General features: G+C 54.1%; 45 protein-coding genes and 1 pseudogene. 12 read left to right on the top strand and 34 right to left on the bottom strand.

Translation table 11 applies throughout. The annotated features are described in order from the left end of the window. Nucleotides 1–341: 341 nt before the first annotated feature. From AC27IT_RS24610 to AC27IT_RS24550, 13 genes are all read right to left on the bottom strand, one after another. Nucleotides 342–1,127, bottom strand: a complete 786-nt coding sequence (locus tag AC27IT_RS24610; protein ID WP_005832572.1) for a 3-hydroxybutyrate dehydrogenase — start codon at nucleotides 1,125–1,127, stop codon at nucleotides 342–344. 63 nt (nucleotides 1,128–1,190) lie between these two features. Further along, nucleotides 1,191–2,573: a GntP family permease gene (locus AC27IT_RS24605; protein ID WP_221843116.1), complete on the bottom strand. Its 1,383-nt coding sequence runs from the start codon at nucleotides 2,571–2,573 to the stop codon at nucleotides 1,191–1,193. 503 nt (nucleotides 2,574–3,076) lie between these two features. Next, entirely contained in the window at nucleotides 3,077–4,459 is a 1,383-nt protein-coding gene (locus AC27IT_RS24600) for a sigma-54 interaction domain-containing protein (protein ID WP_327921340.1), read from the bottom strand. Nucleotides 4,460–4,587: 128 nt separating this feature from the next. Next, nucleotides 4,588–4,980: an MmcQ/YjbR family DNA-binding protein gene (locus AC27IT_RS24595; RefSeq protein WP_197187049.1), complete on the bottom strand. Its 393-nt coding sequence runs from the start codon at nucleotides 4,978–4,980 to the stop codon at nucleotides 4,588–4,590. Between the two features lie 114 nt (nucleotides 4,981–5,094). Next, the gene (locus AC27IT_RS24590) at nucleotides 5,095–6,324 is read right to left on the bottom strand and encodes an MFS transporter (protein ID WP_007779357.1); all 1,230 of its coding nucleotides are present in this window, start codon (nucleotides 6,322–6,324) and stop codon (nucleotides 5,095–5,097) included. Nucleotides 6,325–6,605: 281 nt separating this feature from the next. Beyond that, nucleotides 6,606–7,172 carry a nitroreductase family protein gene (locus tag AC27IT_RS24585; RefSeq protein ID WP_221843114.1) on the bottom strand — a complete coding sequence of 189 codons (567 nt, stop codon included), beginning with the start codon at nucleotides 7,170–7,172 and terminating at the stop codon, nucleotides 6,606–6,608. 99 nt (nucleotides 7,173–7,271) lie between these two features. Beyond that, on the bottom strand, nucleotides 7,272–8,291 hold the full coding sequence (locus tag AC27IT_RS24580; protein WP_007779360.1) for a FecCD family ABC transporter permease: 1,020 nt from the start codon (nucleotides 8,289–8,291) through the stop codon (nucleotides 7,272–7,274). Continuing rightward, the gene (locus tag AC27IT_RS24575; protein WP_005832560.1) at nucleotides 8,284–9,291 is read right to left on the bottom strand and encodes a FecCD family ABC transporter permease; all 1,008 of its coding nucleotides are present in this window, start codon (nucleotides 9,289–9,291) and stop codon (nucleotides 8,284–8,286) included. The genes AC27IT_RS24580 and AC27IT_RS24575 overlap by 8 nt, the downstream gene beginning before the upstream one ends. Before the next feature lie 20 nt (nucleotides 9,292–9,311). Continuing rightward, the gene (locus tag AC27IT_RS24570; RefSeq protein WP_487092152.1) at nucleotides 9,312–10,319 is read right to left on the bottom strand and encodes an iron-hydroxamate ABC transporter substrate-binding protein; all 1,008 of its coding nucleotides are present in this window, start codon (nucleotides 10,317–10,319) and stop codon (nucleotides 9,312–9,314) included. A 109-nt stretch (nucleotides 10,320–10,428) separates the two neighbouring features. Further along, nucleotides 10,429–12,078, bottom strand: a complete 1,650-nt coding sequence (locus tag AC27IT_RS24565) for an AraC family transcriptional regulator (RefSeq protein WP_327944315.1) — start codon at nucleotides 12,076–12,078, stop codon at nucleotides 10,429–10,431. 234 nt (nucleotides 12,079–12,312) lie between these two features. After that, nucleotides 12,313–13,935, bottom strand: coding sequence for a DUF3880 domain-containing protein (locus tag AC27IT_RS24560; RefSeq protein WP_487092151.1), 1,623 nt, complete (start codon nucleotides 13,933–13,935; stop codon nucleotides 12,313–12,315). Nucleotides 13,936–13,963: 28 nt separating this feature from the next. Next, nucleotides 13,964–15,160: a DUF3880 domain-containing protein gene (locus tag AC27IT_RS24555; RefSeq protein ID WP_025847191.1), complete on the bottom strand. Its 1,197-nt coding sequence runs from the start codon at nucleotides 15,158–15,160 to the stop codon at nucleotides 13,964–13,966. Between the two features lie 45 nt (nucleotides 15,161–15,205). Continuing rightward, the gene (locus tag AC27IT_RS24550; RefSeq protein WP_025847193.1) at nucleotides 15,206–16,105 is read right to left on the bottom strand and encodes a phosphotransferase family protein; all 900 of its coding nucleotides are present in this window, start codon (nucleotides 16,103–16,105) and stop codon (nucleotides 15,206–15,208) included. A 290-nt stretch (nucleotides 16,106–16,395) separates the two neighbouring features. Between AC27IT_RS24550 and AC27IT_RS24545 the strand changes: the two genes are divergently transcribed. After that, on the top strand, nucleotides 16,396–18,402 hold the full coding sequence (locus AC27IT_RS24545; RefSeq protein WP_487092150.1) for an ABC transporter ATP-binding protein: 2,007 nt from the start codon (nucleotides 16,396–16,398) through the stop codon (nucleotides 18,400–18,402). A gap of 90 nt (nucleotides 18,403–18,492) precedes the next feature. Here the strand turns inward: AC27IT_RS24545 and AC27IT_RS24540 are convergent, their stop codons facing one another. Further along, nucleotides 18,493–20,724 (bottom strand): heavy metal translocating P-type ATPase, encoded by a 2,232-nt coding sequence (locus AC27IT_RS24540; RefSeq protein WP_487092149.1) that lies wholly within the window; start codon nucleotides 20,722–20,724, stop codon nucleotides 18,493–18,495. Nucleotides 20,725–21,391: 667 nt separating this feature from the next. Here AC27IT_RS24540 and AC27IT_RS24535 point away from each other — a divergent pair. Both AC27IT_RS24535 and AC27IT_RS24530 read left to right on the top strand, forming a co-directional pair. Beyond that, entirely contained in the window at nucleotides 21,392–22,210 is an 819-nt protein-coding gene (locus AC27IT_RS24535) for a hypothetical protein (RefSeq protein WP_487092148.1), read from the top strand. 72 nt (nucleotides 22,211–22,282) lie between these two features. Then, the gene (locus AC27IT_RS24530; RefSeq protein WP_487092147.1) at nucleotides 22,283–22,825 is read left to right on the top strand and encodes a hypothetical protein; all 543 of its coding nucleotides are present in this window, start codon (nucleotides 22,283–22,285) and stop codon (nucleotides 22,823–22,825) included. Between the two features lie 184 nt (nucleotides 22,826–23,009). Here the strand turns inward: AC27IT_RS24530 and AC27IT_RS24525 are convergent, their stop codons facing one another. From AC27IT_RS24525 to AC27IT_RS24515, 3 genes are all read right to left on the bottom strand, one after another. Further along, complete coding sequence (locus AC27IT_RS24525) at nucleotides 23,010–23,306, bottom strand: hypothetical protein (protein WP_025847202.1); 297 nt, start codon at nucleotides 23,304–23,306, stop codon at nucleotides 23,010–23,012. A 144-nt stretch (nucleotides 23,307–23,450) separates the two neighbouring features. Continuing rightward, nucleotides 23,451–24,866 carry an MBL fold metallo-hydrolase gene (locus AC27IT_RS24520; RefSeq protein WP_025847204.1) on the bottom strand — a complete coding sequence of 472 codons (1,416 nt, stop codon included), beginning with the start codon at nucleotides 24,864–24,866 and terminating at the stop codon, nucleotides 23,451–23,453. 40 nt (nucleotides 24,867–24,906) lie between these two features. Beyond that, nucleotides 24,907–26,115 carry an NAD(P)/FAD-dependent oxidoreductase gene (locus AC27IT_RS24515; RefSeq protein WP_025847206.1) on the bottom strand — a complete coding sequence of 403 codons (1,209 nt, stop codon included), beginning with the start codon at nucleotides 26,113–26,115 and terminating at the stop codon, nucleotides 24,907–24,909. Between the two features lie 276 nt (nucleotides 26,116–26,391). Between AC27IT_RS24515 and AC27IT_RS24510 the strand changes: the two genes are divergently transcribed. Then, the gene (locus AC27IT_RS24510) at nucleotides 26,392–26,757 is read left to right on the top strand and encodes an ArsR/SmtB family transcription factor (protein ID WP_025847209.1); all 366 of its coding nucleotides are present in this window, start codon (nucleotides 26,392–26,394) and stop codon (nucleotides 26,755–26,757) included. 13 nt (nucleotides 26,758–26,770) lie between these two features. Here the strand turns inward: AC27IT_RS24510 and AC27IT_RS24505 are convergent, their stop codons facing one another. Further along, entirely contained in the window at nucleotides 26,771–28,957 is a 2,187-nt protein-coding gene (locus AC27IT_RS24505; protein WP_025847212.1) for a heavy metal translocating P-type ATPase, read from the bottom strand. A 142-nt stretch (nucleotides 28,958–29,099) separates the two neighbouring features. Here AC27IT_RS24505 and AC27IT_RS24500 point away from each other — a divergent pair, with 142 nt between their 5' ends. Then, nucleotides 29,100–29,540, top strand: coding sequence for a FixH family protein (locus AC27IT_RS24500; RefSeq protein WP_235694731.1), 441 nt, complete (start codon nucleotides 29,100–29,102; stop codon nucleotides 29,538–29,540). Between the two features lie 13 nt (nucleotides 29,541–29,553). Here AC27IT_RS24500 and AC27IT_RS24495 read toward each other — a convergent pair whose 3' ends face one another. The 10 genes and pseudogenes from AC27IT_RS24495 to AC27IT_RS24450 form a co-directional block, all read right to left on the bottom strand. Further along, the gene (locus AC27IT_RS24495) at nucleotides 29,554–30,240 is read right to left on the bottom strand and encodes a sulfite exporter TauE/SafE family protein (protein WP_025847216.1); all 687 of its coding nucleotides are present in this window, start codon (nucleotides 30,238–30,240) and stop codon (nucleotides 29,554–29,556) included. Nucleotides 30,241–30,414: 174 nt separating this feature from the next. Continuing rightward, nucleotides 30,415–31,809: a sensor histidine kinase gene (locus AC27IT_RS24490; protein WP_025847218.1), complete on the bottom strand. Its 1,395-nt coding sequence runs from the start codon at nucleotides 31,807–31,809 to the stop codon at nucleotides 30,415–30,417. Beyond that, complete coding sequence (locus tag AC27IT_RS24485) at nucleotides 31,806–32,486, bottom strand: response regulator transcription factor (protein ID WP_025847220.1); 681 nt, start codon at nucleotides 32,484–32,486, stop codon at nucleotides 31,806–31,808. Before AC27IT_RS24485 ends, AC27IT_RS24490 begins: the two co-directional genes overlap by 4 nt. A gap of 462 nt (nucleotides 32,487–32,948) precedes the next feature. Then, nucleotides 32,949–33,560 carry an alpha/beta hydrolase gene (locus AC27IT_RS24480; RefSeq protein WP_487092146.1) on the bottom strand — a complete coding sequence of 204 codons (612 nt, stop codon included), beginning with the start codon at nucleotides 33,558–33,560 and terminating at the stop codon, nucleotides 32,949–32,951. Then, nucleotides 33,560–34,507: a ring-cleaving dioxygenase gene (locus AC27IT_RS24475; protein ID WP_025847223.1), complete on the bottom strand. Its 948-nt coding sequence runs from the start codon at nucleotides 34,505–34,507 to the stop codon at nucleotides 33,560–33,562. The genes AC27IT_RS24480 and AC27IT_RS24475 overlap by 1 nt, the downstream gene beginning before the upstream one ends. After that, nucleotides 34,504–35,163 carry a nitroreductase family protein gene (locus tag AC27IT_RS24470; protein WP_005832654.1) on the bottom strand — a complete coding sequence of 220 codons (660 nt, stop codon included), beginning with the start codon at nucleotides 35,161–35,163 and terminating at the stop codon, nucleotides 34,504–34,506. Before AC27IT_RS24470 ends, AC27IT_RS24475 begins: the two co-directional genes overlap by 4 nt. Before the next feature lie 250 nt (nucleotides 35,164–35,413). Further along, nucleotides 35,414–36,131, bottom strand: a pseudogene (locus tag AC27IT_RS24465) (hypothetical protein). Nucleotides 36,132–36,372: 241 nt separating this feature from the next. After that, nucleotides 36,373–37,083: a class I SAM-dependent methyltransferase gene (locus tag AC27IT_RS24460; RefSeq protein ID WP_487092145.1), complete on the bottom strand. Its 711-nt coding sequence runs from the start codon at nucleotides 37,081–37,083 to the stop codon at nucleotides 36,373–36,375. Then, complete coding sequence (locus tag AC27IT_RS24455) at nucleotides 37,080–37,796, bottom strand: ABC transporter ATP-binding protein (protein WP_487092144.1); 717 nt, start codon at nucleotides 37,794–37,796, stop codon at nucleotides 37,080–37,082. The genes AC27IT_RS24460 and AC27IT_RS24455 overlap by 4 nt, the downstream gene beginning before the upstream one ends. Continuing rightward, entirely contained in the window at nucleotides 37,772–38,443 is a 672-nt protein-coding gene (locus tag AC27IT_RS24450) for an ABC transporter permease (RefSeq protein WP_487092143.1), read from the bottom strand. The genes AC27IT_RS24455 and AC27IT_RS24450 overlap by 25 nt, the downstream gene beginning before the upstream one ends. A gap of 158 nt (nucleotides 38,444–38,601) precedes the next feature. Here AC27IT_RS24450 and AC27IT_RS24445 point away from each other — a divergent pair, with 158 nt between their 5' ends. Next, nucleotides 38,602–38,994 carry a helix-turn-helix transcriptional regulator gene (locus tag AC27IT_RS24445; protein ID WP_420913707.1) on the top strand — a complete coding sequence of 131 codons (393 nt, stop codon included), beginning with the start codon at nucleotides 38,602–38,604 and terminating at the stop codon, nucleotides 38,992–38,994. Between the two features lie 69 nt (nucleotides 38,995–39,063). Here the strand turns inward: AC27IT_RS24445 and AC27IT_RS24440 are convergent, their stop codons facing one another. The 4 genes from AC27IT_RS24440 to AC27IT_RS24425 form a co-directional block, all read right to left on the bottom strand. Beyond that, nucleotides 39,064–40,002 (bottom strand): coiled-coil domain-containing protein, encoded by a 939-nt coding sequence (locus AC27IT_RS24440; protein ID WP_026558545.1) that lies wholly within the window; start codon nucleotides 40,000–40,002, stop codon nucleotides 39,064–39,066. Between the two features lie 109 nt (nucleotides 40,003–40,111). Beyond that, on the bottom strand, nucleotides 40,112–40,498 hold the full coding sequence (locus AC27IT_RS24435) for a VOC family protein (protein ID WP_005832645.1): 387 nt from the start codon (nucleotides 40,496–40,498) through the stop codon (nucleotides 40,112–40,114). Between the two features lie 119 nt (nucleotides 40,499–40,617). Next, nucleotides 40,618–41,718, bottom strand: a complete 1,101-nt coding sequence (locus tag AC27IT_RS24430; protein WP_007779427.1) for a threonine aldolase family protein — start codon at nucleotides 41,716–41,718, stop codon at nucleotides 40,618–40,620. Nucleotides 41,719–41,828: 110 nt separating this feature from the next. Next, on the bottom strand, nucleotides 41,829–42,392 hold the full coding sequence (locus AC27IT_RS24425; protein ID WP_005832641.1) for a bifunctional transcriptional activator/DNA repair enzyme AdaA: 564 nt from the start codon (nucleotides 42,390–42,392) through the stop codon (nucleotides 41,829–41,831). 148 nt (nucleotides 42,393–42,540) lie between these two features. On the opposite strand from AC27IT_RS24425, the gene AC27IT_RS24420 reads away from it, so the two are divergent. From AC27IT_RS24420 to AC27IT_RS24410, 3 genes are all read left to right on the top strand, one after another. Then, on the top strand, nucleotides 42,541–43,509 hold the full coding sequence (locus AC27IT_RS24420; protein ID WP_081414816.1) for a DNA-3-methyladenine glycosylase family protein: 969 nt from the start codon (nucleotides 42,541–42,543) through the stop codon (nucleotides 43,507–43,509). Between the two features lie 20 nt (nucleotides 43,510–43,529). Then, nucleotides 43,530–44,648, top strand: coding sequence for a deoxyribonuclease IV (locus tag AC27IT_RS24415; RefSeq protein WP_005832638.1), 1,119 nt, complete (start codon nucleotides 43,530–43,532; stop codon nucleotides 44,646–44,648). A gap of 87 nt (nucleotides 44,649–44,735) precedes the next feature. Then, entirely contained in the window at nucleotides 44,736–45,086 is a 351-nt protein-coding gene (locus AC27IT_RS24410) for an Ada metal-binding domain-containing protein (RefSeq protein ID WP_007779436.1), read from the top strand. On the opposite strand, the gene AC27IT_RS24405 is transcribed toward AC27IT_RS24410, so the two are convergent. Beyond that, nucleotides 45,034–45,462, bottom strand: a complete 429-nt coding sequence (locus AC27IT_RS24405) for an SgcJ/EcaC family oxidoreductase (protein WP_025847243.1) — start codon at nucleotides 45,460–45,462, stop codon at nucleotides 45,034–45,036. The two genes, AC27IT_RS24410 and AC27IT_RS24405, sit on opposite strands and share 53 nt — an antisense overlap. Before the next feature lie 156 nt (nucleotides 45,463–45,618). Here AC27IT_RS24405 and AC27IT_RS24400 point away from each other — a divergent pair, with 156 nt between their 5' ends. Beyond that, nucleotides 45,619–46,110 carry a MarR family winged helix-turn-helix transcriptional regulator gene (locus tag AC27IT_RS24400; protein ID WP_005832633.1) on the top strand — a complete coding sequence of 164 codons (492 nt, stop codon included), beginning with the start codon at nucleotides 45,619–45,621 and terminating at the stop codon, nucleotides 46,108–46,110. Nucleotides 46,111–46,135: 25 nt separating this feature from the next. Here AC27IT_RS24400 and AC27IT_RS24395 read toward each other — a convergent pair whose 3' ends face one another. Further along, on the bottom strand, nucleotides 46,136–46,501 hold the full coding sequence (locus AC27IT_RS24395) for a hypothetical protein (protein WP_005832631.1): 366 nt from the start codon (nucleotides 46,499–46,501) through the stop codon (nucleotides 46,136–46,138). Between the two features lie 185 nt (nucleotides 46,502–46,686). Here AC27IT_RS24395 and AC27IT_RS24390 point away from each other — a divergent pair, with 185 nt between their 5' ends. Both AC27IT_RS24390 and AC27IT_RS24385 read left to right on the top strand, forming a co-directional pair. Continuing rightward, complete coding sequence (locus AC27IT_RS24390; protein ID WP_005832629.1) at nucleotides 46,687–47,352, top strand: response regulator; 666 nt, start codon at nucleotides 46,687–46,689, stop codon at nucleotides 47,350–47,352. Between the two features lie 923 nt (nucleotides 47,353–48,275). Further along, nucleotides 48,276–48,875, top strand: a complete 600-nt coding sequence (locus tag AC27IT_RS24385; protein ID WP_283858553.1) for a hypothetical protein — start codon at nucleotides 48,276–48,278, stop codon at nucleotides 48,873–48,875. The last annotated feature ends 448 nt before the right edge of the window (nucleotides 48,876–49,323 follow it).

Raw genomic sequence — 49,323 nt, 5'->3', positions numbered from 1 at the left:
CGTCCTGAGCCAGGATCAAACTCTCCAATAAAGTTTGTTACTGGTTCAAAGCTGGCAAATCATTAATGATAGACTCATCAACGCTTTCGCTGTTCAGTTTTCAAAGAGCATTTTTTGTCGAACGTTTCATATCTTATCACGTTCGTTGTTTACGAGTCAAGAACTTTTTTATCGAAAGTTGTTATCTTTTCTCGTGTTTTGTCGTCGTTCTTGGCGACAAGGAATAATCTATCACATCTAAAAATAGAATACAAGAGCTTTTTGCTAGTTTATCAAAAAAACTTTGGACAATGAAACAGGGCCTCCATAAACAAGAGGCCCCTGCTTTCCTTGTATGAAGCTTATTGCGCCGTATATCCGCCATCAATTACGACGGCCTGGCCGGTGATGCCCTGCGCTTTCTTGCTCGCCAAAAACGCAGCGTAGTCGGCGATTTCCTGCACCTGTAACAGCCGCTTTTGCGGAACTAATGGATAGATCACTTCTTCCATGACCTTTTCCAGCGGCACCTGTCTCGTTTTGGCCAGATCAGCCAGTTGGTTTTGAACCAGAGGCGTATCGACATACCCTGGGCAGATCGCATTGACGGTAATGCCGTCTGCAGCCCCCTCCAACGCCGCCACCTTGGTCAAGCCGATTACTCCATGCTTGGCGCTGTTGTACGCAGCTTTCCCCGCAAAGCCGATCAAGCCGTTGATGGAAGCCATGTTGATGATCCTCCCGTAGCCCTGTTGTTTCATCACGGGAAAGGCGTGCTTGATCGCGATAAACGGCGCTGTCAGCATGATGGCGATCATCTGCTCGAACTTGGCCGTAGGAAACTCTTCAATCGGCGAGACAAACTGAAGGCCTGCGTTGTTCACCAAAATATCGAGCTTGCCGAAAGTTTCCACGGCTTGCTGGATGCTTTTTTGTATCTGCTCCTCGTTCGTGACATCGGCACTCAAGCTCATCGCCTCATAGCCTTCCTCTTGCAAGCGGGCAGAAGCTGCATCCGCAGCGTCCCGGTTCAAGTCCAGCAGCATGACTTTGGCGCCCTCTGCCGCAAACGTCCGGGCAATCTCAAGCCCGATCCCGCTCGCTGCTCCTGTTACCAATGCCACTTGATTGTTCAATAGTTTCTCCATATGGTTTGTCTCCTCTCCGGCATGCTGTCTATCCCCGTCCATGCGGGATGTTATGTTGCGAACCTAGAAAATGGAAACAGCGAAGGCCAGTATAAATACGGCGGCTGTTTTCAAAATGGTGATGGCAAAAATGTCCTTGTACGACTGGCGATGCGTCAAGCCGGTGATGGCGAGCAGCGTGATGACCGCTCCGTTGTGCGGCAGCGTATCCATCCCGCCGGAAGCCATGGAAGCAATCCGGTGCAACAGCTCTGGACTGATCCCGGCGGCGTTGGCCATCTCCAGGTATTGCTTGCCCATGACCTCAAGTGCAATCGACATCCCGCCAGAAGCCGATCCGGTCACACCTGCCAGCACGTTTACCGCTACAGCCTCCGAGACGAGCGGATGGTCGCTCGCACCCAAAATCCAGTCTTGAATCAGCTTGAAGCCAGGCAATGTTTTCACGACGTTTCCAAAGCCAACTTCGGACGCTGTATTGAAGATCGCCAGCAAAGCACCCATGGCTGCTGCGGTCAAACCGCTTGCCAGCTTCGTTTTGACCTGCTTCACGTTAATGAGCAGCGCTGCAATGATCCCCAGGCTAAGAGAAATAATCAGTGCCCAAGACGACACGACGTTTTTCACTTTTTCAATTTTGAACGAATCTTTGAGCATCGTAGCGTCATACCAGTTTTCGACCGTCCAGATGCCACGGCTGAACAGGTAGTTGCCGACGAGCACGAGCGCCAGCGGAAGAATCGCTACCCAGATGTTCATGTACGTTTCGGTTTTCACCAACTCCGGCTCGTTCGAATGTCCTTCGCCATAGCCTTCTCCGGCGGCAGCCGCCTGTTTGCGTCTGCGTTCCAGCCACGCCATCCCGCCTACAAAAACGATGATGGCGCCGATAATCCCCACAACCGGAGCCGCATAGGCGTCCGTACCGAAATACGTCGTAGGAATGATGTTTTGAATTTGCGGCGTTCCCGGCAAAGCATCCATCGTGTAGGTGAATGCCCCGAGCGCAATCGTTCCCGGAATGAGGCGCTTAGGAATGTTTGCTTCACGGAAGATCGCTGCGGCAAACGGATAAACGGCAAAAGCGACGACGAACAGCGACACCCCGCCATACGTCAAAATCGAACATGCCAGAACAACTGCCAAAATCGCCCGGTTGGAGCCAAGCGCTTTCACGATCGTATGCGCGATCGACGAAGCGGCACCGCTCAGCTCCATCACTTTTCCGAAAATCGCACCAAGCAGGAAGATAGGAAAAAATGATTTCACATAGTTGGCTGCGTTGGTCATGAATGTTTCCGTGTAGCTGGGCAGCAGCGCAATTCCCGACATCACGACTGCCAGCAGCGTAAAAATCGGGGCAAAGACGATAACAGGGTAGCCCCGGTACGCGAAAAACATCAACAGACCAAGCGCGATCACGATGGACAACACTTCAATAATCATACAATTCTCCTTTCGAATGGCCCTCCGCCTGGAGAGCATAGTGTGTGTACCCACCAAAAGAAATCGCTTACATCCTCTCTTGAATTGCATGGATCGTGCCAACGTGGGCCAAATTCCGACAAATCGCGATCAGACGCGGCTTTGCGCCAAACGGACAGCAACAGCAAAATGATAGCGCTTGCAAAAACTTCCGGATTTCCGGAAAAACGCGTCCGCATTTATGGAATCTAGCAAAAATCACCGCGAAATCCATCTGCCCGAAAAGTCAAAACCTTCTGCCGCTGTCCGCCTTCTCTCTTTTTCTCTTTCCGGAAACGCGGAATCTAGCAAAATGCGACAAGGGACGACAGTTAGCACACCACCTGGCTCCGTCCAGCTTTCTCGCGTGAACGTCGCCTGCCCCTCCAGCCCCTCCGGCCTCTACAGCGACAGCGCCTCTCTCGATCAAAAAAAGCCGGGACCGCGGCTTGTCCGCCATGTCCCAGCTTCTAAAAACACTGCCTTTATTTCTTCTGCTGATACTTCTCCCACTTTTCATAAAAGCTGGACTTGCTGATCTGCAAAAGCTTTGCCGCCTCCAGCTTGTTTCCTCCGGCCTGCTGCATCGCCAGCAAAATCGCTTCCCGCTCCGTCTCTTCCATCAACTGCTTGAGCGGCCGCAGCTCCCTGCCGGACGGAGAAATAGCAGCAACTGGCGCGACCTCGTCAGAAGCCGGCAGCCAAATGTGCTCCTTTTTCAGCACATCGTCCTCCACCAGATGCAGCGCCCGCTCCAGCACGTTGCGCAGCTCCCGTACATTTCCCGGCCAGGAATAGCCGCGCAGCACCGTCCACACGTCTTCGTCGATCACCTTGACCGTGACGCCCGTGGACTCGCTCAGTTGTTTGAGCAGGTTGGAAACAAGCTCCGGCAAATCCTCCAGCCGCTCCCGCAGCGGAGGAATCGACAGGGTGACTACGTTTAAGCGGTAGTACAGGTCGGCGCGGAACTTGCCTTCCTTGATGCGCTGCGGCAAATCCAGGTTGGTAGAGGCGATGACCCGCACATCAATCGGCGTCGTCCGCACGGCCCCGACCCGCTCCACTTCTTTTTCCTGCAGCACCCGCAGCAGCTTGGCTTGCAGCGGCAGCGGCATGTCTCCGATCTCGTCCAGGAGGATCGTTCCGTGATTGGCCAACTCGAACTTTCCTTTTTTCCCGCGGCGCACTGCTCCGGTAAACGCTCCCTCTTCATAGCCAAACAGCTCGGACTCCAGCAATGAATCAGGAATCGCCGCACAGTTCACGCGGATGAACGGCCCCATTTTCCGCTTGCTCTGCGCATGAATCGCATGGGCAAACAGCTCCTTGCCCGTGCCGCTCTCTCCGGTAATCAGCACCGTCGAATCGCTCGTCGCCACCTTTTGGGCGAATTTTTTCAGCTCCTGCAGCTTTTGATTGTACCCGACGATCTGGTCAAAATGATAGGTCGCCCCCATCCTGCGCCGCAGTTCTTTTTTATAGTAAGTCAGCTCGTCCTTCAACTGATCGACCATTGCGGCCAGGGCAGTCAGCTCTTGCACATCCTGAAACAGCACCGTCCCGAGCACGGCAATGACCTTGCCCTCGTCCATGATCGGGATGCGGTGGGCGATCATCTTCTGCCCTTTGATTTGCTGGATATCCGCAATTTCCGCGACGCCCGCCTGGCCGACGATATGCATGCGCGTGTTTTCGATGACGTCCGTCACTGGCTTGCCGATGACGTCCTGCACATTCAAAAATTCCCGATAGCTCCGATTCATCAAAAGGATTTTGCCGTCCCTGTCCGTCACAATCATCGGCTCATGGGCATTCTCGAAGACGACCTCGAGCAGCTTGCTGATTTGCTGGAGATTCCAATCCAACACGGCTCCCCCTTTGCCTGGAATATCGCTGTGCCGAACGGTCGTTCACAGCTCGTTACTTATGAATTATAGCAGGAGACATCAGGGGAAGCCTGCCTTTTCCCGCGAAAAGCACCCACAAGCCCGCTCTACTGTGCCTGCGCGTTCGCCTGCACCTGCTTGACCAGACGCTTGGGGGCTGCGCACAGATAGCCTTCCAGCAAATAGTCGGCGAGCATGTCATAGTCCGCGATATTTTTGGCGCGGATGGACACCCAGCCGTGATGGCCGATGTAAGGCGTCTTGTAAAAGTGCTCCTGCGCAAGCAAAATTTCCTGCGTCGTCTTGAGCACCTTGAAGGACAAGGCTGGCCCGTCAGCACCGCCCTCGCCCATAATGACAAACGGCTTGTCGCTTACCCGAAACGACGTGTGCCCAAAACCATCCACCTGTTCCGTTACCTCCGGCAGACGGACCGCCAGCTTTCTCACGGCCGCTTCCATAGCCAGACCTTCCTTAGATGAAATCCGCTCATGCGCCACCTGACCGCACCCCCGCTCTTTTTTCCAATGCTCTGGCTCAAGCCTCGCTCGCGCCTGGGACAAGGCCAGAGCATTTGCCGCCACCGCAGCACACGCTGCCAACCTCATGCAGCCTCAATATGATCCAATCTGTTCTGCATCAGCTCCGGCCTTTCCTTCTTTCATGCGATACAGCGGCAAAATAAAGCTCAAGCCGATAATGAACAGCGCTGCCGAAATCGTATAGATCGCGACGAGCGGAAGGTGCAGCTTCAACACCCCGGCTATACTCATCATGATGACCATAGAACCTGTAAACAGCGGGGTCAAAATCCCGTTAACCCGCCCGATGAAGGAGCTTTCCGTATATTTGAGCAGCATCGTATTGATCCCGATCTGGATGCACGGCAAAAGCAATCCAGCAACCAGTTGGGCCAAAAGCGTCAGCCACAGATGCGTAGACACCCCGCAAATGCCCAGGGCAACTGCGTTCCCTAGCATGCCCATGACGAGCAGCCTTTGCGGCGGAACGTTTTTTGCCAGCGCCATCGTCAGCGCCCCTCCTACAATCATGCCCACACCTTGCACCATCAATAGCCATTGCAGGCTTTCTTTCGGCAGATGGAGCTGTTCTGTCACCAGGAAAATCGCCAACGGCTGCACCATCCCAATGCCGAGCCCTGCTGCCATGAAACAGGCGCCAAGCAGCGACAGCACCCGGTTGGAGAGCACGTAGCGGATTCCGCTCGCCATTTCCGCAAGCAGAGCCGAGTCTTTCTTCTCCTCTGTCTCCACGCGGTCAGGCGGCAGCAGGTACAGCACGCCAGCAGAAGCCAGAAATGCGATGGCCGTAATGACCATAGATGCTTCCATTCCCCATTGCTGGAACACGAATGTGCCGACAATCGGGCCGAGCACCATGAAAATGGCAAAGATCGTCTGATAGGCGGACATCCCGGCTTGCAACTGCTCAGCAGGCACATGCAGCTTGAACAGCTTCATCCCTGACGGCTGGGAAAACTGGGAGAGCACAGCCGAGATCAGCGTAGCGAAGAAAATCGCCTTCCACGTTCCGAGCATAAACGTGATGAGCACCGCGACCACCGACAAGGCGCTGAGCAGATCGCACCAGACCATCGTCCGTCTCGGCCGCCAGCGATCAGCAAACGTCCCGGCGAGAAACGAGAAGAGGAAAATCGGCGCGTACTCCGCTACCGAAATCATGGACACGGCGAACGGGTCGCCTCCGGTATGGTCCATCACGTAAAGCAGGATGGCAAAGTTGCGCACCCAAATCCCGATTTGCAAAAACAGGCCCGACAACAAAATGGCCCTGACATAGCGGTTCTGCAGCATATTAGACATAAAAAAGCCTCCTTATCCATTTTGCGATCTGGACAGGAGGCATTACATACTGACACCAAAAAGACATAGAAACCTTCTGCAAGAAAGACAAAGGCTCTACCATCTATTCGCCAATATGCACGTACTACTCCCATCCAAAAAACGCATCGTCATTATCCGATTGCTTTTGTGGAAATAGGAGTTAGTAGATCATTGGCTTGATGGTCACCCTTCCTTGTAGAATGATCCAATAGTACCACAAAAAGTTATAACGTGACAAGAAAAAATCTGGAAATCTTGTCCTATGCTTTGTCTACAAATGTAATTCGCTCCGCTGCCGGAACGCGCGGCTGCGGATTGGGAATCGCCGCCGGGTAGCCGATGTGCAGGTTCCCCAGCACTCTTTCGCCAGGAGCAATGCCCATCGCTTCGCGAAATTCTGGCTCGTGAATCCACGGATACGTCTCCCAGGTCAGCCCGATGCCTTTTTCCCAGGCAAGCAAGCTGAAGTTGTGGATGACGATACTCGTCGAGGCAAAATCATCCTGACGCTCGATCAGGTTCGGGCTTTCCGTCATGATGACAGTCATCAGCATCGGAATCGCCATGATTTTGTTGTAAAACTTCTCGCCTACTTCTTTCTTTTTCGCAGGGTCCAGCTCACGTTTTTCCTTCATGATCCGCACCGCTTCGGCGATTCTTCTGCGCCCTTCGCCGTACGTCACGATAAAGCGCCACGGCTGGGTCATGTGGTAATTCGGCGCCCAAACGGCTGTGTCCAACAGTTCGGCAACCAGCGCCGGGTCTACCTCGCGATCTTCAAAGCGGTGAATCGAGCGGCGCTCCTTAATCAATTTTGCCAGTTCCATTTTTGTTCCTCCCTTTTCTCCCCTAAAGCCAGAGGAGCGCCCCTCGTATAAGTGGCGCTCTCTTTTTCGCTTTATGAAAATGGCTTTTTTACATGTATGCTACCTTCTCGCTCTGCTGAGCAGATAGAAGAAATACGGCACGCCGATAATCGAGATGACGATCCCCACCGGCAGCTCGACAGGGGTAAACACGGTCTTGGCGATAAAGTCTGCGGCCACCACCATCAACATCCCGATCATACCGGACAGCGGCAGGACGTGTCTGTGCGCAATCCCCGTCAAGCGCTTGGCGATGTGTGGCGCCATCAAGCCGACAAAGCCGATGCTGCCGGACACAGAGACGCACGCGCTGACGATCCCGATGCTGGACAGCAGCAACCGGTTGCGCTCTTTTTCTACCGACACCCCAAGACTTTTCACCGATTCCTCGCTAAGCTGCATCAAATCGAGTACGTGCGCCTTGCGCAAGAGGACCGGGGACAACAGGATGAGCCACGGAAGCATGCCCGTAATGTGGGTCCAGTTCGCATTCCAGATGCTTCCTGTCAGCCACACCGTTGCCATTTCGAAATCGTTCGGATTCATTTTCAGCGACAGATACAGCGACACAGCGCCCAAACCTGAGCCGATGGCGATTCCGACCAGGATCAACCGTTGCGGGTCAAGCGTTCCTTTGCGCCAGGCGAACATGTAGATCAGCGCTGCGGCGAGCAAGCCCCCGGTCAGACCGAAAAGCGGCATCGCCATGATCGAAAACCAGCTTGCCTCCGTAAACTTTCCTTGGAAGAAAAACATGAACGCTACAATCGCCGCACCTGCCCCGGCGTTGATCCCCAAAATCCCGGGGTCTGCCAGGCCATTGCGGGTAATGCCTTGAATGACGGCCCCGGCAATGCCCAGGCCAAAGCCTACCAAAGCCGCAATGACGATGCGCGGCAAGCGAAAATCGAAAATGACGAGATCGTGATCGGCGGACGGTTCGATGCGCAGCAAAGTGCGAACCACATCCATCACCGACATGTCGAACACCCCATTTGTCAGGCTGATGTAAATCGCCGCAACAATCAGGAGAATGTTCACTGTCAGCAGCAGACGAAACCTGCTTTTTTTCTCAGGCATGCTTGCCTCCCCCTCTCTTGTAAATCAGATAGAGGAAGAACGGTACGCCAATAAACGCAGTCACCACTCCGATCGGCGTCTCGAACGGGCTGTTCAGGAAGCGGCTGAGCACGTCCGCCAGCCCGAGGAAAACGGCGCCCAAGACGCCTGCGCACGGAACGATCCAGCGATAATCGAGCCCGACCAAAAAACGGGTGATGTGCGGAATAACCAGGCCGACAAAGCCGATTTTTCCGGCCAGTGCGACCGAAATGCCCGTGAGAATGACGACGGCCGCCGTAGCCAGCACTTTGACCAGCATCGTCTTTTGTCCCAGACTGAGCGAGATTTCCTCGCCCAGCGACAAAATCGTGATGGACTTGGACAAAAGCAAGGCCATGACAATGCCGACGACTGCAAACGGAATCGAAAGCGAGATCAACCCTGGCTCCAATTGGTGAAGCCGGGCGTTGTACCAGAAGCTGACGTTTTGCGAGACTTGAAAGTACGAAGCGATTGCCGCCGAGACACTGCTCAAAAATGTTCCCGTGATCGTCCCGATCACAGCCAACGCAACAGGCGAAAAACCGTTTGGCAGCAACCTGGACAAAGCGAGTACCATCATTACCGCTGCTGCCGATCCGGCGAGCGACATAAAGATCATCGTCGTGTTCGATGCAGCAGGCAACAGCACCATGCAAAGCGTAATGGCGAAAGCCGATCCGTCGGAGACCCCCATAATAGAGGGGGACGCGAGGTAGTTCCTCGTCATCCCCTGCATGAGTGCCCCCGATATTGCCAAAAACGCTCCGATCATGAGTGCGCCCAACACTCGCGGCAGGCGGGAGTGCATGATGATCTGGTGGTCCACATTCCCTTCGTCAAACTGGAAGAGAGCCTGATAGATGGTGTACGCGTCGATCTGCTTGGCCCCGTACAAAACGGAGAGCACGATCACGAGCACAATCGCTATGGGCGAAACCGCAAGTATGAGGATAGGTACTGCTTTTTTCGATTGCATGCGATTAACCTCGCCTACTCCTACTTGGCAGACAATTTTTCAACAGCGGCCTTCAGGAAGTTTACTTTACTCCAAGCTGTTCCGCCTTGTGCGAGCGGATCGACTACGTTTACGAATACTTTGCCGTTTTTCACAGCGTTGATGCTCTTCCAGATCGGGTTGTTTTGCAAATCTTCCAGAGCTTTCGGGTTGTCTTTGTTCTCGTCAGTAGAGAATTGGACGAAGATGTAATCCGGGTTGATTTCGCTGAATTTTTCCAGAGACACGACTTCTTGTGCCTTCGCGGCTTTTACTTCCGCCGGAGCTGTCAGGCCCAGGTCAGCATACAGGGACGGGTTGAAGAACACTTTTTCCGGATAGATGTTGATGCTGCCGCCACGTACACGGATCACGACGACTTTTTTGTCTTTCAAGCTGTCGCCCAGTTGTACTTTGGCTGCTTCTACATCTTTTTTATAGTCATCGATCACTTTTTGCGCTTCCGCTTGTTTGCCAGTCAGCTCACCCAGCAAGAGCAGGTTTGCTTCCCAGTTGGTAGAGATGTGGGAAACCGGGAAAGTCGTTTTGATTTTGCCCAATTTCTCCATCATTTCTGGCGGGAATTTGCTGCTGCCCAGAATGACGTCTGGCTTCAGGGACAGGATGGTTTCCAGGTTTGGTTGGGTTTTCTCCCCGATGGATTGCGCTTCCCCGGTTACTGGTGCAAACATCTCCGGGAATTTGCCGCCGACGGAAATTGCCCCTACCGGTTTTACGCCGAGCACGAGCGCGTCTTCCATGGACTCCATGCTGCCTGTGATGACGATGCGCTCGGTTTTGCTTGGAACGGTGTATTCTTTATCGAGATATTTGAGCGTGCGCGTTTCCGCTTGGGTTGCCTCTGCCGCAGGTTTTTCTGCCGTTGCGGTAGTTGCAGCAGGTGCTGCGTTGTTGTTTGCAGCGTTGGAGTTCGCTGCTTGCTGTCCGCCGCACGCAGTCAGTGCCATTGCCAGCATGGCGACGCTAAAACCAAGATATATCTTTTTCATCCTTTGAAAAGCCCCTCTCACATATTTGTGTAATATTTGTGATTGATAACGATTATCATTCGTGATTATAAAGCATCTGCGTATCCTCGACCATGGACGATATCCAGAATCAACATGGACGATCTCCTGAAAGCAGCTTCACGCATTGATTGATAATCCGTTCATGGGCCATCGCCGAATATTCCCGCCACGGGTCTGACGTAATCAGATGCGTCCGATTGTTGCGGACGGCCTTCAAGTCTTGCCAATGCACCGACAGCTTCAGCAGCCGGAAATGCTCCAGCGTCTCTGCTTCCTGGCACACGAGCAGCAAAATCCTGTCCGGGTCAAGCGCTGCTACTTCCTGCAGCGTCACAGGCTGGTCGTACACCTTCGCTTGCGTGACGTAGGCGGGATTCATTTGCAGGCCGTTGTAAAAAACGTCGTTCATGCTGCGGTTGCAGTGCACTGCCAGCTCGTGTTTGAACACGCGCAAAATGAGGAACTTCTCGTCGCCCAGCTTTTGCCGCAGTCCTTCCCGCGCTCTGCCCAGCTTTTCGTCATACGCGGCGAGCCAATGCTCCGCTTCTGCCGATTCGCCCAAAAAATCGCCAATCATCTGCAACTGCTCCCGCCACCCCAGCGCTTCAAACGGCACAAACAGCGTCGGCGCGATCCGGCCAAGCTGCTCTCGCTCCTGCGCGTTGGCCTTGTCCAAGGACAGGATGACGTCTGGTCTGGCTTCCTGCAGCATCTCGATGTTCGCCTTCCAATTTTCATTTTGGCGAAAGGCGCTCAGATGGACGGGAATGTCGTAGCGGTAGTTCTGATGGTAATAGGCCGTCCATTTCGGGTGGAGCGGCGCCGCGTACGGAATCATCTTCAACGCGAGCATCTGGCCGATGAGCGGCGCCCTGTAGGCGGCGATTTTGCGATTGCGGCTTTTCATATAAACAGTAGGAGAAACGCCCACTTCCTTTTTGAACTTGCGGCTGAAGTAAAACTCGTCGCTGTAGCCTACCTGGTGCGCGATTTCCCGCAGCTTTGCGTGAGATTGCGCCATCAGTTGCTTCGCCCGGCTGATGCGCAGCTCGGTGACGTAGTCCATCGCGGACACGCCGTACGTTTTTTTATACAAGTCCACAAAATATTTCGGGCTTACTTCCGCGATGCGCGCCAACTGCTCGATCGTAATGTTTTGCGAGTAATGCTCTTCCATGTAGGCGCGGGCCCGCTCCAGCGCCGTAGCAGAGTCCTGGGCAGTAAAATCGACGGACTTCGCGATGTGGTACCACAGCTCCTGAAACAAAATCTGGCTGCGATAACGGTCGATTCCCCCATCCTGCTGCCACTGCTCCGCGATCGAATCGCAATGCATGACAAGCTGCCCGGCGGATCGGACGGAAACCTCGCCCACCAAAGGAAACTCGTGTTCCTCCCGCAAAGCGCGCAAATGTCTTTTCCGCTTTCTGGACTCCATAAAAACATCGAAGCGCAACACGTACATCCGCAGGTCGTCTACGGAGTCCGGGTCGATGCCGAAGGTGCTCATCGGCGGGCAGACGTAGATGGCATCCTGACGCAGTTGATGCTCCACGTTTTCCAAACGCAGGCGTCCTCGCCCCCCGGTGACGACCAGCAAGATGTGCGCGTTCGTAAACTGCTGGCGGAGACGCTCATGCTCGTCCCCTTTTACCCAGGCAATATCGCGAAGCTTGAAAATGACATCCGCCATCACATGCTCTGTAAACTCCTGAAACAAGGCTTGCCTATCGCTCATCATTGTCACACCTTTTGCCTTACGGAATAGTTCACAACGGACTGCTTTTATGTAAAAACGAATCGTTTCTTTAATTATTCATTTTGATAATAATTCTCAATATCGTGCTAAAAGTATATCAAAATAGGGCCGAGCTTCCTATCTTCAATTATTAGCAGCGCCCGAAATGAAAAAAGCTCCACCTCCAAAAAGGCCGAGCTTTTCCGTCGCGATATCAGGCTTCTAGCGGGCTGCTCACCGTCTGCCTGCCTCGCTCATGTACTTCATGATTTTGATGACGTAATGCTGGGTTTCTTCCGGGGCGAGCGTCAGCCACTGCTTGCCCCCCTGGCGAACGGCGTGCCAGACGTGGTTCAGCCCCCAGTTGTACGCAGCCAACGCCATCGGCAGATCGCCGTCAAATTCATACAGCATCTCCTTGATGTACATGGCGCCGCCCAAAATGTTTTGCCACGGATCCGTTCGATCCACGCCGAGTCCGCGGGCGGTCCTCTCCTTGAGCTGCATGATCCCGAGCGCCCCCGCCCTGCTCATGCCTGCATTTTGGCCAAAATCAGATTCCGCATAGGCGATCCCGTAAAGCAGCAGCGAATCGAGCTGAAACAGGCGGGCTGCCTTATCCAGCCACTTCTTTATTTTCGGAAGTTGCTCCCCGTCCTCTGCCGTTCTATGCGGAATGCGCAAAATTTGACCGACATGGAGCACGTCGGAAACGAGCCGGTTTGCCTGCTGAAGCGCTCCGATCGTCGTGCCGTGCGCACAGGCAATTTGCCACAGGCTTTCTCCCGGCTTGACTGTATGCCGTGCGTCGCTCACGCAAAGCGGCTGTCCCGGACAGCCATGCTCCCCGGCACCAGGCACGCAATCGGCCGCATCGGAAGCCAAAATCCCTTCCTCCACGAGCGTGCGAAGCATAAATCGCGCGCGTTGCCCGTAAGTATGAGAACGAGCCGTCCGCAGTCCGTGCGCCTGAAGCGTTTTTCTCTCGTCTGGCCTCTCCAGATAGTGCCGGAGCAAATCCACTGTCTGTATCGGCGAGGACGATGCCAGCATATCATGGCCGGGAGTAAAAATACGCCTCAGCCCGATAGAGTCGCGCGCGAGCAGCAAACTGCCGCTTCCTGCTGCTTGCAGCATCCGCTCCGAGATTGGCTTTTCTAAAGACTGCACCTCGATGACGATATCGGCTTGCCGATAGACCTGCCGTGCCTCCATCCGGCCTGGCTGCTCCACAATCCAGTCGCGCGGAATGTTCAAGCCAGAAATAGGCTTCATCTGCCCCCATTCCTTGCCGTAAAAACGGACGGGAATCCCCAGCGCCAGCAACGGCCAGATGAGCGTGTGCAAAGAACCCGCGAGATCGTGCTCCAACTGATGCCGATACATGTACGGGCAAGCTGGAGATACGACTGCCACAGGCAGGCGTGGGCCGTTCCCGCTCTCGCCAGGCTGATACAACTGCTCGTCGTAGCCGAAGTCCATATGCGCAGCGCGGATTCCGGCCTCCCGATAGACCAAAACCGTTTCCGGCGAGACGGTAAAGACAAAATCAACCTGCATGCGCAGCGCGACAGGCAGTGACCAGATGTGGACAAAAGCCGGGTCTTCCTCCGCCCAGTAGACCAAGGGCACCTGCGCCTGCTTGATCTGCTCGCACAAGTACGCTTGCTGCGTCAAGGTCAGCTCTGGCCCCCAGCCTGTCATGACGATGAGGGACGGCCGAAACGATTGCAACAACGCAGGCAGATGCCGCTCGGTCAACAGCCCGGAAATCAGCACCTGATGGCCAGCGTCGTGAAACCCGTACGGCAAACCGTGAAGGAGCGCCTGGCACTTTTCCAAAAACAAAATTCTCATGTGCTCCCTCCACCACGTCAGTTTGCTTTTACTGCTGTCGCTCCCTGATTTTCAAATATTGATCGACGTATATATCATAGGAAGTCAGCCCGTTTTCCTTCATAATGTGCTCGATGGTCACGCCGTAAGCCTGGGCAATTTTCCACAGCGTATCGCCGGGGCGGACATCGTGCACCTCGTACCGCTCGCGAATCAGGTCCGCGTACGAGATCAACTGGCCTTGCCCTGCCGCAGTGGCGAGCGTTTGCGGCAAAAGCCCTTGCTCTTGCAGCACCTGCACCATGTAGTCGGCGCGATGCTGATAGTTGGCGTGGCTCACAGCCCGTCTTCCCTGCTCGCGGATTTCTTTTCGCTTCTCTGGATGCTGCAAGTAATGCTCGATGATTTGCAGCGTATCTGTGGCAGAAGCAGCCGCGACCAGTTCTTTTCCGGACGTGAACATGCTGCGGACGGCCTCTGTATCCTGGGTGACGAGAAACCCGCCCGAGCCTAAAATCTCATATGTCCGCTGTGTGAGCTGCGTCTCGTAGTTTTGCAGGCCGATCATGATGTCTGCCGAGCTGTAGACTTTGTGGGCATCCGGGTAAGACAAATAGCCGTGAATCCACTCTGATGGAATGTCCATGCCCAAATACGGCTTCATTTTATCCCAGTCCCGCCCGTAAAAGTCGATGCGCATGCCCTCGTGAAGCAGAGGGCGAATCAGTGTAAACAGCGAAACAAGCCGATAATGGCCGCTATACTGCTCAAATACATGCGGATAAGCGTTGGCAACAACGGCGATGGAGGTGCGATACGCCTCCTCGGCCGGAACGGGACAATGGATGCTGGAGTGAAATCCGAAATCCATGTGTGCCGCCTTGATCCCCCGCTCCGCGTAATAATCCAGGCGCTTTGGGCAAATGGTAAAGACGAAATCGGGCTGCACTCTTTGAATAAGCGGCATCGTAAAGCTCTCTGTAAACGTAGGGTCTTCTGTCGCCCAGTAAACGAGCGGCACCTCTGTTTGCCGGACATGCCGAAAAATCCAGTCCAGCTTGACGGGTGTCTGCTCCGGCCCCCAGCCGATCATGACGATCAAATCCGGCTGAAACTCTCCCAGCATCTCGGGAATGTTTTGCTCCGTCAGCGGCCCCGAGATCATCACATCGTGTCCAGAGTCGCGAAACCCGTTTGGCAGCCCGTGAATCCACATCGGATGACTTTCCAAAAACAGTACGCGCATTTCCTCACCTCGCCGTCCTTCCTTCTGTTTCCACCCGATTACGGTTTACGTCCTTTTTGGTTTGGCAAATGCCTGCAGCTTTCCAAGCCCGTACTGGATGAGCTTTTCATTTTGGCTGTCAATGCCGTAAAAGAGCGTCCAGAAGCTGATGGTCTTGACGTAAAACGTTGTGATCCGCTCCAAAAATCTGGCGTCAATCTCCCGGGTGTAATGGCTCAGCACTTTTTGGGTAAAAGCCGCGCCGTACGCCCGGTATATGCCGACAAAATCATAGGCAGGGTCGCCTACCCCCATCGCTCCGAAGTCGATAATCCCGCTCAGTTGCCTTTTTTCAAAGTCGTAGAGCAGATGCTCCGGCTTCAAGTCGTTGTGCAGCAAGGCCGGCTTGAACCGGAAGTAGTCCGGGTTCGCCAAAAACGACTGAAAGGTTTGCCGGGTCCACCGTTGCAGCTCGACAGGCATGTAGGAAAAAGCCTTCCGCTCGATCCGTGCCAGAAAGTTCTCGTAAAAGAGCCGGGTCAACCCCGGATCAATCGCCTTGTCGAACGACTTTTCCAGCGGGTAGGCATGCAGACCGCTCAGAAAGCCGCCAATCGCCTCCGCTACCTTCTCTTGCTCCTGCCCGGACAGCCCGTTCATCTCTTCGCGGTAAAGCGGCTTGCCGAAAATCATCGGATAGCCTACGTACTTGATGTCGTCGGTCGGCGCAGAAGAATAGACAAACTGCGGAATCGCCACAGGCACCATCGACTCAAGCTGTGGCAAAATTTGCGTCTCCCGGCTGATAATCGCTTTGGCTTCTTCGGTCTTGGGGAAGCGAAAAATCATTTTTTCTCCCACGATGACGACGAAATTGCTCCAGCCTGTATCGTCCACCCGGAATGTTTCGTTACGTAGCTCTGGATATCGCTCTTGCAGCAGCTTGCGCAAAGGCTCGAGTTGCACACGAAATACGCCCCTTTCCAGACTGCGTTCTAACTCAGTTGATGTATTGTATGACTTGGCTCACGAAAGGCAACGATAAAAAAGCCCCTAATGAAGCCTGCCTAGCAACATTTGGGGCTTTGCCGATATAAACGTGCTCATGGAAAAAAATTTTTTAACAATACTCAGCAAATATAGTATAATGGTGATAATGATTTTCATTTTCGTAAAAATTCATACTAGAGAGATTGTTACACATAAATGGCGGGTTGTTTACTCACAAAAACATATATAGAGAAAGGGAGGATTCTATGGAAAAAGTTTTGGAAGTAAAGGACTTACACGTGTCTTTTGATACGTATGCAGGTGAGGTAAAAGCGGTGCGGGGGGTTTCCTTCGACTTGCACAAAGGAGAGACTCTGGCCATCGTGGGCGAGTCCGGCTCCGGAAAATCGGTTACCTCGCAAGCTCTCATGCGACTCATCCCTTCTCCTCCGGGACGTATTCCGAAAGGACAAGTCCTGTTCGAAGGAAGAGATTTGGTCACCCTGTCGGAAAAAGAAATGCAGGACGTTCGCGGCCGCGATATTTCGATGATTTTCCAGGATCCGATGACCTCTCTCAACCCGACCATGACGATCGGGAACCAAATCATGGAGAGCTTCATCAAGCACCAAAAGCTGAGCCGTTCCGAAGCGCGCACCCGCGCCGTCGAGCTGTTGGAGCTGGTCGGGATTCCGTTCGCAAAAGAACGCGTCGATCAATACCCGCACCAATTCTCCGGCGGGATGCGCCAACGGATTGTCATTGCGATCGCCCTCGCCTGCAATCCTAAAGTCATCATTGCCGACGAGCCGACGACCGCGCTCGACGTTTCCATTCAGGCGCAAATTTTGGAGCTGCTCAAAGACATTCAGAAAAAAATGGGCACCTCGATCATCTTCATTACCCACGACCTCGGCGTCGTAGCCAACATGGCTGACCGCGTAGCTGTCATGTACGCGGGAAAAATCGTCGAGATCGGAAAAGTCGACGAGATTTTCTACGATCCCAAGCATCCGTACACATGGGGCCTGCTCGGCTCGATGCCTAGCCTCGATACGGACGACGAAGAGCTGATGTCTATTCCTGGCTCCCCGCCAGACATGTTCAAGCCGCCTGTCGGCGATGCGTTTGCTGCGCGCAATCCGTACGCCCTGAAAGTCGATCTGGAATACGAGCCGCCGATGTTCAAAATTTCCGACACGCACTATGCGGCAACCTGGCTGCTGCACGAAATGGCTCCACAGATCGACCCGCCCGCTTCTGCTGTGCGACGCAAGACTGCTTCTGCAGAGGCGAAGAAAGTCGAAAGCTCGCGTCCGAAAGCAACGATCTCGTACGACCAGCGCGAGAAGATCGTGGAAGTCAAAAACTTGAAGCAGCATTTCGACCTTGGCGGCGGACAAGTCTTGAAGGCTGTCGACGGCATTACTTTTGACATCTACAAAGGCGAGATTTTCGGACTCGTAGGCGAATCCGGGTGTGGAAAATCCACTACGGGCCGGACGATCCTGCGCCTGTATGACGCCACTGACGGCGAAGTGCTGTTCAAAGGCAAAAACGTCCACGGCAAAAAATCAGGCGAAGAGAAAAAATGGCTGAACCGCAAAATCCAGATGATTTTCCAGGACCCGTATTCGTCCCTGAATCCTCGTCTGACTGTATCCGATATTATCGCGGAAGGTCTGGATATCCACAAGCTCGCTACTAAAGAGCAGCGCATTGCGAAAGTACATGAGCTTTTGGAAACGGTCGGTCTCAACCGCGAGCACGCCAACCGTTACCCGCATGAGTTCAGCGGCGGGCAGCGCCAGCGCATCGGTATCGCGCGCGCTCTCGCAGTCGATCCTGAGTTTATCATTGCCGACGAGCCGATCTCCGCACTGGACGTATCCATCCAGGCGCAGGTCATCAACCTGCTCAAACGTCTGCAAAAAGAAAAAGGGCTGACCTATCTGTTCATCGCCCATGACCTGTCGATGGTGAAATACATCAGCGACCGCATCGGCGTCATGTACCGCGGCCGCATCGTCGAGTTGGCGGAAAGCAACCGCCTGTACGAAAATCCGATTCACCCGTACACCAAGTCCCTGCTCTCTGCGATTCCTTTGCCAGATCCGGATTACGAGCGCAACCGCAAACGGATTGTGTTCGACGATCAGGAGTACCTGCAAAACCAGGACGAGGAAAGAGTGCTGCGGGAAATCGAGCCAGGCCACTATGTCGCCTGCACCCAGAAAGAATTTGAACGCTACGGCGGCGGCGTGCTGGTGTAAGACTCGTGCAAAAACGTGCAAACGCGTACACGCATGCCATACCAAAAAGGGAGAGAGCCTTGGCTCTTCTCCCTTTTGCTTTTTCATCTGTCAAGGCTTCATTCTGAGCAGGCGCATGCTGTTTAAAATGACCAGCAAAGCAGCGCCCGTGTCGCTTAAGACTGCCAGCCACAAGGTCAGCCAGCCCGGAAAAATCAGCACGAGTGCGGCCAGCTTCACCACGATGGAAAACCAGATGTTTTGCTTGATAATCACCAGCGCTTTGCGGCTGATTCTGACGGTGTGCGGCAACTTTTCCAGATTGTCGGCCATCAGGACGATATCGGCTGTTTCCATCGCGGTATCCGTCCCTGCTCCGCCCATCGCGATGCCCAGGTCGGCAGTTGCCAGCGCAGGCGCGTCGTTGATGCCGTCCCCGACCATTGCGACGACTTTGCCCTCCTGTTGCAGCTTTTTCACCGCTTCCACCTTGTCCTGCGGGAGCAGCTCGGCAAAATAACGGTCTACGCCCGTCTGGGCCGCTACCTTTTTCGCCGTTCCCGCATTGTCGCCTGTCAGCATGATGATCTCGCTGATCCCGGCCGCTTTCAGCTTGCTGATCGCGCCGACGGTAATCTCGCGGATCGTATCGGCCACTGCGATCATGCCAAGCAGCTTTTGGCGGGTGCCGATCACGATCAGCGTGTTGCCTTCCGCTTGCAAAGACGCGATCTGCTCCTGCCAGGCGCTCATGTCTACGCCCAGCTCGGCAAACAGCGCGGGCTTTCCGGCGTAGTACACTTCGCCATGAATCGTCGCCTGAACGCCTTTTCCCACCAGCGCCTGGAAGTCCTTGCCCGCGAGCGCCGCTACCTGCTTTTCCTTGGCGTATGCCACAATCGCCTGGGCAATCGGATGGCTGGAGCGCTCCTCCATCGTTCTGGCAATCGCGAGGATGGCTTCCTCCGTCTCGCCTGCGGCCACCACCTGCGTCACGCGCGGCTTGCCCTCTGTCAGCGTGCCTGTTTTGTCAAAGGCAATCGCCTCAATCGCTCCGGCCCGCTCCAGAAATGTCCCGCCTTTTATCAGCACGCCGTTTCGCGCTGCGTTTCCGATCGCCGATACGATGGCAACGGGCGTCGAGATGACCAATGCGCACGGGCACGCGACCACAAGCAGCTCCAGCGCCTTGTAAAACCATTCTCCCCACGTGCCCATGCCGAGCACGGGAGGGAACACGATCACGAGCAAAGCGAGAACAAGCACGATTGGCGTGTACATGGCGGCGAACTTGTCGACGAACGCCTGAGTCGGAGCCTTTTTCTCCTGGGCCTCCTCCACCAGATGAATGATGCGCGCAATCGCCGTATCCTCGACGAGCTTTGTCACCTTGATTTCCAGAGCGCCGCTTTCATTCACGCTGCCTGCGAACACCGCGTCGCCCGCCTGCTTGTCGACCGGGATGGACTCCCCGGTAATCGGGGCCTGATTCACGCTGGAATGTCCGGACAAAATATCGCCGTCGAGCGGGATTTTCTCCCCCGGTTTGACCACGATCACGTCGCCTACGCCAATCTCTTCTACGGACATTCTCGTCAGCGCATCGCCTTTTTTCACCCACGCTTCAGGCGGAGCCAAATCCATCAGGTTGCGGATCGAATCGCGCGTCTTCTCAATGGACTTGGTCTGCAGCAGATTGCCGATGGAAAACAGCCAGACAACTGTCGCTCCCTCCAGCCACTCTCCGATCAGCGCTGCGCCGAGCGCCGCTACGGACATCAAGACGTTCATGTCCAGCGACTTGCTCTTGATCGCGTAAAAAGCGCTGCGCGCCGGGCGGTAGCCGCCGCTGATAATGGACAGGGCGTACAAAATCGTGCTGACCGACGGAGAGGCGCTGGTCAGCGAAACCAAAAAGCCAAGCGCCAGAAACGCGCCGGACAGTGATGTGAGGACGGTGCCTGCGCGATCGTTTTGGACCGCCTCGCGGGCTGTTCGCCGCTCAAGCCGTTTGGCGCTGTAGCCTGCCTTGGCGACTTCCTTGATGACGGCTTCGTCCTGCAGTCCGTCGGAGACGAGCTGCATTTTTCCGGTGGAAAAGTTGACGCTCACTTCCTTTACCGCAGGCAGCGACTTCATGTGCCGCTCCAATGACTTCGCGCACGAGCTGCAGTCCATGCCATGCACGCGATACACAATCGCCTGCGCAGACAAAACGCCCGCGCCGTCCGAAGCGATCGCGGCGGCTGGCTCCAGCACCGTGAGAATTTTTTTGTCATGGGTATGCTCCGAGCTGCAATGGTGCCCGCTGCAGCACCCGCCTTGTTTTGGTTGATTTGACATAAGCTCTCACCTATTTCCCAAGCATCTATTTTCCCCAACTGCTTCCGCGTCCATCCAACAAACATTCAAACAAATATTTAATTATTATATTATCGGATACCAGTTTCTGGTTCAAGTGAAGATTTTTAAAGTTTTGCGCCTATTTGTTCCCCATGAAAAAAGGCCAACCAGAAAACGCTGGCTGACCTGACAATATAAAATTGGCTCTCGTCAGATGATATCCCCTAATGTCCAATGAGTGATCGCTGCAGAACGCAATATGGGCCAAGTACAGCTTTCAGCATTCGGAAAAAATGATGATCCAGCAGGCTATCCATTATTACGAGGATCAACTCCTCCCGGCATAGCACTTTAGACAAATCACACACTCACAATCTCCTAATCACACTTCAGCCGCGCATGCGCATTAAGTGGCGTTTCGATCCCTTTCCACCTATATTCTCATCTCTACATTTGTCTTATACAAGGCCTGTTTCCAGGGGCATATGCAGCCAAAACTTCTGTTACGTGTTTTGTGGATTATCGCAGTCGTTGAAATATGTTATATTTTTACTTTTTTTTAATAGATTACAAAATACGACAACATTTTCATTCACTTTCTGATAATTTTAATATTGTGAAAGGTCCTTCCCGGACTAACACCAAATTAATATGGAGGAGAACCAAATTGAAGAAACATCTTTTCTCTACGATTACTTGCACAGTTCTACTAGCCTCTGTCTTAGTGGTGCCAGCAGCGAATGCAGCAAAAGTGGATTATTCGAGTTTGAGCAGTAAAGAGCTGGCAAAAAAGGTTCTTTCATTAAGCGACACTCAAACAAAATCGCAACAGCATTCGTTAAAGTCGGCGATTGCCAACCTTTCTGACGAAGAGTTCGATTCTTTTGTCCACAACTTAGTTATGCAAAATAACGGAACCGACGAAGAATTGTCGGATAAACTAAAGCCGCTTGGAGTAGAGTTAGAAACTAAGAAAAACAGTAAAATTGGCACTACCGCAATGCAGGCTGCAGACATCAACCTCGAGATTACAACCGCCAAGCGAACTGGCCAATCTTACTATCGTCTAATTGCTTCTTGGGATCCAGACGATAACGAGTTTTACCCTGCGACTTATGACTTACTCTCTATTGAATGGGATCCTACTGTGGGGGAATATTACGACCATAACGTGGGAAGTACAAAGTATGTAACAGCTCGGGATGGATCAGAACGTAAAAAGGGAATTTACTTGTTCAATGTACATGACTATCAACTAGACTTCGGCTCTTATGCTGCAGTCTATGTAACCAAAAAGAAAAACGAAACGTTAGATTTTGGTGCAAGATATGTTCACACCTTTGACACCAGAACATGGGGAACCAACATCGAAGCAAACTTTAATTATGAAAAATCGGGTCCATCTGGTGGCTTAACTTTTAAACTTACGCCAACCAAGACAGAAAAAAGTTGGCAAGTGTGGGATGATGGAGCTTTGGAGTGGTAGTTTGAAAATATAAGAAGAGCATTCGAATAACCGAATGCTCTTCTTATCATTTAAGAAAGGGCGAAACGAAAAATGAAAAGAATGTCAATGTTTCTTTTGCTTGTTAGTTTGTCTCTCATGATTACCTCTTGCACCACGATTTCACCCGAAGCTTTACCTAATCAATTTCAAATTACGTTAACGGATGTATTTAAACATCAACATGTAAATTCAATCTATCAGTTCAAAACAATTACCAAAGAACTATCTAGCGTAAAAGACAAAGAAAAATTAGCGTATATCTCAGGAATGATTGATAGTAATCTAGTTGATAATCCCACTTTCCTTCCAGGGATTATCCTAACCAATGATGAAACAAAACAAATAATAGCCGATGAACAATTGCAGTCTGAAATCTTAACGTTATATCAGAATAACAAAGATTATCTAAAAAAATTACAATCGTTAATTAAACAGAATGATCTTATACAAATCCAAAATAAACGAGATGAACTAAAGAAACTAAGTACACTTATGGAAAAAATAAATGATGATCGGCTTTTCAGCAATGATAAATCAAAAATCGAATCATATAAAAAAGATCTGGAATTGGTTATCCAACAATTTCCGAAGTAACAGAATTATCCTCACTTTCCATCTACTGTGGTGGCCTCCAGCCATAACGCAAACTGGCGATCGCTCTACGGTATAGAACCGGGAACGATCGCCAGTTTGTTGAAACAGTTCTTTTCTAGCATGGACAACACGACTTTTGGAACTTTGCAAACGACACTGCGGCGGAGCTAGAGCCTTTTTTTCGTTACTTCGTCTGCTTCTGTGCAGCGTTGGCAGCCGTTTGCCAACGCTCGCCACAGTCCAGGCAGACGCATTTGAGAATTTTTTTCTTTTCCAGGTGCATGCGAACGGCAAACAGCACGAATGCGCCCATCAGACCGAGAAACAGGAAAATGACAGGCGTTCCTTTCACGGAGACGCCGATCCCCCCGAGCACCACCAGTACAGCCGCGTAGATGGAAATATATAAAGGTCGGTTGATCGTTTCGGTAAAGTCGATTTTCTTGGAACGGCACTTTGCGCATTTTTGTTGGAAACTCATCGCTTTCTCTCCCTGTTTTCACAATCACGTACAAATGCAATCATGTCCATCTTACACGAAAACAGGGAGGGACACTACTGCTATCCTCTGCAATTGCTCGCGAGGCGCTGATCGTCCTCGGGCGCTGGCTCCCGCTGGCTCCCGCTACCTTGCGATCGGAAAGCCTTGTCTCGCCCATTCGTCAAAGCCGCCGAGCAAATTTTGCACACGGGAAAAGCCGTTGGCCCGCAGCAAACTCACGGCTACCGCGGATCGTCGCCCGCTTTTGCACTGAACCAGGATCGGAGTATCGCGCGGCAGCTCCTGCATGCGCTCTGGCAAGTAGCCGAGCATGATGTGCTTCGCTCCCGGGATAGCGCCTGCCTCCCACTCTTTTTGGTAACGGACATCGAGCACGTACAGTTGTCCTGCCTGCACCTGCTCTCGCGCCTCCCCAGGCGTGATTTCTGCGTAGGATTCAAACCGCGAATCGCAAGCAAGCTCGTAGACAGCAGGGTCCATCACACCAGCTACCTGATCCACCCCAATCGACTGCAAATCTTTCAAAACAGCAGGAACGGACTGCTGGTCGACGAGCAGGTACACGGGGCGTTCATAGTCCAGCAGCCAGCCCGCCCATGTGGGAAAAGATTTGTCGTACGGCAGGTTGATGACTCCCGGCACATGTTTTTTGGCAAATAAGCCTGGCGGACGGGTATCCACGACAACGCCCCGTTTCGTCCACGCTTCCACTACGCTGATGGAGGCTTCTGCATGCACAGGAGCGGCTATTTGCTGCACCAGCCGCGGCCCTACTTTGTTCCAATGCTTCATCATCGCAAAATAAGTCGGCGGCTCAGGCTGGCCCGCAAGCAAGCTTTGCACGAACTCCTGTTCATTTTCATGCTGCAACGCCCAATTCGTGCGCTTCTCATACCCGACCGTCGACGACTGGACGGCCCCGATCGCCTTGCCGCACGCACTGCCGGCCCCGTGCCCCGGCCAGACTTGCAAATAGTCGGGGAGCTGCTTGAAGCGCGTCAGCGAGTGAAACATTTGGCGCGCCAGCTCTTCGGCGGAGCCGCTCACGTTCGCCGCTTTTTCCAGCAGGTCCGGGCGGCCGACGTCACCGACAAACACGAAGTCCCCGGTAAAAATGCCAATCGGTTCATTCGCTGGCGAGCCGCCGTCCGTCAAGAGCAGCGCAATATGCTCCGGCGTATGTCCTGGCGTGTGGAGCACCTCGAAGGCCAGCTTGCCGATCTGGAATGTATCCCCGTCTTTGAGCAAGCGGTGGCTGTACCCGGCGGCGTATGCGTAGTGCCACTGCGGCCCTCCTTCGTCTGACAAATAGAGGACGGCTCCGAGTCTGGCCGCGAGTTCCCGCGCACCGGAGAGGAAGTCGGCATGGATATGGGTTTCCGTCACGCCGACAATCTGCACGCCGTTTGCTTTTGCCGTCTGCACATACTGCTCGATGTCGCGCGCCGGATCAATCACAATCGCTTCGCCTGCCGCCTGGCAGCCGACCAGATAGGAAGCCTGGGCCAATTTGTCGTCGTAAAAATATTTGAGCAGCATACCGTCGCCCTCCTTCATTACTTATCCGCGTTTGTCTGTCCTACACCCTGCCTTTGAGCATGCCGTGCCAATACATGACGGGAAGCAGCTCTTTTTTCAACCAGTACATGCTGCGCCGTTCGCGCGATTGATCGAACGGAAACGTCTCCCGCGGAATCTGCTCGTAATCAAATTCCGCCAAAATCAATTTGCCGTAGCCCGTTACGAGCGGGCAGGAAGTATAGCCGTTGTATTGCCGATAGTCCGGCTTGCCGTTGATTTGCGACAGCAGGTTTTGCACGACGACCGGAGCCTGCTTGCGGATGGCCGCGCCTGTTTTGGAGGTCGGCAGATTGGCGCAATCCCCGAGCCCGAAAACGTTGGCAAAACGCGTGTGCTGCAGCGTATGCTTATCCACGTCCAGCCAGCCGTCAGCAGCGGCGAGCGGGCTTTTTTTGATAAAATCAGGGGCGCTCATCGGCGGCACGACGTGAATCATATCGTAGGCCATCGGCACGAGCTCGCGGGTATTCACGTTTTCGAATACCGCTTGCTTTTGGTCCGCGCGAATCTCCACGAGGTTGTGCTGGAAGCTTGTATAAATCTGTTTTCTGTCGACGACCTTCTGCAAGGCATCGGCATACTTTTGCACGCCGAAAATAGTCGACGCCCCCGAAACAAACCGGACGATGGATTGCGAGCGCACACCCGACCGGCGAAAGTAATCGTCCGCCAGGTACATGATTTTTTGCGGAGCGCCGCCGCATTTCACCGGGGTATTCGGCTGGGTGAAGATCGCCGTCCCGCCCTGAAACTGGCGGATGCTCTCCCATGTGCTCGCGACGTAGTCGTACGAGTAGTTGCTGCACACGCCTGCTTTGCCGATGCTCTCCTTGAGACCTTTTACTTTGTCCCAATCGATCTGGATTCCGGCTGCGACAACCAGATAGTCGTAGTGCAGCTTGTTTCCGGACGCCGTCATGACGGCGTTGTCTTTTGGCAAAAATTGCGTGACGGCCCCTCTGACCCATATCGCGCCTCTCGGAATGACCGCCGCTTCGTCGCGTACGGTCACCTCCCTGCTGACAACTCCGGCACCTGCAAGCGTCCACAACGGCTGATAGTAGTGCTTGGCCGCATCATCGACAATGGCAATCTGCCCCGCGAGTTCGCGCGATTTGCGCAGGAGTTGCGCTGCGACCGTGATGCCTGCACTCCCGCCTCCCACAATTACCAGCTTGTAACGCGTCTGTTGACCCGTCTTTGGCATAATCCTCCACCTCATCTCTTTTGACACTGTGCTAGAAGGGGCGCTTAGCCGCTCGCCCTGCCACGGGCAGGCAGCAGCCTTGAGGTTTTCTGGAATAATCAGGAAAACTCCCCTATCAAAGAGCTATGACGATCGCCCGCGGAAAATGAGCCTAATCGTTGGAGTTATATGCCCAGTCCGCATTCTTGCCAGCCGGGACTGCAAAATGCCTTTTCTCTTTTCGCGCGAATGTCTATAATAGTAGGACATTGAAGTAAGCAAGAGGTGATTTTTACGGTGGACGACATCTGTGAGATTCAATGCTATGACGAAGAAAAAGTCAGTCGCTTGAAGCCGTACGCTACAGAATCCGAAGGGGTAGCGAAAATTTTCAAGGCGCTCGCCGACGACACCCGGGCGAAAATCATTCATATTTTGTCCATGGAAGACGAACTGTGCGTCTGTGACGTCGCAGCCATCATCGGCAGCTCCATCGCCAACACCTCGCATCATTTGCGGCTTCTGCGCAACATGGGCCTGGCCAAATACCGCAAAGAAGGCAAGCTCGTCTTTTATTCGCTGGACGATGACCACGTGCGCCATCTGATCTCAGCGGGAGTAGAGCATGCCAAAGAACAGAAATCGACTGTCCGAGCTACGTGATCGCTCGGTTTTTTTATTTTTCCATGCGCCCTTTTCGCAAGCGCAAGGAATTCAGCACGACCGACAGCGAGCTGAACGCCATGGCGATTCCTGCCAGCCACGGCGCCAAAAAGCCGAGCATTGTCGCCGGAATTGCGATCGCATTGTAAAAAAAAGCCCAAAACAAGTTTTGCCGGATGTTTTTCATCGCCATTTGGCTGAGCCGGATAGCGTGGACCACCCCTTTTACCTCGCCGTGCATGATGACGACATCGGCTGAATCCTTGGAAATGTCCGCTCCCGTTCCCAGCGCAATGCCGACGCTCGCTGCGGTCAGAGCAGGCGCGTCGTTGACCCCGTCGCCGACCATGGCGATTTTTTTCCCTTTTTCTTGCAGGCGCAAGATCAACTCCGCCTTTTGGGCAGGCAGCACTCCCGCGTACACTTGCTCGATTCCCGCCTGTCTCGCCACGCTTTTCGCCGTATATGGGTTGTCTCCCGTAATCATGATGATGTCCTTGCCCATTTTTCGCAGTTGGGCGACCGCTTTTTTCGCGTCTCTTTTCAACTGGTCCGACAGCACCACATACCCGGCCAGCCGCCCGTCGATGGCTGCGAGCAGCACCATTTTCCCTTCCGCTCCGTGCCGCACCAACTGATCGAGCACAGTGCCGATGTCCACGTTGTTTCGGGTCAGCAGCTTGGGGGAACCCACCACCACTGCATGCCCTTCCACTATCGCCTCGATTCCATAGCCGGGCAGCGAGGAAAAGGACGTGGCTGTCGGGATGGACAGCCCCTGTTTTTTCGCATAGGCCACAATCGTTGCCGCCAACGGGTGCTCAGAGGTCATTTCCGCCCCGGCCACCAGGCGCCAAAACGCCGCCTCGCTCCATCCGCGCGTGTTGACGCCGACGACCTCGTGCGCCCCTCTGCTCAACGTGCCTGTTTTGTCAAACACAATCGTGTCGATCTTTTGCAACGCCTCCAAATACTTTCCCTGCTTGAACAGAATGCCCATCTGCGCCGCTCTGCCGGATACGACTAGGATCGACATGGGAGTAGCCAGCCCGAGTGCGCACGGACAAGCGATAATGAGGACGGCAATCGCCTTTTCCAGCGCCCCGCCCAAGTCTTGAGGCGCAAAGACGTAGTACCAGGCCAAAAACGTCACAGCGGCAATCGCAATGATGATCGGCACAAACACATCGGTAATTTCATCCGCCACCCGCTGGATCGGCGCCTTCGACAACTGCGCTTCCTCCACCGTGCGGATCACCTGCGTCAGCGCCGTGTCTTCCCCGACCTTCGTCGCCTTGACCTTCAGCCAGCCGCTCTGGTTCAGCGTCGCCCCGATTACGGAATGCCCGCTCCATTTTTCTACAGGCAGGCTTTCCCCCGTGAACATCGACTGGTCGACGCTCGCGTGCCCTTCCAGCACGATCCCGTCCGTCGGTACCCGCTCGCCTGGCTTGACGAGAAAAATATCGCCCACCGCAAGCTGCTCGACAGGAACCGTACACACCTCTTCGCCGCGCACCACATGCGCCAGCGCCGGTTGCAGTTCGTGCAGTTGTCCGATGGCATGTTTCGTCCGGTCCTTCGCCATCGCCTCCAAATATTTGCCCAGCAGTAAAAACGTGAAGATTACCGCGCAAGACTCGTAGTAGACAGTCAGGCCGTGATTCGCCTGCCCGATGGTCGTAAAGGTCAAGTAATGGCTGTACAAAAAAGCGGTCGAGGTGCTCAGCACGACCAGCACGTCCATGTTGGCCGAGCGGTTTTTCAAGGCGTTCCACGCCCCGATGTAAAACGATTGCCCGATGAACAACTGAATCGGCAGGGTCAGCGCGAACTGGAACAAAGGCGCCAGAAACAAAGGCGGCACCCATAGAAACGACGTCACAGAAAAATGCGCCGCCATCGCCCACAACAGCGGCATCGTCAGAATGGCCGAGAAAATAAACCGCCAGAGCAGCGCCCTTTTTTCCCCTTGCGTCTCTTCCTGCTTCAAGCTCGCGGAAAAACCGAGCTGTTCGATTTTCGTCATGATCTCCTGATCGTTGGTTTGCGAAGGGTCAAAGGCTACCCGCGCCTTGTTGGTCGTCAGATTGACGTGTACCTCCTGCACACCCTGGACCTTGCGCAGCCGTTTCTCAATCCGGTTGGCACACGCTGCGCAGGTCATGCCTGTAACCTGATACGTTTGGTGGATGGTCATGAAAAAACTCCCCTTCAGCTTCCGAACATGTCCTCATGTCCAACCTATGCGCCAGGACAATTTCGTAGAAGATGAAGTATGAACGGCAGCGGCCGTGAATACGATAGGGAAGCTTGTAACTCATGGGAAAGTGGTGAAAATGATGCGCAAATCCGTCGCCCTTCGGCTGTCGTGCCTGCTGTTGGCTCTGTTCGCCCTCATTGGCTGCGCCTCCCAGGACCATGCCGGGCACGCCAGTACCGCTGGCACGCAGCAAGCGAACACGCCGATGCTTGAGGAGCTGTCGATTCCTTTGCAAGTAGCGCTCGATCCGTCCCCGGCCAAAAATGTGCAAGAAAACACGCTGCGCATAACCGTTCCGGCCGAGCATGCAGCCAAGCTGGAAACTGCTACCGTATCCGTCTCCCTGACCATGCCGAACATGGACCACGGGGCAATCGTCTTCGCGGCCGTGAAGGAAAAGGAAGGCGCGTACGTCGCGCAAATCGTGCCGACCATGCTGGGCGATTGGCTGGCTACGATTACATTCGAGCTAGACGGCAAAGCCATGAGCGCCGCCTATCCTTTTCGCGTCGAGCCATGAGCCGCCGCTTCGCCTACCACAGCCACGGATTGACGGTAGGAATCCAGCCGTTGATCGCCAGGCCGCGCAAAACAGACAAGATTCCGATACATAACGCGAGCGCGTTGCCGACGAGCAGCACCTTGGAACGGAGTGTTTTGGTCAGAACGAAGGAAAACAGGCCGATCGCCACGAGCGCGGGCAAAGTGCCCAGGCCAAACACGCCCAAAGTCGCCATCCCTTGCGCCATGCTTCCGGTCGCGGCTGCTTTCATATGCATCGTATAGGTCAGCCCGCACGGCAAAAAGCCGAGCAAAAGCCCGCTGACCAGCACTGGCGCGATTCCTTGCCGTGATTTGAGCAGGTGCAACAACTTTTGCGCGGACGAAAGCTGGAGCGGGCTGTATTTGTCCAAGGGCAAAGCGAACTTTTTGACGACCCAGAGAATGATGAACAGCCCTCCGGCGATATTGGCAATGCCCTGCAATCCGATGACCACGCCTGCCGCATTCACAAACGACCCGGCGAAACCCATGAATGCGCCTACGGCCATATACGTCACAATCCGGCCCGCATTGTAAGCCAGAATCGTTTGCAACAGAGACGCTTTGGACTGAAGCGTCATGGCCGACATGATCCCGCCGCACATCCCCAGGCAGTGGGGAGCGCTGAACAAGCCTGCCAGAAAGACGAGCCAGTAATCGTAGAGTCCAGTATTCATCCCGCAGCCCCTCTTTGTCGGAAAAAAGTATGGTTTTACGCTGTTCGCCGTCCGGGCACTTTTCCGCGAATTTGCATTTGCCTCTGCGTCGGAAAGCCAACATCCTTTTCCTAGCGTAATGGATAGCCGCTGCATTTATGACTCCGCAGCAAACGAAAGCGCCCCCGGCCTGTCTTACTTCCGGGGGCGTTCATGCGCGGGCAGGCTGACCTTGACTGTCGTGCCTGCTCCTATGTCACTGTCGATGTCGATGCTGCCTTTTGCCGCCTGCACGATTTTATGGACGATCGCGAGTCCAAGCCCGCTGCCTGTCGCTTCCCGATTGCGGGACTTGTCCCCTTTGTAAAAGCGCTCAAAAATATGCTGCCGCTCCTCCTCCGAAATGCCGATCCCCGTATCGCGAATCGTCACGACGAGATCAGACGGCGCTTGCTGGATCGACAAGGAAATCGTGCCGTGCGGCGGAGTAAACTTGATGCTGTTGGACAACAGGTTGATCCACACCTGATTCAGCAGTTGCTTGTCTGCCGTGATGAGCGTGTCCGGCAAATCCAGCTCTAACTCCAGGCTTTTTTGCTGCCATTGGCGCTCCAGCAGCAAAACGACCTGTCGCAACTGCTCGTCCAGCCGATAGACAGTCGGCTCGTACAAGCCCGTCTCTTTATCCAGTGAAGCGAGCGTCAAAAGCTGCTTGCTCAAAGATGAGAGACGGCGGCTCTCCTCCTCGATGATCGTCAAGTACTCATCCCTCTGCACCTCCGTCACGCCACCGCTGCGGATCGCCTGCGAAAAGCCCTGAATGGAGGCGAGCGGAGACTGGATTTCGTGCGAGACGTTGGACACAAACTCCTGGCGCATGTCATCGAGCTGCTTCAGCGACTCGGCCATTTGCGCGAAGTTGGCAGCCAGTTCGCCGATTTCGTCTTTGCGGGCGATGTCGAGCTGGATTTCGTACTCGCCTTCCGCCAGCTTTTTCGTCGCGTGGCTCAGCTTTTGAATCGGCCGCACCAAATAACGCGTAAACACCAGGATGAACAGCAGGCTGAGCAGAAACATCGCAGCCAAGAGCACGGCAAACATTACGTGGACTTCGCCAAATTGCTGCTCGATGCTGGGCCGCACAAACAAGGCGTATGTTTTCCCTTCCGCTTCCAGCGGCAAGCCGATGCTGTTTTTCAGCGTATTCTCGAAAAATCCGGTCACGAACAACCCGTGCTGTTCTTCCGTGATCCCTCTGTACATTTCCCCGGCCAGCACCTTTTGCACCGTCTCTCGTGCGAGCTGGTGGTCGCGAAAAGGCGCGCCGAACGATGTCGCTTGTCCGCGCTCGTCCACGAGGTACAACTGAAAATTGAGGTTGGCGACATGTGTCATAAACGCGTGCAGATCCATGCCGGATTTGTCCGTGTACAAAGCAACGATCTCCTGCCCGATCCGCGCAATTTTCTGTTCGTTGTAGGCGCGCATGTTGCGCTGGTAGTACTCGTTGGCGAGCAAAAAGCCGAGCGTTCCGCTGATGAGGACAATCGCGACAAACAGGAGGACGACCCGGAAGTAGAGCGATTTCATCCGTTGCGCACCTCCAGCTTGTAGCCGAGGCCACGAACGGTCGAAATGACAAAGTCGTCCGTTTTGTCCGTAAACTTTTCCCGCAGCCGCTTGATGTGGACGTCAATCGTGCGGCTGTCGCTCTCGTTGTCTCCGCCCCAGACCAAATCCAGCAGTTGATCCCGCGTAAAGGTCCGGTCGGGAAAGCTGGCGAGCTGGGCGAGCAGTTCGAACTCCTTGAGCGGGAGGTGTACAGCTTCGTCCTTGATTTTCACGACGTGGCTCACCCGGTCGATGACGGTATCGCGCATGACAATGACCTGTTTGCTGACCATCTGGTAGCGGCGCAGCAAGGCTTTGATCCGGTAGAGCAATTCCGTCGGCTCAAACGGCTTGGTCAAATAGTCGTCGGTTCCGGCCAAAAACCCTTTCTCCTTGTCCCGCACCTCGCCTTTTGCCGTCAGCATGATGACGGGAAGGTCGTAGTAGTCGCGAATCTCCTTGCACAGCTCCCAGCCGTTTTTGCCTGGCATCATCACATCGACAATCGCCAGTTGCACCTTCTCCTGCTCAAGCAATGCCGACGCCTGACTGCCATCTGCGGCAGCCAGCACCCGATACCCTTCTTTTTCCAAATAAAATCGCAGTAGTTCGCGAATGTGCGCATCGTCGTCTGCTACGAGAATCGTTATTTTCATCTGGCTCCCCTCCTTACGTTCCGGCACGTATCCAGAGACTTGCGCCAGCGGGCTGAAGCTTGCCAGCCAAATCGCGGGCTGATCTGATTATACAAGGTAGCATCTCCTTTGTTTCAGCCTGTTACGCCATTTCTTGGGATGTGATCGCCACCTGATAGGCGGGTAGGTTTTGGCCGCTTTGTTGGTTGCTGCTGGCGTTAAAGCTCGTCTGCATGCCCGCATGGCTTGCGGTTCCCTCATGATAGCGGAACTGTATGAACGTCAGATGAACAAGCGTTGACAAAACGGCGTAGATGCGGCTTGCGACAAGCTCGGGCCGCTCCCTTCTGTGCCTTTTCCTCTAATCGTTTCCTCCGATCGGAATGTAAGGAAATCATGATGCCGCTGCTCGGCCCAAGCGGCGTCGGCTGGCAGGAACACGCAAAAAAGCAGCAGAACGTCGCGGCTCTGCTGCTTTTTTTGTCACTCACTAAACTGTTTCGCAAACCATTGGGCCGAAGTCTCTACTTCCATCCTGGTCAACTGGTGGCCGTTCGATTCCCAATGCAGCGTCACGTCGGCACCCGCCGAGGCCAAAAGCTGCTTGAGTTCCTCGGACTCCAGCGGTGAGCAGATCGGATCGTTCGTTCCCGCCCCGATGAACACCGAAAGTCCGCTCATGTCAGGCAGAGGAATCCCGCGCCGCGGAACCATCGGGTGGTACAAAATCGCGCCGCGCAGCGGATTCGGGTAGCGAAACAGCAGGCTCCCGGCGATGTTGGCACCGTTGGAATACCCGACTGCCACGATGTTTTCCCTGTCCAACTGGTATTGGACCGCTGCCTGATCCAAAAACTCGTGCAACTCCTCCGTGCGGTAGACCAAATCTTCCTCGTCGAAAACACCCTCGGCCAGACGGCGAAAAAATCGCGGCATGCCGTTTTCCAAAACATTGCCTCGGACACTGAGCACAGAAGCCCCCGGATGGATGAGCTGCGCCAGCGGCACCAGATCGTTTTCGTCTCCGCCCGTGCCGTGCAGCAGCAGCAAGGTGGGAGCGGCGAGGTCCGTTCCTTTGCGAAAAATGTGCTTCATTACTTATCCTCCTCCAGTACGCGTACAGTGATCGGGGTCAAGCCTTGCTCGATCTGGGCGCGATGCGGCTCGTACCACTCTGGCAGCATCAGCTTTTCGCCCAATGCGTCAAACGGTTCGTCGCGCTCAAAGCCTGGCGGATCGGTGGCAATCTCGAACAAGATTTCGCCCGGCTCGCGGAAGTAGATCGCATGGAAATACTGGCGGTCGACGATGTCTGTCGGCTGAAGGCCCGCTTGTGCCACGCGCGACTGCCACAGGCGATGATCCTGGTCGTCCTTGGCCCGCCAGGCGATATGGTGGACGGTACCCGCTCCCCCTGCTCCCCTTGGCATCGGCTCGGCATTGACGTCAATGACATTGCCCAGGTCGCCGTGCGCCCGGAAGCGGACGAGGCCGTTTTCTTCGCCTACTTTGGTCAGGCCCATCAGTTTTTCCAATACTGCCATGGTGTGGTCGGGCGCGACACTGTAGAGGATCGCTCCCCCGAACCCTTTGATCGCTTTGTCAGCCGGGACGCCTCCGAATGCCCACTTGCTCGCGGGGCCGCCTTCGCGCTCGACAAGCTCCAACTGCAAGCCGTCTCTGTCGGTAAATTGCAGGTACGTTTCGTGAAAGCGTTCCACACGCTTGTACTCGACGCCGAACTTGTTCAGGCGCTCTTCCCAGAAAGCCATGGAGCCTGTCGGAACCAGAAACGTCGTATAGCCAACCTGCCCGCCGCCTACACGGCCGCGGCGCGCTGTCTCCCATGGGAAAAAGGTGATCGCGGTACCCGGGCTGCCTACCTCGTTGCCGAAGTACAGATGGTACACTTCCGGGGCGTCGAAGTTGATTGTTTTTTTGACCAGGCGCAGGCCGAGAATCCCTGCGTAAAAGTCGACGTTGCCCTGTGCGCTTTTCACAAAAGCGGTAATATGGTGAATGCCTGCTGTTTGCTGTGTCATTTGCTTGTACCTCCTGTTTTTGATTCGGACCGGAAAGTGTTGTAGCTGACGAACTCTCCGACTGGCTTGCGGTATCCTCGTACACGTTGGCTGGACGTGTCTTCTTTACCGATCGTAATCATCATCGCCGGGACGTAGCGGTCAGGAATTTGCAATATCTCGCGGACCGCCTCCGGATCGAAGCCGATCATCGGGCAAGTATCCCAGCCTTTGTCCTTGGCAGCGAGCATGAACAGCATAGCGGACAAGCTGGCGTTGCGAATCGCTTCGTCCCGTTTGAACGGCTCTCCCCCTGCTTCGTAAAAGGAATGGACAGACGAAACAGTATGATCGTATTCGCGCTGGTCCATGACGCCCAGGTGCAGCAGCCCTTCGTTGATGCGGCCTGCGTTTTTGTAGGCTTCCAGGTCGCCCAACACGATGATGACTGCCGAAGCTGTTTTTACCTTATATTGTCTCTGCGCCGCTTCATATACTCGCTCCTTCGTCTCCGGGTCTGTGACAACGACATAGTGCGCGTGCTGCAAATTGAAAGCAGATGGCGCAAACTTGACGAGCGACATGATGTCCTCGATGTCAGCCGTAGAGATCGGAACGGACGGGACAAATTTATTGGCGGACCGCCGTTTTTTCACCAATACAGAAAACTCGCTCATAAAAAGCTCCTCCTCATCGTCGCGAATGGCTTCATTTTTTCTGGATTTTTAATATCTTAAATTTGAGATATTAGAGAAACAAAAACGTTGGATTGCGATTGCGCTGGATACTGACTGCACGCGAGGAAGTCTGGCGACAAGCAAGCGAGTATGTGCAGTGAATATCTTTAATTTGAGATAATTATAAAACGGGAATAACTCCTTGTCAACAGCTCGGGCCGGAAGAATCGTTCTCCCGACCCTGCACAGACTAACGGCTTTCCGTGACAGTGACGCAGAGCGAAGCCTCCTGCTCGAGCCAATTCTTCATTTGTTCCAGTTTAAACAACTGTTCAATATGGTACACGCCATGCGGAAAAGCTTGTGAATACAACGCTTTTGCGACGGCGGCAGCCACTTTGGCGGTCATTTTCGACTGATCGTGCCCGTGCAAAAGACACTCCGCGATGGCCGCGCGCTTTCCCGCTTTTCCCCGTGCCTCGACCTTGACGGCGAAGCGGTCATCGCCCATTTTCAGCCCCGCAAACGCCGCTACGGCTGCCTCGCGCACCCGCGGCTTGCGCAGCAATCGGCACAGCCCTGCCGCAAGCCGCGCTACCCACTCCTGGTCGAAGCACAGCCGCGTCGATACCGATGGGACACCGAGCGTCCGGGCCAATGTCTGTTGATCGGAAAAAGGAAAGCGGTACGCCTGCTTTTTCCCCAGATGGCCCCCGAAGTCGGCGAGCTTGCCGTCTGTCATGCTTCGGACGGACACCCGGCGGTGATGGAGCGTCACGTCATAGCTGGCGCAGGTCGAACCGGAGCGGACGCACTTTCCCCGCCGTTTCCCGGCAAAACGCTTCCGCTTTTTCCAGGCTGCGCCCTGCCGCATACACGCGGCCGGGGTATAGGTTCCCCAGCTCTTTGCATATTGTCGCGCCCACGTAGCCGTAGCCACCCACTACGACAATTTTGTCTTTATCCATAAGCTCTCGTCCTTTTGCTGTGAAAAACGTCCCGCCGTGTTTCACAAGATGGGTGTGACCGCCTGCGGGCAGGCAAAGCGGTCGTATCGGGTTGGTTTTGTTGACGCAAGTACGCGCCCTCGGCCCAGGCCGATGTTTGTCACTGGCGCGTCCTTTCGGGGCAGGGGGGCCGTTCTCCCGCTCCCTTTCGCAAACGCTTATCACCGCGCGTCCTTTCGCGCCAACGCTCTCGTTCCCCCCGCTACCTTTTCACAGCGAACCAGGCGTGGACCAGATAGGAGCCGAAGTAGCGGGTAGCGTGCTCGAAGCCAGCCTCCGCCATCAGCGCCTGCACGTGAGATTCCGGGATTGGATCGGACTCGTTGCCGGGCGAAGCCGCAAAACGTTCCCACTCCGCCATGGCGATGCCGTTGTCGAGCATATGTGTCTGCCAGGCTTGCGTCTGCAAGCGAAACGACTGCAACTGCGGATCGCCCGCAATCGTCGCGAGACAAAACGGGGCGCCTGGCCGCAAGCGAGCCGCGATTTGCTGCAGCAGCTCTCGTTTTGCCGCAAGTCCTTTGACAAAATGAAGCACGAGCAGGCAGGTCGCCGCTGCGTAGGCCGGCTGCTCAGGCAGCGCGTCCACCGTTCCCTCCTGCAACGTGACACGCGCCGCAAGTCCCGCCTCGGCCGTCCTGCGCTGAGCCTGCGCAAGCATCTGCGCCGAAGGGTCCACGCCCGTAAACAGCCAATCCTCGTGCCCTGCTCCCAGCGTCACCAGCTCCTGTCCGCCGCCAGCGCCTACGACCAGCACGCGCTTTTCTCCATCCACCTGTAGAAGCTGCGCCCCCAGCAAGCGATCCGACATCTCGTACAAGTGGGCGTACCCGGGAATTTTCAGCGAGATCGTCTTTTCATACCGCGCTACCTCCGGGTGGTTCCAGCTAAGTAGTGCCTTTTTCTCCTTCATCCGTATCTCTCCCCATCCATCCTGTCTTCTTTTGCTGCTGTCATCTGCACGAGCCGCAGCCTGTGCGCTTCGGAAAAACGCGCCCGGCCCTGTTGGTCTACAGACGTGGCGGCTACGTCTGCCAATAGGTTTGCCGGCCTGCCTCCCAGCACAACGATGCGCGTCCCCAAAGCGAGCGCTTCCTCCAGATCGTGCGTGACGAGCTTTTCCGCCTCCCACAGCTTGCGGAACAAGCGGTGCATGTCTGCGCGCGTCGCGGCGTCCAGACTTTGAAAAGGCTCATCCAAAAGCAACAGCCCCGGGCGAGCGGCAAAGGCGCGAACGACCGACACCCGCTGCCTCATCCCGCCGCTGAGCTGCTCGGGATAGTCATGCAGCGCCGAAGCCAATTCTGCTGCCTCAAGCATGGCAAGCACACGCTCGCTGGCTTCCTCCGCCTGTCCCTCCAGCACCCAGCGGACGTTTTCCCAAACCGTTTTCCCCGGAAGCAGGCGCGGCTCCTGAAAAACGTAGCCAAGCCGCTCCCGGCGATCACGTGCGACCGTTCCCGCCGTCGGCTCGATCAGCCCTGCCGCCAGTTTCAGCAGCGTCGTTTTGCCGATCCCGGAAGTGCCCAACAGGCACGTCACTTGCCCTTTGGCTGCTTCCAGCGAAAAGTCCTCGAAAATCGCCCGGCCGTTGCCGTACTTCAGCGAGATGCGCTCGAATCGCATGGGCGGCTCCCTCCTTTTCTCCGCTGCGCAGGCAGCGTGCATGTGCGCACGAGCGCTTCCAGCGCCATCCCCAGCAGGGCGACAAGCAGCGTCCAGGCCATAACTTCCTCCGTCTTCAAATACACCCGGGCTGTGTTCATCACAGCGCCGATGCCCGTCTGGCCGCTGATAAGCTCTGCCATCACAATCGTTTTCCAGCCCATTCCGACGCTGACGGCAAGCGCAGCCGACCAGTACGGAGCCAGCGCAGGCAAAATGATATCGACAATCTGCTTGCGGCGGCTGACCGCAAAGACGCGGGCCATCTCCAGCAGCTCGCGGGGCAACTGCCTCACGCCTTGCAGCGAGTTGAAAAAGAACAGTGGAAACAAGGCGATCGCTACGACGAAAATTTGCGCCCCGCCATTCACGCCAAACCAGAGAATGGCAAGCAGCATCCACGAAACCGGAGGAACGGCCTGCAGCACCGTGACAGCAGGGCTGCCCAGCCTGTACGCCGTCTCCCGCGCTCCTGCCAGGACGCCAAGCCCTGTTCCGCACAAAAAGGCAAGGCCAAACCCCGCGGCGAGCCGGAGAAACGAGTGAAGCAGCGGCTCGCCCAAGGCCCCTGTTCGTACAGGCGATACAGCGTCTGCACCGTCTCCCACGGCCCCGGTAAAATAACGGGAGGATACAGGCGCCCAAGCCCCTCCCAGATCACGAGCAGCAGAACGTATGTGAGGCCGCTCTGCTAGTTGCCGTATTTGCCGCTCTTGCTGCTTTTGCTGCTTTGGCTAGAAGCCGTAGTAAAACCGGGCATCCGGCGTTGGCGCAGTTGAACGAGCCTGCCCCGAAAGCCTCCATGGCCAAAGTGTGCATCCGCATGCCGGACGGCCCGTATGTCACGATTCAGGCAAGCCCGATGCACGGCATGGACGGCGCTGTCCACCTCGCCGTCTTGTTCGGTCCGGCCAAGCCTGCCGATATTCTCCCGCTGGTCTGCGAAGCGTACGGATTGTCCGAACGGGAAAAGCAGATTCTCGGCCAGATCGTCCGCGGCTCGTCCACCAAGGAGCTGGCCCGCGCGTTGCACATCTCCGCTTATACGGTGCAGGATCATTTGAAGTCGATTTTCGTGAAAACGGGGGTATCCAGCAGGCGCGAGCTGATCTGGCAGTTGTTTTCACGCTTCGGGGTGGAGGCGGGCAGCCGCGAATAGCGACAGCAATAGCAAAAAGCCTGATCGCATCCAGTCTGGTTGGGGACGATCAGGCTTTTGCTTTTTGCCTCACGCATTTTCAATTAAAGCAAGCGATTTTTGCCGAAGCTCGGCTATCTCGGCTTCCACCGCCTTCAGCTCCCGCTGGAGGTCGTTCAACAGACTTTCCACCTTCGACCGCTTTTCCTTCGCCTGGCGCAGCGACGTCGAGATGCGATCCTGGACGATCCAGTCGGTAATGATGTTGTCGAAGAAAAAGTCTGCGAAGGTCAGCATTTCGCCAATCTCGATGCGAATGTGGCTCTGGCGCTGCACGTCTTGCAGCTCCCGCTCGAATCGCCGCAAGCTTTTTTGCGCCTGGTGGATCGACTCGCGGGCTTCGTTGATCCGGTTGTGCTTCATCGCGGTGGAAATCGCACCGCCGCCGAGCATGTCCCACGTCCCCCAGGAGCTGGCGGAGTCGAGCTTGTCGATCGCCTTGCGGAGCTGCAAAATCGCGGCACTCCCCGCGCTGATCGCCTCTTGCAGCTCTTTTTCGTGCGCTCCCAGTTCGGCTTCCCGCTCGCTATGTACACGTAGCTGCATCGCCAGCTCAGGCCGCTGCTTGCGAATCAGCCGCTCCTTCTCGACGAGCAGAGCGACGAGCCGCGCTTCCAGATCCGACATCTGCTGCAGCCTGCGCTCTACCTCTGCAAGCTCCTCTTCCAGCTCTTTTACGGTATCGGCCGCTTCCTCGTACTTCATTTTCGCTTGCAAAAGCTCTTCCGTTTCCTTGGACAGCTTCTCTTCTTTTTTTCCAATCAGGCTGTAAAAAAACGCGCCAAAGGACATGCCGGTCAATTTATCCACGTCGCGCTGCTCCCGCTGCAATTGCTTGTGCAGCAACTCGCGTTTTTGCACGGCTTCTTTGTACTGCTCCTGCAAAAGCTTCACATTGTGCTCCGCATGAAGCTTTTGGCGCAGTTGGGCTTTGACTTGTGCAACCTGGCCGTTCAATTCCTGAAACACGGCTACCCCTCCCCTGCAAACCCTTTCTTTTTTCATACGGGAGCAACGTGCAAATGTTTCAGTTTTTGGAAAATGGCCGTTCCTTTTCCTTATCGGCGCTCTGCCCTGCTCATGACATTTGATAAATTTGGATCAGATTGCCGCACGTATCGTCCAATACAGCCAAGGTCACGTCTCCGGCTTCCGTCGGCGCCTTCGTAAAGACGACGCCGAGCTTGGTCAGCCGCTCGTACTCCTTGTGAACGTCGCTCACTTCAAACGCCGTCGCCGGGATGTTTTGCTCAAAAATGGCTTTTTGGTAGGCCAAAGCCGCAGGATTCGTGTTTGGCTCCAAAACGAGTTGCACACCATCCGGGTCTTCCGGAGACACCACCGTCAACCATTTGACCCCGCCCATTGGAATATCCATTTTGGTCACGAACCCGAGGACGTCCGTGTAAAACTTGTGCGCCTTGTTCTGATCGTCTACAAAAATACTCGCCAAGCTGATTCGCATAGTGGCCCTCCTGCTTTTTTTCAAGTTTATTCCGCTAGTGTACCCCACTCAAGCCGCTTGCCTACCTGTCATCGTGTACAACTGCCAAAAATTCCTCGCTCGCTCATGAACGCTCCCTGCTACGCCTGCAAAGCCTCTCTCACCTTCTGATCGAGCACCTGAAAGACGTTTTGCAGCTTTTCCTTCGGGATCGTCGCATAGCGGTCGCCGAGGCTGACCTCATAGTAGCTGGTAGCCTCGTCTACCTCCCGAACATAATGCGAGAGCCCCACTCCCGTCTCCTCGCACACGGCGAGCAGGATAGGCTCCAACCGCTCCTTGGGCAAGCTGATGTGAACGTGAAACATGTTGGATACCGGCACAGTCGGCCGCGTGGAAATGCCGTGGCACTGGTTGTACAATCCGGCAAGCTCCTTGGCCTGCTCGTAATACTCGGCGAACTTGTCCTTTCTCGCCTCGAAGCAGACGTCAGCCGGAATGATGTACGGATACAGGCTGATTAAATCGCCGCCATGCCGTCTTTTCCAGACAATCGCTTCCTTCGTGAAAGCGGCGTCCCCTGCCAAAATCGCTCCGGCAATGCCGCCGATCCCTTTGTAGACGGAAATGTAGACACTGTCGAACAAGGCGCAGACCTCGGCGGCTGTTTTCTGGTAGTACGGCAACGTTTCCAAAAGCCTCGCCCCATCCATGTGCAGGCGAATGCCTTTTTCCCGACAGTAGTGGGAGATCGCTTCCAGCTCTTCATACGGCGGCAACTGTCCGCCGATCTCGCGCTGGGGCAGTTCCAGCAGCAGGCAGGCGATCTCTTCGTTCATGCCCAGAACGTCCGCAAGCGAGATCACCCGGTCTTTGTCGGCAAGCAGCACAGGCTCGATCTGATGCAGCTTCCGCAGCCCGTCCTCCTCGTGAATCTCCAGATGGCAGAACGGGTGGTAGGCCACTTTGCGGATTCCTTTCGCGTCGCACCAGATGCGCATGGCGATTTGCTGGGCCATCGTGCCGCTCGGGAAAAAGACGGCCGATTCTTTGCCCAAATATTTCGCCATCTTGTTTTGAAAGTTGTCGATGACTTCTCCCGATCCGTACACATCCGCAGCCAGATCGCCGTCCACCTCTTGAAAAATGCGCTGCAATTGACGGATGTCCCTCTTGCTGTGCCCTGCGACTTGATAGGTCGTTTGATTGAAAGCTTGCAGCAGCGTTTTTTGATCGCCCATGTTGGCAGGTCCCCTTTTTCTCCATACTGAGTAGACTGCGAACAGCCTGATCGTGCCAGCACGATCTTCTCTCTCCAAGATATCACATCTTGTTCGCAGCCTACCGCTGATTATTGGTTCCCGTGCAGTTGGTTTTGGCGGTATTCGCTCGGCGTCTGTCCCGTTGTTTTTTTGAACAGCGTGATAAAATACGGCGTATTCGGCACGCCTACCTCCGCAGAAATCGCGGCAATCGGCTTGCCAGAGTGCGCCAGCAGTTCCTTCGCCTTGTCGATCCGTTTTTGCTGAATGTATTCCACAGGGGTCATTTCCTTGATCCGCTTGAATGTCCGATGCAAATGATAGGGACTGCCGTGACACATGTCTGCCAGGTGGGCCAACGTCAGCTTTTCGCTGTAGTGAGCGTCGATATAGTTGGTGATTTGCGCGACCCATTCCCGATCGGGCAAACGCTGTCCCGTAGGCTTGCACCTTTTGCACGGACGAAACTCTTCGCGAATCGCCTCGCTCGCCTGCTGAAAAATCCGGACATTGCCCCATCTTGGCGGCTTCGACTTGCACGATGGCCGACAAAAAATTCCGGTCGTTTTCACTGCGTAAAAAAACTGGTCGTCATAGGACGCATCGTTGGTGATGATCGCTTTCCATCTCTCTTCGGTGACACCCAGCTCCATTTCGCCCACCTCCACCGTCAGTATATCCTCCGCCGGACTCATCCGCACGGCTATTCCAATAAAATAGCAAGATAACGAAATGACAGCCCAGCTTTCCTGTTATACAACTAAGAAGGTTGCCGCCAGACTGACAAGGGAGGCTTTTTTAATGACGGAAAAAAGCAGAAAGACAGCCGCACAATTGCCGAGCCGTGGTCTACCCGCCGGGGCTTGGGTCGATAATAGAGAGGAAATCATCTTGCACGTGCCAACACCTTTTTCCTTTACGCAAAACCTGCATTATTTGTCGCGCGCCAAAGACGAGTGCCTGTATCAGATTGAAAACGATCGCCTATACAAAGCAATCCCGATCGCAGGCCAGACGCCTGTCGTAGAAATTCGCGCAGAGGAAGATGCGCACCTGCACATTCGCTTTCTCGGCGACGCCACTCCCACAGCAGACGTGCGCGCGCGGGTCGCGGAGTACGTCTACGACTGGTTCGATCTGGGGACGAATCTGGCTCCCTTTTACGACATGGCGCAAAAAGACGCCCTGCTGAAAGGTGCAGTCGATTCGTTTTACGGACTGCGCAACATGGGCATCCCCGACCTGTTTGAAGCGATGAGCTGGGGGATTCTCGGACAGCAGATCAACCTGACATACGCCTACACATTAAAGCGGCGGCTCGTGGAAAATTTCGGACGGCCCGTCGTGTGCGAAGGCAAAACATACTGGGTGTTTCCTGCTCCGGAAACCATTGCAGAGCGGACCGTGCAAGACCTCGCTGTGCTGCGGATGACTGCCAAAAAGTGCGAGTACTTGATCGGCGCAGCACAACTCATCGTTGAAGGGAAACTGTCGAAGGAGCTATTATGGGACGGAGGAGATTATCAAAACGCAGAGAAAACACTGGTCAACATTCGCGGGATCGGTCCGTGGACAGCCAACTACGTCCTCATGCGCTGTCTGAGGATGCCGTCTGCTTTTCCCATTGACGATGTCGGCTTGCACAATGCCATCAAATACGTACAAGGTACGGACAGAAAGCCGACCAAAGCCGAAATCGTTGCGCTGTCCCGCCATTGGACGAGCTGGGAGTCATACGCTACCTTTTATTTATGGCGTTTTCTTTACTAACCAAAGGAGGTTCCACCTGAATGCTGAAAATAGGCTCGCACGTCTCATTCTCCGGAAAAGGACTGCTCAATGCCGCCGAGGAAGCCGCTTCCTACGGCTCTAGCACGTTCATGATCTACACGGGAGCACCGCAAAACACGCGGCGCAAACCGATTGAAGACCAATACATCACCGAGGGCAAGGAAGTCATGGCCAAAAATGGCGTCGAGGAAATCGTCGTCCATGCCCCGTACATCATCAACCTGGGGTCTTACAAGGAAGACACCTTCGAGCTGGCCGTCCGCTTCCTGCAGGAAGAAATTCGCCGGACAGACTACATCGGCGTCAAAAACATCGTGCTCCACCCGGGCGCCTATACGGACAAGGACGCGGAGTACGGCATTGCGCGAATCGCAGAAGGCTTGAACGAAGTGCTCGCCGGGGTCAAAGACACCGACGTAAAAATCGCGTTGGAAACGATGGCGGGCAAAGGAACAGAGATCGGGCGCAGCTTCGAGGAAATCGCCGCGATCATCGAAAAAGTGGAAGACAACAGCAAGCTCGCCGTCTGCATGGACACTTGCCATATTCACGATGCGGGCTATGATATCGTCCACGATTTTGACGGCGTCCTGGAGCAGTTTGACCGGATTATCGGGCTGGATCGCCTCACCGTCGTCCACCTAAACGACAGCAAAAACTTCCGCGGAGCGCAAAAAGACCGCCACGCGCCCATCGGTGCCGGACTGATCGGCTTCGACGCCATGAGCTACATCGTGAACCACGAGAAAATCCGCCACTTGCCGCTCGTGCTGGAAACGCCGTGGATCGGAAAAGAAAAAGGCAAGGAACGCCCGATGTACGAAGCAGAAATCGCGCTGCTGCGCGGCGAGGTGGAAAAACGGTTCGGGGACGAGTTCATGGACCACGTAGAGCGCCTGGACTACTTTTTCCGCAAACAGGATGTGACCAGACGCGAATACGTCGTCGGCATCTGGGAGCTGTTGAAAAACGACGCGAAAGCCAAAAAAGCGGACAGCCGCGAGCCGATGGAGCGCCTGTACGACATGGCAGTGGAAGCACGGCTGTTCCCGGAGCTGTCTGAAGAGCAGCTCAACCACCGCCTGACCGCCTGGTTCGCGATCCCGAAATTCTCCTAAATACTCCTGCTCGAAAAAGCATCAACCTGGCTGCGCGGCTTCCTTTTGTTGAGGGCGAAATGACAATCGAAAACAGGAGGAAGCCGCATGCATGCCAGCGAAAAGCCCGGCGCAAGCCACCAACAGAACGGCCTGAAAACCTACACCCTTCTCGGGCCCGACCGCCGCCCTAACCAAAGTTACTCTCGCGGTACGCTGGGAGGATATCGGCGGCGCCACATATACGGACGCCTCGATTGCCCCTCCGCTCTGCGGGCTATAGCCAAAGGCGGGTATGTGGCCCAGCGGGTGTTTTTTGCCGATGAAAAAACGGCTCTGGCAGCGGGCTATCGTCCGTGCGCAGTTTGTTTGCCGGAAAAGTATGCGCAGTGGAAAGCGGAGCGCACTACCTCCGGCCTGTCGGAAGCTCCTGAATCCGGCAATTGTGAAACGCCGTAATTTTCCACACGCCACGTTGCTTGACGACCACATTCGTATTGATCGAGTCTCTGTCGTTTGGGTCCTGTTCGGGATTCGCCAGTCTGGCCTCGCCCGTTGCGTGCACCACAGCTACGTTTTCTGCAAGAAACCGCGGCTTGCATTCAGCAAGAGCGCTCGACTCCAATGTCGAACCTTTCAACGGCCCGTGAAACAGCCACCCATGCACCTCGGCGATTTGCGCCCTTCCCTTCAGATGCTGCCCCATGAACGTCACGTAATCCGCATCTTCGGTAAAACAATCCCCGTACGCCGCGGCATCTCCCCGATTCCAGGCATCAACCAGCGCAACAAACACCTCGCGAATGTCTTGCACGTCTTTTTCCCGCTGATTCATTTTTGCTCAAATCCTTTCCGTTATAGGATGGGGAAAATCGCTTTGCTTTTGTGCTATACTTGTGTCCAGAAAAAAGCTTAATCAACCAGTTATCTCAACTGATTGTATATCTTAATTGATTAAGATATATTCAAAGCGTACACCGGAGGTCCAGTTATGTCAAGCGATGATCGCCAGCACCCTGCACTCAGCCTTACCCCCATCCAGCAAGAGCTGCTCCAGGAAATTCGCACAAACAGCTCCCGCGCTGTCATGTTCCATCAAATGATCTCGGAAAAATTGGGCCTGAATGCCACCGATCACAAATGCCTGGACTTTTTGTACAGGTCTGGTCCGGTCACAGCCGGACAGCTTGCCGAATTGACCGGACTGACGACAGGCGCGGTCACCAACGTCATCGACCGTCTGGAGCAGGCAGGCTATGTGGTGCGGGCCAAAGACCCGAAAGACCGCAGAAAAGTGGTCGTCAAGCCAACCGATCATGGCCCGGACAACATCTCGCCTTTGTTCGATTCGATCCTGCACAAGACGATTGCGCTGCTCGACCGTTACACCGAGCAGGAAACGCGCGTCATCCTCGACTTTTTGAAAAGCTGCAACGCCATTTCCTTGGAAGAAATGAACAAACAAAAAGAAGCCGGCTCTTGATAATGAGAGCCAGCTTCCTCACGACTTACAGCGTGTTGGCCGGAATCCGAAACAACACGTACCGCCCCGTCCACATCTCTGACGTGATAACGATCTTCTCCGCGCCCCGCACAAAAAAGTACCCCGAGCCTTCCTGCTGAACAAAGCGCCAGCCAGCCGCCGCCACTTCCCGCTTCATCGCTTCTGCCCCCGCGCCTTGCCCGGAGGGTGCGCCGTACCAGTCGACGCCCTCCACAGTCGCCAGCTTGATGAGCTTGCCGTCGTAGCCGTTCAGGAGCGTCTTGACCTCGCTTGCCGAGCTGCCGGAAAAAGGCAGCGCAGGCCCCGCCTGCAAGTAGACGAAGCGAGCCGCCATTGCGAGCAGGCAGAAGACAAGCAACGCTAGCAGCACGCGCCCCCTCGTTCCTCGCCAAATCGTTGACACTTTTCACACATCCTTCAAAAAAAGGCAACAGAATAGTCAGGTTGAGTCATTCTCAATCGTTGTCGCCACCTCTACAATTCTTTGCAGAAGGCTGTGCCCCTTCCGCAACAATCCCTATTGATGCAAAAAACGCTCAGAAAGAAGGATCGCCCATGATGCCTTTTCGGGTTTTGATCGCAGACGATCATCCGCACGCGCGCGAGGCGATTAAAAGCGTGCTCGCGGAGCATCCCATATTCGAACTGGTGGACGAAGCAAGAGATGGCCAGCATGCAATCCAGCTTTGCCGCTTGCATCAGCCTGATCTCGTCCTGATGGATATTTCCATGCCGCAGTGCAACGGACTGGAAGCGACCCGAATCATCAAAGCGCAATACCCGTTTATCAAAATCGTCATGCTGAGTGTCTCCGACGACATTGTCGACCTGTTTACGGCAATCCAATACGGCGCCCAAGGCTACTTGCTGAAAAACACCAACCACGAGGACTGGATATCGTATTTGCAGGAGCTGATCTCCGGTGAATCCCGCCACTCGCGCAAGCTTGCCGGAAAAATGCTCTATCCTTTCATGGACACGTCCACGAGCGACGAGCCTCCCCCCTCTCTGCTGACCAACCGGGAGCAGGAAATCGCGAAATACGTGGCGCACGGGAAGACGAACCTGCAGATCGCCAATGCCTTGTCGATCCGGGAAAATACGGTCAAAAACCACATCCGCAATATTTTGGACAAGCTGCAACTGGAAAACAGGGTACAGCTCGCCTCCTACGCCGTCCGCCATCGCTTGGCAGAGACAGACAACCAGCCGCTTGTCTAGCAGTAGAGCTTTTCTTAACAGATGCACAGGTAAAAGCCCGGCTTGTCACAGCAAAAGACAGCCGGGTTCCACCTCAAATGTAAATCCTTGCCCTAAGCCTTCGCCCCTATGTAAAGGCTTTTTTATATTGGCCGTAATACGTAGCACGAGCATTGAATGAGCGAATTCTAGCACACAAAACTTTCTGCTAAAGGACAAAAAAGAGAAGTTTGCATCGCCAAAGTCTGGTAAAACAGAACATGCGTTTGCTTTTTTCTCCAAAAAACTTGTAGTGGTTGTTGTATTTTTACGTATCCCAGCAAGCGGTTAACCGCTGCAAGAGAAAATATTTACATCAACTAAAGAACTTAATGGTATGGTTGTAGCTTTGCTTTTGCTCGTTGTGTCGGGGAGTCTATTGGCATTTATAGCCGGAAGTCAGCAATTGCTCTGCAAACATATTAAAAATGCTAAAAAATCTGGTTGAAACACATAGCCTTCGCTAATGCGAGGGCCTTTTTTGTATGCTTGCGTAAGCAGAAGCGAATTAATGCGAAGGAATAGCAGAGACGGAGCTTGAGAACCCGAAAATATTTAGGAAAAAATCCCCAGAACTTTTTTGTATGCCAAAACGTCATAACAGGTGAATATAATAAACGTCGTGAGCCGATAGTGCTCAAACGATTATCAAAGGATGTTTAGCTATCGGTGTTCCATGGGCCAGAAAGGGAACTGTTGGGATAACGCTCCAATGGAGAGCTTTTGGGCAAAGCCAACAATAATGGCTTAATGGTAAGCTTTTCAAAATACGCAAATGAAGTGCGTACGGCAGTGTTTTGACATATTGAATCCTGCTATCACCGCAAAAAATGATACGCAGTAAAGAGCCATATGATGTCTGAAGAGATTGTGACACAATCAAAAAATAAACAGGAGTGTGAAATATGAAAAAAATATTATTGGTTTGTATCATGATAATGTCGATGCTAGCATCGGCTTGTGGAAATGTTGAAATGACATCAAATCCGAATACTTCTAGTGAGCCTAAACCTGAAGCGGATGAGTCTGTTATTCCAAAAAATACCACTGAATATTGTGATGATGTATTTACAACTTTGGATAGTGAAACTGAAAAGTCTTTCTATGGAACTTGGAAAGTTGAGAAACTTTTGGGGTTTGCAAATTCATACAATGATGCTTCTGAATATCCAACAGGGCAAAAAATTATTGGTGATGAATTTATAATCAAAAAAGACTTCTTTTCATCAAAAGGACTTAAAAACTATAATGATTATCAACATGAACTCAAGAATCCATTATATAGGCTTAACTTTATATGTTATAACACAGGCTCGTTTTATCGTTTATTTAAAACAGATCCCGATGCTTTAAATATAAATATAAATGATAAGGTAAAATACATAGTAATAAATGACTCTTCTACAAAGCTTGGCATACCTCTAAGTTTTTTTATTGTTAATAATGATAGGCTTATCTTGTTATTAGAGGCAACTAATTTTGAGCTTAAAAAAATTACTGATTAAATGAATGAAGGTTATGGAATAAGTTCTGTGCTAATAGAATAGAAAATGTCCAGGAAGGTAAGGATATGCTATAAGCGATTCTGAAAATGCCTGTGAATTCATTTTTTAAACAAGAAAGGTCAGCCTAAAGGTTGACCTTTCTTGTTTATGTCGTAAAACGATTAAACTATAGTGTATATACTGGATATTTGTGAGTATATGGCATGCCTTTACAAAATAAAGTTGCTTCTTCATTTCTTCTTTTTTGTAAATTTCTATCATATGAAAATGCTTTGCTGACTAATTTTGAACAAGTATCACTTTGAGCTGGTGTAAGTGGGCGAGTCTGTCAAGATTTTTGTGTAAACGTGAAAACGATGCTTCATATGTCGGGCTTGACATGGAGCCACTGGCGGGCATGAGTTCTTGCGATTGGGCGATGGAGAAGTTCACACCATCGCAAGGCAAA

Source organism: Brevibacillus sp. YAE8, assembly GCF_057543335.1.
This window is presented reverse-complemented; position numbering and strand designations above follow the sequence as displayed.

Bases quoted from the DNA above. Each gene is read 5' to 3' on its own strand.
- AC27IT_RS24435 (WP_005832645.1), bottom strand. From the start codon at position 40,498: ATGCGAATCAGCTTGGCGAGTATTTTTGTAGACGATCAGAACAAGGCG.
- AC27IT_RS24430 (WP_007779427.1), bottom strand. From the start codon at position 41,718: ATGGGCGATCAAAAAACGCTGCTGCAAGCTTTCAATCAAACGACCTAT.
- AC27IT_RS24425 (WP_005832641.1), bottom strand. From the start codon at position 42,392: ATGGAGCTGGGTGTCACCGAAGAGAGATGGAAAGCGATCATCACCAAC.
- AC27IT_RS24470 (WP_005832654.1), bottom strand. From the start codon at position 35,163: ATGAGCGAGTTTTCTGTATTGGTGAAAAAACGGCGGTCCGCCAATAAA.
- AC27IT_RS24570 (WP_487092152.1), bottom strand. From the start codon at position 10,319: ATGAAAAAGATATATCTTGGTTTTAGCGTCGCCATGCTGGCAATGGCA.
- AC27IT_RS24385 (WP_283858553.1), top strand. From the start codon at position 48,276: ATGAAAAAAATATTATTGGTTTGTATCATGATAATGTCGATGCTAGCA.
- AC27IT_RS24455 (WP_487092144.1), bottom strand. From the start codon at position 37,796: ATGCGATTCGAGCGCATCTCGCTGAAGTACGGCAACGGCCGGGCGATT.
- AC27IT_RS24540 (WP_487092149.1), bottom strand. From the start codon at position 20,724: ATGTCAAATCAACCAAAACAAGGCGGGTGCTGCAGCGGGCACCATTGC.
- AC27IT_RS24515 (WP_025847206.1), bottom strand. From the start codon at position 26,115: ATGCCAAAGACGGGTCAACAGACGCGTTACAAGCTGGTAATTGTGGGA.
- AC27IT_RS24580 (WP_007779360.1), bottom strand. From the start codon at position 8,291: ATGCCTGAGAAAAAAAGCAGGTTTCGTCTGCTGCTGACAGTGAACATT.
- AC27IT_RS24495 (WP_025847216.1), bottom strand. From the start codon at position 30,240: ATGAATACTGGACTCTACGATTACTGGCTCGTCTTTCTGGCAGGCTTG.
- AC27IT_RS24410 (WP_007779436.1), top strand. From the start codon at position 44,736: ATGCATGCCAGCGAAAAGCCCGGCGCAAGCCACCAACAGAACGGCCTG.
- AC27IT_RS24505 (WP_025847212.1), bottom strand. From the start codon at position 28,957: ATGACCATCCACCAAACGTATCAGGTTACAGGCATGACCTGCGCAGCG.
- AC27IT_RS24525 (WP_025847202.1), bottom strand. From the start codon at position 23,306: ATGAGTTTCCAACAAAAATGCGCAAAGTGCCGTTCCAAGAAAATCGAC.
- AC27IT_RS24480 (WP_487092146.1), bottom strand. From the start codon at position 33,560: ATGAAGCACATTTTTCGCAAAGGAACGGACCTCGCCGCTCCCACCTTG.
- AC27IT_RS24405 (WP_025847243.1), bottom strand. From the start codon at position 45,462: ATGAATCAGCGGGAAAAAGACGTGCAAGACATTCGCGAGGTGTTTGTT.
- AC27IT_RS24585 (WP_221843114.1), bottom strand. From the start codon at position 7,172: ATGGAACTGGCAAAATTGATTAAGGAGCGCCGCTCGATTCACCGCTTT.
- AC27IT_RS24565 (WP_327944315.1), bottom strand. From the start codon at position 12,078: ATGAGCGATAGGCAAGCCTTGTTTCAGGAGTTTACAGAGCATGTGATG.
- AC27IT_RS24590 (WP_007779357.1), bottom strand. From the start codon at position 6,324: ATGTCTAATATGCTGCAGAACCGCTATGTCAGGGCCATTTTGTTGTCG.
- AC27IT_RS24415 (WP_005832638.1), top strand. From the start codon at position 43,530: ATGCTGAAAATAGGCTCGCACGTCTCATTCTCCGGAAAAGGACTGCTC.
- AC27IT_RS24490 (WP_025847218.1), bottom strand. From the start codon at position 31,809: ATGAAATCGCTCTACTTCCGGGTCGTCCTCCTGTTTGTCGCGATTGTC.
- AC27IT_RS24390 (WP_005832629.1), top strand. From the start codon at position 46,687: ATGATGCCTTTTCGGGTTTTGATCGCAGACGATCATCCGCACGCGCGC.
- AC27IT_RS24575 (WP_005832560.1), bottom strand. From the start codon at position 9,291: ATGCAATCGAAAAAAGCAGTACCTATCCTCATACTTGCGGTTTCGCCC.
- AC27IT_RS24500 (WP_235694731.1), top strand. From the start codon at position 29,100: ATGCGCAAATCCGTCGCCCTTCGGCTGTCGTGCCTGCTGTTGGCTCTG.
- AC27IT_RS24475 (WP_025847223.1), bottom strand. From the start codon at position 34,507: ATGACACAGCAAACAGCAGGCATTCACCATATTACCGCTTTTGTGAAA.
- AC27IT_RS24560 (WP_487092151.1), bottom strand. From the start codon at position 13,935: ATGAGAATTTTGTTTTTGGAAAAGTGCCAGGCGCTCCTTCACGGTTTG.
- AC27IT_RS24520 (WP_025847204.1), bottom strand. From the start codon at position 24,866: ATGCTGCTCAAATATTTTTACGACGACAAATTGGCCCAGGCTTCCTAT.
- AC27IT_RS24400 (WP_005832633.1), top strand. From the start codon at position 45,619: ATGTCAAGCGATGATCGCCAGCACCCTGCACTCAGCCTTACCCCCATC.
- AC27IT_RS24555 (WP_025847191.1), bottom strand. From the start codon at position 15,160: ATGCGCGTACTGTTTTTGGAAAGTCATCCGATGTGGATTCACGGGCTG.
- AC27IT_RS24420 (WP_081414816.1), top strand. From the start codon at position 42,541: ATGACGGAAAAAAGCAGAAAGACAGCCGCACAATTGCCGAGCCGTGGT.
- AC27IT_RS24545 (WP_487092150.1), top strand. From the start codon at position 16,396: ATGGAAAAAGTTTTGGAAGTAAAGGACTTACACGTGTCTTTTGATACG.
- AC27IT_RS24610 (WP_005832572.1), bottom strand. From the start codon at position 1,127: ATGGAGAAACTATTGAACAATCAAGTGGCATTGGTAACAGGAGCAGCG.
- AC27IT_RS24530 (WP_487092147.1), top strand. From the start codon at position 22,283: ATGAAAAGAATGTCAATGTTTCTTTTGCTTGTTAGTTTGTCTCTCATG.
- AC27IT_RS24605 (WP_221843116.1), bottom strand. From the start codon at position 2,573: ATGATTATTGAAGTGTTGTCCATCGTGATCGCGCTTGGTCTGTTGATG.
- AC27IT_RS24460 (WP_487092145.1), bottom strand. From the start codon at position 37,083: ATGAAGGAGAAAAAGGCACTACTTAGCTGGAACCACCCGGAGGTAGCG.
- AC27IT_RS24485 (WP_025847220.1), bottom strand. From the start codon at position 32,486: ATGAAAATAACGATTCTCGTAGCAGACGACGATGCGCACATTCGCGAA.